Source organism: Pararhizobium sp. P1_E7 (genome assembly GCF_056405855.1).
Genome location: NZ_JBFUBH010000005.1, coordinates 224,372 through 273,608 on the forward strand (window position 1 = coordinate 224,372; position 49,237 = coordinate 273,608).

Annotated in this window: 47 protein-coding genes, 1 tRNA gene, 2 pseudogenes and 1 riboswitch (1 of these 51 only partly in view); of the genes and pseudogenes, 26 read left to right on the plus strand and 24 right to left on the minus strand. The window is 59.7% G+C overall.

All coding sequences use genetic code 11. From position 1 onward, the window contains the following. The 6 genes from sufB to sufA all read left to right on the plus strand — a co-directional run. Positions 1–1,449 carry the 3' portion of a Fe-S cluster assembly protein SufB gene (gene sufB / locus AC1D17_RS08370; RefSeq protein WP_477564933.1) on the plus strand. It extends 21 nt beyond the left edge of the window, so 1,449 of the gene's 1,470 nt are visible here — the last part of the coding sequence; the start codon falls outside the window, past its left edge; its stop codon occupies positions 1,447–1,449. A gap of 78 nt (positions 1,450–1,527) precedes the next feature. Next, entirely contained in the window at positions 1,528–2,283 is a 756-nt protein-coding gene (sufC, locus tag AC1D17_RS08375) for a Fe-S cluster assembly ATPase SufC (RefSeq protein ID WP_264218701.1), read from the plus strand. Positions 2,284–2,294: 11 nt separating this feature from the next. After that, entirely contained in the window at positions 2,295–3,569 is a 1,275-nt protein-coding gene (gene sufD / locus AC1D17_RS08380) for a Fe-S cluster assembly protein SufD (RefSeq protein WP_477564934.1), read from the plus strand. Positions 3,570–3,582: 13 nt separating this feature from the next. Then, positions 3,583–4,824, plus strand: coding sequence for a cysteine desulfurase (locus AC1D17_RS08385; protein WP_477564935.1), 1,242 nt, complete (start codon positions 3,583–3,585; stop codon positions 4,822–4,824). A 12-nt stretch (positions 4,825–4,836) separates the two neighbouring features. Beyond that, complete coding sequence (locus AC1D17_RS08390) at positions 4,837–5,217, plus strand: SUF system Fe-S cluster assembly protein (RefSeq protein ID WP_477564936.1); 381 nt, start codon at positions 4,837–4,839, stop codon at positions 5,215–5,217. 90 nt (positions 5,218–5,307) lie between these two features. Next, on the plus strand, positions 5,308–5,700 hold the full coding sequence (sufA, locus tag AC1D17_RS08395; protein WP_264218705.1) for a Fe-S cluster assembly scaffold SufA: 393 nt from the start codon (positions 5,308–5,310) through the stop codon (positions 5,698–5,700). 197 nt (positions 5,701–5,897) lie between these two features. Here the strand turns inward: sufA and gcvP are convergent, their stop codons facing one another. From gcvP to gcvT, 3 genes are read right to left on the minus strand one after another with little or no spacing between them, the layout of a single operon-like run. Further along, positions 5,898–8,762 carry an aminomethyl-transferring glycine dehydrogenase gene (gene gcvP / locus AC1D17_RS08400; RefSeq protein WP_477564937.1) on the minus strand — a complete coding sequence of 955 codons (2,865 nt, stop codon included), beginning with the start codon at positions 8,760–8,762 and terminating at the stop codon, positions 5,898–5,900. Then, complete coding sequence (gcvH, locus tag AC1D17_RS08405; RefSeq protein WP_477564938.1) at positions 8,762–9,124, minus strand: glycine cleavage system protein GcvH; 363 nt, start codon at positions 9,122–9,124, stop codon at positions 8,762–8,764. Before gcvH ends, gcvP begins: the two co-directional genes overlap by 1 nt. A 15-nt stretch (positions 9,125–9,139) precedes the next feature. After that, positions 9,140–10,279, minus strand: coding sequence for a glycine cleavage system aminomethyltransferase GcvT (gene gcvT / locus AC1D17_RS08410; RefSeq protein ID WP_477564939.1), 1,140 nt, complete (start codon positions 10,277–10,279; stop codon positions 9,140–9,142). 142 nt (positions 10,280–10,421) lie between these two features. Further along, positions 10,422–10,509: riboswitch (glycine riboswitch) on the minus strand. Between the two features lie 159 nt (positions 10,510–10,668). On the opposite strand from gcvT, the gene AC1D17_RS08415 reads away from it, so the two are divergent. Beyond that, complete coding sequence (locus AC1D17_RS08415; protein WP_477564940.1) at positions 10,669–11,064, plus strand: DUF2946 family protein; 396 nt, start codon at positions 10,669–10,671, stop codon at positions 11,062–11,064. 103 nt (positions 11,065–11,167) lie between these two features. Beyond that, positions 11,168–12,154, plus strand: coding sequence for a DUF1775 domain-containing protein (locus AC1D17_RS08420; RefSeq protein WP_477564941.1), 987 nt, complete (start codon positions 11,168–11,170; stop codon positions 12,152–12,154). Positions 12,155–12,272: 118 nt separating this feature from the next. Here AC1D17_RS08420 and AC1D17_RS08425 read toward each other — a convergent pair whose 3' ends face one another. Further along, the gene (locus AC1D17_RS08425) at positions 12,273–12,581 is read right to left on the minus strand and encodes a hypothetical protein (RefSeq protein WP_477564942.1); all 309 of its coding nucleotides are present in this window, start codon (positions 12,579–12,581) and stop codon (positions 12,273–12,275) included. 236 nt (positions 12,582–12,817) lie between these two features. Here AC1D17_RS08425 and AC1D17_RS08430 point away from each other — a divergent pair, with 236 nt between their 5' ends. Then, the gene (locus tag AC1D17_RS08430; protein WP_477564943.1) at positions 12,818–13,231 is read left to right on the plus strand and encodes a nuclear transport factor 2 family protein; all 414 of its coding nucleotides are present in this window, start codon (positions 12,818–12,820) and stop codon (positions 13,229–13,231) included. A gap of 261 nt (positions 13,232–13,492) precedes the next feature. Here the strand turns inward: AC1D17_RS08430 and AC1D17_RS08435 are convergent, their stop codons facing one another. Beyond that, positions 13,493–15,079, minus strand: coding sequence for an arylsulfatase (locus tag AC1D17_RS08435; protein ID WP_477564944.1), 1,587 nt, complete (start codon positions 15,077–15,079; stop codon positions 13,493–13,495). 565 nt (positions 15,080–15,644) lie between these two features. Between AC1D17_RS08435 and AC1D17_RS08440 the strand changes: the two genes are divergently transcribed. From AC1D17_RS08440 to AC1D17_RS08460, 5 genes are all read left to right on the plus strand, one after another. Then, positions 15,645–16,343, plus strand: a complete 699-nt coding sequence (locus tag AC1D17_RS08440; RefSeq protein ID WP_477564945.1) for a L,D-transpeptidase — start codon at positions 15,645–15,647, stop codon at positions 16,341–16,343. 166 nt (positions 16,344–16,509) lie between these two features. Continuing rightward, positions 16,510–17,562 (plus strand): hypothetical protein, encoded by a 1,053-nt coding sequence (locus AC1D17_RS08445; RefSeq protein ID WP_477564946.1) that lies wholly within the window; start codon positions 16,510–16,512, stop codon positions 17,560–17,562. A 178-nt stretch (positions 17,563–17,740) separates the two neighbouring features. After that, positions 17,741–18,652 (plus strand): DnaJ C-terminal domain-containing protein, encoded by a 912-nt coding sequence (locus AC1D17_RS08450; protein ID WP_477564947.1) that lies wholly within the window; start codon positions 17,741–17,743, stop codon positions 18,650–18,652. Position 18,653: 1 nt separating this feature from the next. Further along, entirely contained in the window at positions 18,654–18,971 is a 318-nt protein-coding gene (locus AC1D17_RS08455; RefSeq protein WP_477564948.1) for a chaperone modulator CbpM, read from the plus strand. 85 nt (positions 18,972–19,056) lie between these two features. Next, positions 19,057–19,470: a VOC family protein gene (locus AC1D17_RS08460; protein WP_477564949.1), complete on the plus strand. Its 414-nt coding sequence runs from the start codon at positions 19,057–19,059 to the stop codon at positions 19,468–19,470. Position 19,471: 1 nt separating this feature from the next. Here AC1D17_RS08460 and AC1D17_RS08465 read toward each other — a convergent pair whose 3' ends face one another. From AC1D17_RS08465 to AC1D17_RS08475, 3 genes are read right to left on the minus strand one after another with little or no spacing between them, the layout of a single operon-like run. Beyond that, positions 19,472–20,254, minus strand: a complete 783-nt coding sequence (locus AC1D17_RS08465; protein ID WP_477564950.1) for a sulfite exporter TauE/SafE family protein — start codon at positions 20,252–20,254, stop codon at positions 19,472–19,474. A 3-nt stretch (positions 20,255–20,257) separates the two neighbouring features. Further along, positions 20,258–21,136 carry an MBL fold metallo-hydrolase gene (locus AC1D17_RS08470; RefSeq protein ID WP_477564987.1) on the minus strand — a complete coding sequence of 293 codons (879 nt, stop codon included), beginning with the start codon at positions 21,134–21,136 and terminating at the stop codon, positions 20,258–20,260. Positions 21,137–21,140: 4 nt separating this feature from the next. Next, positions 21,141–22,595 (minus strand): aminotransferase class V-fold PLP-dependent enzyme, encoded by a 1,455-nt coding sequence (locus AC1D17_RS08475; RefSeq protein WP_477564988.1) that lies wholly within the window; start codon positions 22,593–22,595, stop codon positions 21,141–21,143. Between the two features lie 127 nt (positions 22,596–22,722). Between AC1D17_RS08475 and AC1D17_RS08480 the strand changes: the two genes are divergently transcribed. Beyond that, positions 22,723–23,205 carry an Lrp/AsnC family transcriptional regulator gene (locus AC1D17_RS08480; RefSeq protein WP_477564951.1) on the plus strand — a complete coding sequence of 161 codons (483 nt, stop codon included), beginning with the start codon at positions 22,723–22,725 and terminating at the stop codon, positions 23,203–23,205. A gap of 214 nt (positions 23,206–23,419) precedes the next feature. On the opposite strand, the gene chrA is transcribed toward AC1D17_RS08480, so the two are convergent. The 6 genes from chrA to AC1D17_RS08510 all read right to left on the minus strand — a co-directional run bounded on the left by chrA (position 23,420) and on the right by AC1D17_RS08510 (position 29,175). Next, the gene (gene chrA, locus AC1D17_RS08485; protein ID WP_477564952.1) at positions 23,420–24,832 is read right to left on the minus strand and encodes a chromate efflux transporter; all 1,413 of its coding nucleotides are present in this window, start codon (positions 24,830–24,832) and stop codon (positions 23,420–23,422) included. A gap of 1 nt (position 24,833) precedes the next feature. Beyond that, complete coding sequence (locus AC1D17_RS08490; protein WP_477564953.1) at positions 24,834–25,655, minus strand: chromate resistance protein ChrB domain-containing protein; 822 nt, start codon at positions 25,653–25,655, stop codon at positions 24,834–24,836. A gap of 211 nt (positions 25,656–25,866) precedes the next feature. Continuing rightward, complete coding sequence (locus AC1D17_RS08495) at positions 25,867–27,087, minus strand: nickel/cobalt efflux transporter (protein WP_477564954.1); 1,221 nt, start codon at positions 27,085–27,087, stop codon at positions 25,867–25,869. A gap of 8 nt (positions 27,088–27,095) precedes the next feature. Next, positions 27,096–27,377 (minus strand): metal-sensing transcriptional repressor, encoded by a 282-nt coding sequence (locus AC1D17_RS08500; RefSeq protein ID WP_477564955.1) that lies wholly within the window; start codon positions 27,375–27,377, stop codon positions 27,096–27,098. A 311-nt stretch (positions 27,378–27,688) separates the two neighbouring features. Next, positions 27,689–28,387, minus strand: coding sequence for a flavin reductase family protein (locus AC1D17_RS08505; protein ID WP_477564956.1), 699 nt, complete (start codon positions 28,385–28,387; stop codon positions 27,689–27,691). A 2-nt stretch (positions 28,388–28,389) separates the two neighbouring features. After that, entirely contained in the window at positions 28,390–29,175 is a 786-nt protein-coding gene (locus AC1D17_RS08510; protein ID WP_477564957.1) for an aspartate/glutamate racemase family protein, read from the minus strand. 308 nt (positions 29,176–29,483) lie between these two features. Between AC1D17_RS08510 and AC1D17_RS08515 the strand changes: the two genes are divergently transcribed. Genes AC1D17_RS08515 through AC1D17_RS08535 form a run of 5 tightly spaced genes read left to right on the plus strand, consistent with a single transcriptional unit; the run spans position 29,484 to position 34,909 of the window. Then, on the plus strand, positions 29,484–31,061 hold the full coding sequence (locus AC1D17_RS08515; protein ID WP_477564958.1) for a nickel ABC transporter substrate-binding protein: 1,578 nt from the start codon (positions 29,484–29,486) through the stop codon (positions 31,059–31,061). A gap of 12 nt (positions 31,062–31,073) precedes the next feature. Next, complete coding sequence (locus tag AC1D17_RS08520; RefSeq protein ID WP_477564959.1) at positions 31,074–32,009, plus strand: ABC transporter permease; 936 nt, start codon at positions 31,074–31,076, stop codon at positions 32,007–32,009. Beyond that, positions 32,000–32,908, plus strand: a complete 909-nt coding sequence (locus AC1D17_RS08525) for an ABC transporter permease (RefSeq protein ID WP_477564960.1) — start codon at positions 32,000–32,002, stop codon at positions 32,906–32,908. Before AC1D17_RS08520 ends, AC1D17_RS08525 begins: the two co-directional genes overlap by 10 nt. Then, on the plus strand, positions 32,901–33,896 hold the full coding sequence (locus tag AC1D17_RS08530; RefSeq protein WP_477564961.1) for an ABC transporter ATP-binding protein: 996 nt from the start codon (positions 32,901–32,903) through the stop codon (positions 33,894–33,896). Before AC1D17_RS08525 ends, AC1D17_RS08530 begins: the two co-directional genes overlap by 8 nt. Then, complete coding sequence (locus AC1D17_RS08535) at positions 33,893–34,909, plus strand: ABC transporter ATP-binding protein (RefSeq protein ID WP_477564962.1); 1,017 nt, start codon at positions 33,893–33,895, stop codon at positions 34,907–34,909. The genes AC1D17_RS08530 and AC1D17_RS08535 overlap by 4 nt, the downstream gene beginning before the upstream one ends. A 285-nt stretch (positions 34,910–35,194) precedes the next feature. Here the strand turns inward: AC1D17_RS08535 and AC1D17_RS08540 are convergent, their stop codons facing one another. From AC1D17_RS08540 to AC1D17_RS08580, 9 genes are all read right to left on the minus strand, one after another. Then, positions 35,195–35,629 carry a hypothetical protein gene (locus AC1D17_RS08540; RefSeq protein WP_477564963.1) on the minus strand — a complete coding sequence of 145 codons (435 nt, stop codon included), beginning with the start codon at positions 35,627–35,629 and terminating at the stop codon, positions 35,195–35,197. 63 nt (positions 35,630–35,692) lie between these two features. After that, positions 35,693–35,920, minus strand: a complete 228-nt coding sequence (locus AC1D17_RS08545) for a hypothetical protein (protein ID WP_477564964.1) — start codon at positions 35,918–35,920, stop codon at positions 35,693–35,695. Positions 35,921–36,462: 542 nt separating this feature from the next. After that, positions 36,463–40,275 (minus strand): vitamin B12-dependent ribonucleotide reductase, encoded by a 3,813-nt coding sequence (locus tag AC1D17_RS08550; RefSeq protein WP_477564965.1) that lies wholly within the window; start codon positions 40,273–40,275, stop codon positions 36,463–36,465. A 631-nt stretch (positions 40,276–40,906) separates the two neighbouring features. After that, complete coding sequence (locus AC1D17_RS08555; RefSeq protein ID WP_477564966.1) at positions 40,907–41,497, minus strand: hypothetical protein; 591 nt, start codon at positions 41,495–41,497, stop codon at positions 40,907–40,909. Between the two features lie 138 nt (positions 41,498–41,635). Continuing rightward, positions 41,636–42,133 carry a xanthine phosphoribosyltransferase gene (gpt, locus tag AC1D17_RS08560; protein WP_264218728.1) on the minus strand — a complete coding sequence of 166 codons (498 nt, stop codon included), beginning with the start codon at positions 42,131–42,133 and terminating at the stop codon, positions 41,636–41,638. Between the two features lie 39 nt (positions 42,134–42,172). Continuing rightward, positions 42,173–42,257, minus strand: a tRNA-Leu gene (locus AC1D17_RS08565). 207 nt (positions 42,258–42,464) lie between these two features. Then, a complete protein-coding gene (locus AC1D17_RS08570; RefSeq protein ID WP_477564967.1) occupies positions 42,465–42,671 on the minus strand; it encodes a hypothetical protein in 207 nt (68 codons plus the stop codon). 303 nt (positions 42,672–42,974) lie between these two features. Then, positions 42,975–43,310 carry a hypothetical protein gene (locus AC1D17_RS08575; protein WP_477564968.1) on the minus strand — a complete coding sequence of 112 codons (336 nt, stop codon included), beginning with the start codon at positions 43,308–43,310 and terminating at the stop codon, positions 42,975–42,977. Between the two features lie 45 nt (positions 43,311–43,355). Further along, on the minus strand, positions 43,356–43,559 hold the full coding sequence (locus tag AC1D17_RS08580) for a hypothetical protein (RefSeq protein WP_477564969.1): 204 nt from the start codon (positions 43,557–43,559) through the stop codon (positions 43,356–43,358). 446 nt (positions 43,560–44,005) lie between these two features. Here AC1D17_RS08580 and AC1D17_RS08585 point away from each other — a divergent pair, with 446 nt between their 5' ends. The 4 genes from AC1D17_RS08585 (at position 44,006) to AC1D17_RS08600 (ending at position 46,360) form a co-directional block, all read left to right on the plus strand. Next, positions 44,006–44,215 carry a hypothetical protein gene (locus AC1D17_RS08585; RefSeq protein WP_477564970.1) on the plus strand — a complete coding sequence of 70 codons (210 nt, stop codon included), beginning with the start codon at positions 44,006–44,008 and terminating at the stop codon, positions 44,213–44,215. A gap of 152 nt (positions 44,216–44,367) precedes the next feature. Further along, positions 44,368–45,072: a hypothetical protein gene (locus AC1D17_RS08590; RefSeq protein WP_477564971.1), complete on the plus strand. Its 705-nt coding sequence runs from the start codon at positions 44,368–44,370 to the stop codon at positions 45,070–45,072. A gap of 91 nt (positions 45,073–45,163) precedes the next feature. After that, positions 45,164–45,484 carry a hypothetical protein gene (locus AC1D17_RS08595; RefSeq protein ID WP_477564972.1) on the plus strand — a complete coding sequence of 107 codons (321 nt, stop codon included), beginning with the start codon at positions 45,164–45,166 and terminating at the stop codon, positions 45,482–45,484. A 426-nt stretch (positions 45,485–45,910) separates the two neighbouring features. Further along, positions 45,911–46,360 (plus strand): hypothetical protein, encoded by a 450-nt coding sequence (locus AC1D17_RS08600; RefSeq protein WP_477564973.1) that lies wholly within the window; start codon positions 45,911–45,913, stop codon positions 46,358–46,360. Here AC1D17_RS08600 and AC1D17_RS08605 read toward each other — a convergent pair. Then, positions 46,331–46,483: pseudogene (locus AC1D17_RS08605) on the minus strand (transposase); the annotation flags it as partial. The gene AC1D17_RS08600 and the pseudogene AC1D17_RS08605 sit on opposite strands and share 30 nt — an antisense overlap. Here AC1D17_RS08605 and AC1D17_RS08610 point away from each other — a divergent pair. Next, positions 46,482–47,642 (plus strand): annotated as a pseudogene (locus AC1D17_RS08610) (anti-CBASS protein Acb1 family protein); the annotation flags it as partial. The pseudogenes AC1D17_RS08605 and AC1D17_RS08610 overlap by 2 nt on opposite strands. 426 nt (positions 47,643–48,068) lie before the next feature. Next, on the plus strand, positions 48,069–49,217 hold the full coding sequence (locus AC1D17_RS08615) for a DUF2213 domain-containing protein (protein ID WP_477564974.1): 1,149 nt from the start codon (positions 48,069–48,071) through the stop codon (positions 49,215–49,217). The last annotated feature ends 20 nt before the right edge of the window (positions 49,218–49,237 follow it).

Below are 49,237 nucleotides of genomic sequence, written 5' to 3' on the forward strand. Positions count from 1 at the left end.
ATCGATCAGGTCGCGCYGATCGATGTAGACCAGTACAAATACGGGTTTGAGACGACGATCGAAATGGATAAGGCGCCCAAGGGCCTGTCCGAAGAGATCATCCGCTTCATTTCGGCAAAGAAAAACGAACCGGACTGGATGCTCGAATGGCGTCTGGGCGCGTATCAGCGCTGGCTGACGCTGGAGGAGCCGACCTGGGCCCGCGTCAACTATCCGAAGATTGATTTCAACGAGATCTATTTCTACGCCGCGCCGAAGAGCACGCCCGGCCCGACCTCGATCGAAGACGTCGATCCGGAAATCCTGAAAGTCTATGAAAAGCTCGGCATTCCCTTGCGCGAGCAGGAAATCCTGGCCGGCGTCAAGACCCCGCGCATTGCCGTCGATGCCGTGTTCGATTCTGTCTCGGTCGTCACCACCTTCAAGGAAGAGCTGAAAAAGGCCGGCGTGATCTTCATGTCGATTTCTGAGGCCATCCGCGAGCATCCGGATCTGGTGAAGAAATATCTCGGCACTGTCGTTCCGACCACCGACAACTATTATGCGACGCTGAATTCCGCTGTTTTCACCGACGGATCGTTCGTCTACATCCCCAAGGGCGTTCGCTGCCCGATGGAGCTGTCGACCTACTTCCGCATCAACGAGAAGGGCACCGGCCAGTTCGAGCGCACGCTGATCATCGCGGAAGAGGGCGCCTACGTCTCCTATCTGGAAGGCTGCACGGCGCCGCAGCGCGACGAAAACCAGCTGCATGCGGCGGTCGTCGAACTGGTCGCGCTCGATGATGCCGAAATCAAGTACTCCACCGTCCAGAACTGGTATCCGGGCGACAAGGACGGCAAGGGCGGCATCTACAACTTCGTCACCAAGCGGGGCGATTGCCGCGGCAAGAACTCGAAGATTTCGTGGACGCAGGTTGAAACCGGCTCGGCGATCACCTGGAAGTACCCGTCCTGCATCCTGCGTGGCGATGGTTCGCGCGGCGAATTCTACTCGATCGCCGTCTCCAACGGCCACCAGCAGATCGACAGCGGCACCAAGATGATCCATCTCGGCAAGAATACCTCGAGCCGCATCGTCTCCAAGGGTATTGCCGCCGGCGTCAGCCAGAACACCTATCGCGGCCAGGTCTCGACCCACCGCAAGGCCGAAAATGCGCGCAACTTCACCCAGTGCGACAGTCTCCTGATCGGCGACAAGTGCGGCGCCCATACGGTGCCGTATATCGAGGCGCGCAACTCCTCGGCCCAGTTCGAGCACGAAGCGACGACGTCGAAGATTTCCGAGGATCAGCTGTTCTACTGCCTGCAGCGGGGCATCCCGACGGAAGCGGCGATCGCACTGATCGTCAACGGCTTCGTCAAGGAAGTCATCCAGGAACTGCCGATGGAATTTGCGGTCGAAGCGCAGAAGCTGATCGGGATTTCGCTGGAAGGCTCGGTCGGTTAAACGGCACTTACATATTGAACGTGGTGCGCTGACAGTCGCGCCCAAAAATCTATTCGTTTCCCAAGAGGACGACGTAACATGCTTGAAATCAGAAACCTCCATGCCCGCATCGCCGAAGACGGCACCGAGATCATCCGTGGTCTGAACCTGACCGTGAAGGCCGGCGAAGTCGCCGCCATCATGGGCCCGAACGGCTCGGGCAAGTCGACGCTGTCCTACATCCTGTCGGGCCGCGAAGACTATGAAGTGACCGAAGGCGACATCCTCTACAACGGCGAGAGCATTCTTGAGCTCGATCCGTCCGAGCGCGCAGCCAAGGGTATCTTCCTTGCCTTCCAGTACCCGGTCGAAATCCCGGGCGTCGCCACCATGCAGTTCCTCAAGGTGGCTTTGAACGAGCAGCGCAAGTATCGCGGCGAAGACGAGCTTTCGACGCCGGATTTCATCCGCCGTGTCAAGGAAGCCGCTGCCAAGCTGCAGATCAACCCGGACATGCTGAAGCGGCCGCTGAACGTCGGTTTTTCCGGCGGCGAAAAGAAGCGCGCCGAAATCCTGCAGATGGCGCTGCTTGAGCCGAAGCTTTGCGTGCTCGACGAAACCGATAGCGGCCTTGACATCGACGCGTTGAAGATCGTTGCCGACGGCGTCAATGCGCTGCGCTCTCCGGATCGCGCCGTGATCGTCATCACCCACTATCAGCGCCTGCTCGAGTATATCGTACCGGACACCGTCCACGTTCTCTACAAGGGCCAGATCATCAAGTCCGGCGACAAGTCGCTGGCGCTTGATCTCGAGGCCAATGGTTATGCCGACATCATCGATGCGGCGGCTTGAGGAGTACTCGGATGAACATGCAAACGGCAATCACGATGACAGCCGCCGAGACGGCTCTCGTCGATGCCTATACCGCCCAGATCGGCGAACTGCCCGGCGAGGGTGCGGTGCTGTCGGCGCGCGATAGCCTGCTGGCAAATCTCAGGCAGCAGGGTTTGCCGACCCGCCGCGTTGAATCCTGGCACTACACGGATCTGCGCGCGCTTTTGCGTGCCGTTCCGGCCTTTGATCCGACGGCTTTTGCAGAAAAGGTCGATCCGCTGGTTGCGGGCTCGCCGGTGCTTTCGGTGCTGAACGGCAAGGCTGATACCAAGAACCTGCCTGTTGGCATCAACGTGCGCTCCTATGCCGAAAGCCTGGTCGATGGCGTTGCCGCCGCCGATCTCATCGAACGCGATCAGGACGACGTGATCGGACGGATCAACGGCAGTTTCGTGCGCGACGGTTTCGAGATCGAAGTGCCTGAAGGCACCGAGCTCGAACGGCCGGTCGAGTTCCAGCTGGTGCAGAGTACTGGACAGAGCCATTGCCGGTTCCCGGTGACGTTCGGGGCCAATTCCAAGGCAACGATCATCGAGCGTCACCTCTCGGTCAACGATGCGGCCAGCCTGGTCACCGTTGTCAGCGACCTGATCCTCGACGAGGGAGCCGAGATCACCTGGATCATCCTGCAGCAGCAGGGTGCCAGCGACAGTCATCTCGCCCAGGTCAATTTCGACCTCGGCACCAATGCCAAGCTCAAGCTGTTCATCATCAATGCCGGCGGCAAGCTGGTGCGCCAGGAAGTCCATGGCGTCACGACCGGCGAAGGTGCGGATTTCAAGCTGCGCGGCATCAACCTGCTCGGCGGCGAAACGCATACCGACGTGACATTCACGCTCGGCCATGACGTGCCGAACACGACATCGACCGAAGTTCTCCGCAACGTGCTGTTTGACCGCGCCAAGGGCGTGTTCCAGGGGCAGATCCGGGTCGCTCCCGATGCGCAGAAGACCGACGCGAAGATGGCGTGCAACACGCTGCTTCTCTCTGACGACGCCGATTTTTCGGCAAAGCCGGAGCTGGAAATCTTTGCCGACGACGTCCAGTGCGGCCATGGCGCCACCGTCATCGACATCAACCCGACGCATCTCTACTACATGCGTGCCCGCGGCATTCCGGAAAACAAGGCGCGTGCCATGCTGGTCAACGCCTTCGTCGATGAGATCGTCGAGGAGCTGGAAGACGAGGCACTGATCGAAACACTGGAAACGATCATCGCCATCTGGCTCGAAAAGCACGCCTGATTGGAACATTGACATGGAACACACGGTGCCAGTCCCGGCCTATGACGTCGAAGCGATCCGCAGGGATTTTCCCATCCTGTCGCGGACCGTCTACGGCAAGCCGCTGGTCTATCTCGACAACGGCGCCTCGGCGCAGAAGCCGCAGGTGGTCATCGACGCCGTTGCCCATGCCTATGCCAACGAATATGCCAATGTCCATCGCGGCCTACATTTCCTATCGAATGCCGCGACCGACGCCTACGAAGGTGCCCGCGAAAAGGTGCGCCGGTTCCTGAACGCGCCCTCGGTCGATAACATCATCTTCACCAAATCCTCGACCGAGGCGATCAACACGGTTGCCTATGGCTATGGCATGCCGAAGATCGGCGATGGCGACGAGATCGTCCTTTCGATCATGGAGCATCATTCCAATATCGTGCCGTGGCATTTCATCCGCGAACGCCAGGGCGCCAAGCTGGTCTGGGCGCCGATCGACGATCAGGGCGCCTTCCATATCGACGATTTCGTCAAGTGCCTGACCGACCGGACCAAACTGATCGCCATCACCCATATGTCGAATGCGCTCGGCACCGTCGTTCCGGTCAAGGAAATCTGCAGGATCGCCCGCGAGCGCGGCATTCCGGTGCTGGTCGATGGCAGCCAGGCCGCCGTCCACATGCCGGTCGATGTGCAGGATATCGACTGCGACTGGTACGTGATGACCGGCCACAAGCTCTACGGTCCCTCCGGTATCGGCGTGCTCTACGGCAAGATGGACCGGCTGAAGGAAATGCGCCCGTTCATGGGCGGCGGCGAGATGATCGTCGAGGTGACCGAAGACGCGATTACGTACAACGAGCCACCGCACCGTTTCGAAGCAGGCACGCCGCCAATCGTGCAGGCGATCGGTCTCGGCTATGCGCTCGACTATATGGAAAAGGTCGGCAGGTCTGCGATTGCGGCCCATGAAGCCGATCTGGCAGCCTACGCGCACGAACGCCTTTCAACCGTCAATTCCCTGCGCATCTTCGGGACGGCGCCCGGCAAAGGTGGTATCTTTTCCTTCGAACTCGAAGGTATCCACGCCCATGACGTGTCGATGGTGATCGACCGGGCTGGGGTCGCGGTAAGGGCGGGCACGCATTGCGCCCAGCCGCTCTTGAAACGCTTCGGCGTGACCTCCACATGCCGTGCATCCTTTGGCCTCTACAATACGCGGGCCGAAGTCGACGTGCTGGTGAATGCGCTTGAGCAAGCCCGCAAATTCTTTGCGTAAGGACATATGCCGATGAGCCTTGATACGACCGAAGAAAAAATCGATGTCCGCAACGGGATCGTTCATTCCGCGATTCCGGCGGACGAACTGGCGCGGCTGAGCGACGATGTCATTTCTGCGCTGAAGACGGTCTACGACCCGGAAATTCCGGCCGATATTTTCGAACTCGGGCTGATCTACAAGATCGATATCGAAGACGACCGCATGGTCAAGATCGCCATGACGCTGACGGCTCCCGGCTGCCCTGTTGCCGGTGAGATGCCAGGCTGGGTGGAAAACGCCGTCGGTGCCGTCGAAGGTGTTTCCGGCGTTGAAGTGACGATGACCTTCGATCCGCCGTGGACGCCCGACCGGATGTCGGAAGAAGCGCAGGTGGCGGTCGGCTGGTACTGATCGCGTATTGATCCCTTAACCGCTGCGCATTACATTCTGCACTGAGAAAGCATCAGGCCTTGAACCTGGTTGCCACAAGGAGAACGGCCCATGGGCTTTGCAGTCATGAGTTTGAGCGATGCGGCGGCAGGCCGCGTCAAGGCGATCGTCGAAAATGCCGGCGGCGAGGCCCAGGGCATTCGCGTCGGGATCAAGAAGGGCGGTTGCGCCGGCATGGAATATGCCATCGATCTGGTGACTGCGCCGAACCTAAAGGACGATCTGGTCGAACATCAGGGCGCCAGGGTCTGGGTCGCGCCCGAAGCCGTGCTCTATCTGCTGGGAACCCGGATGGACTTTGAAGTCACCACGCTGCGCTCGGGCTTCACCTTCAACAATCCCAACCAGACATCGGCCTGCGGCTGCGGCGAATCCGTCGAACTGAAGCCTGCCGATCTTGCTGCTCTGGCAGCAAAGGGCGATGCGGTCGTTCGCGCCAGCTAAACTTTCTTCGCAACGGCGCGGCTATATCATAAATTCGAAAGGAGACTGGTTTTCGCCAGTCTCCTTTTCTTTTTCTAGGCCCCTTGAGAGCGGGGGGCCTAACCGAATGTGGACGATGCCTGCTGGACGACGCGCAGTTGTCTTTGCGACCCCGGACCCAAAAAGGGGCGCATCGAGCGCCCCTTGCCGTTTTTTGGTTATTCTGCCGCCTCGGCATAGTCTTCCAGCGGCGGGCAGGTGCAGATCAGGTTGCGGTCGCCGTAGACGTTGTCGACTCGGTTGACCGGCGACCAGTACTTGTCGACGCGGAAGGCGCCCGGCGGGTAGCAGGCCTGTTCGCGCGAATAGGGGCGGTCCCATTCGCCGACCAGGTCTTCGACCGTGTGCGGTGCGTTCTTCAGCGGATTGTTTGTCCGGTCCATCCTGCCGTCCTCGATCGCCTGCGCCTCCGCGCGGATCGCCAGCATAGCATCGCAGAAGCGGTCGAGTTCGGCCTTGGTCTCCGATTCCGTCGGCTCGATCATCAGCGTGCCGGCAACCGGCCAGCTCATGGTCGGGGCGTGGAAGCCGCAGTCGATCAGGCGCTTGGCGACGTCATCGACGGTTACGCCGGCGCTGTCGACCAGCGGACGCGTATCGACGATGCACTCATGCGCCACACGGCCCTTGGCCGATTTGTAGAGCACGTCATAGGCGCCCTTTAGCCGGGCGGCGATATAGTTGGCGTTGAGGATCGCGACCTTGGTTGCCTGCGTCAGCCCTTCGCCGCCCATCATCAGGCAGTAGCTCCAGGAGATCGGCAGGATCGAGGCCGAGCCGAAGGGGGCAGCCGAAACGGCACCTTCGCCGCCATCGGTTTCCGGATGGCCAGGCAGATAAGGCGCCAAGTGCGCCTTGACGCCGATCGGCCCCATGCCCGGACCGCCGCCGCCATGCGGAATGCAGAAGGTCTTGTGCAGGTTGAGATGGCTGACGTCTGAGCCGATATCGCCGGGACGGGCAAGACCGACCATGGCGTTCATATTGGCACCGTCGAGATAGACCTGGCCACCATGCTTGTGGACGATGTCGCAGACTTCGCGGACATTTTCCTCGAACACGCCGTGCGTCGATGGGTAGGTGATCATGCAGCAGGACAGGTTCGCTGCATGCTGCTCTGCCTTGGCGCGGAAATCGTCCATGTCGATATCGCCATTGTCGCTGACCTTGACGACGACGACCTTCATGCCAGCCATCTGGGCCGAGGCAGGATTTGTGCCGTGGGCAGAGGTCGGGATCAGGCAGACATCGCGATGGTCGTCGCCATTGGCAAGGTGATAGGCGCGGATCGTCAGAAGTCCGGCATATTCCCCTTGAGCGCCGGAGTTCGGCTGCATCGAGACTGCGTCATAACCGGTGATCTGGCAGAGTTTCTGCGAGAAGTCAGTGATCATGTGGCGATAGCCTTCGGCCTGATCGGCCGGCACGAAGGGGTGGATTTCGGAAAATTCCGGCCAGGTGATCGGCAGCATTTCGGCTGTCGCGTTGAGCTTCATCGTGCAGGAGCCGAGCGGGATCATCGAGCGGTCGAGCGCCAGATCCCGGTCCGACAAGCGGCGGATGTAGCGCGTCATTTCGCTTTCGGCGCGGTTCATGTGGAAGATCGGATGGGTGAGATACTCGCTGGTGCGCAGCAGGGTCTCGGGAAGGCGGTAACCGGCTTCGAAATCCTCGACCGTGAAATCGCCGCCGAACGCCCGCCAGACGGCTTCCAGCGTCACCGGCCGCGAGCGCTCGTCGAGGCTGATGCCGATCTTGGTGGTGCCGATCCGGCGCAGGTTGACTTCTTCGGCAACGGCCGTCTTCAGGATAATGCCCTGCAGCTTGCCGACATCGACGGTGACCGTGTCGAAGAAGACGTCCGGCTCGACCTTGTAGCCGAGTTTTTCAAGGCCAAGCGCCAAGAGAACGGCCTTCTGGTGGACGCTCTGGGCGATGGCCTTGATGCCCTTGGGACCGTGGAAGACGGCATACATCGACGCCATGACGGCAAGCAGGACCTGCGCGGTGCAGATGTTGGACGTGGCTTTCTCGCGGCGGATATGCTGTTCGCGGGTCTGCAGCGACAGGCGGTAGGCGCGGTTGCCGCGCGCATCGACCGACACACCGACGAGACGGCCGGGCATCGAACGCTTGTAGGCGTCCTTGACGGCCATATAGGCCGCATGCGGGCCACCGTAGCCGACGGGAACGCCAAAGCGCTGGGTGCAGCCGATAGCGATGTCGGCACCCATTTCGCCAGGCGACTTCAGAAGCGCCAATGCCAGCGGATCGGCGGCGACCGTGGCGATCGCGCCGGTCTGATGCAGGCGTGCGATCAGGCCGGTGAAATCGTGAACGTGGCCGTAGGTGCCAGGATACTGGAAGATTGCCCCGAAGACGTCGACCGGATCGAGATCGGCAAACGGGTTACCGATAACAATCGACCAGCCGAGCGGCTCGGCGCGCGTCTTCAAAAGCGCGATGGTCTGCGGATGGCAGTTCTCATCGACGAAAAAGGTCTTGGCCTTGGATTTCGCCACGCGCTCTGCCATTGCCATGGCTTCGGCGGCGGCGGTTGCCTCATCGAGCAGCGAGGCGTTGGCGACGTCGAGACCGGTGAGATCGCAAACCATGGTCTGATAGTTGAGCAGAGCCTCGAGACGGCCCTGGCTGATTTCCGGCTGGTAGGGCGTGTAGGCCGTGTACCAGGCAGGGTTTTCCAGGATGTTGCGCTGGATGACCGGCGGCGTGATCGTGCCGTAATAGCCCTGGCCGATCAGCGAGACGAGCTTCCTGTTGCGATTGGCCGTTTCGCGCATCTTGTCGAGCGCTTCGCGCTCGGTCATGGCAGCGCCCCAGGCAAGCGGGGACGTCTGGCGGATCGACGGCGGAACCGTGTCGTCGATCATGGCATCGAGGCTGCTGTAGCCGATGACCTTGAGCATCGCCGACATTTCATCGGGCGAAGGGCCGATATGCCGCCGGTTGGCGAAGTCATAGGGCTTGTAGTCGGTGAAGGTGAAGTCTTTCGGCATGCTCATCAGGCGATAAGCTCCTTGTAAGCGGCCTCGTCGAGCAGCACGTTGGCGGCGGACGGATCGGACAATTTCAGCTTGAAGAACCAGCCGGCTCCCTGCGGATCGCTGTTGACCAGCGACGGATCATCGACAATGGCCTGATTGGATTCGACGATCTCGCCATCCAGCGGACAATAGACGTCGGATGCTGCCTTGACGGATTCGACGGTGGCCGCAGTTGCACCCTTGTCGAGGGCTGTACCGGATTCGGGAAGTTCCACGAAAACCAGATCGCCGAGCTGTTCGGCCGCATGCGCGGTGATGCCGACGGTTGCAATATCGCCTTCGATTTTCAGCCACTCGTGTTCATCGGTAAATTTCAGCATGGGTTCAGCTCCTGATCAGCGTTTGTAGGTCGGGGTGACGAAAGGGAGGGCGCAGACGGTGATCGGCAGATATTTGCCGCGCACCTCCGCGAAAACCGGGGTGCCATTGGCGGTGTGGGCGGTATCGACATAGCCCATGGCGACGGGATGATCCGCACTGGGGCCAAAACCGCCGGAGGTGACGGTGCCGACCGGCACCTTGCCTTCGGCATCGGCAAAGAGCGGCGCTCCACCGCGCACCGGCGCCTTGCCTTCCGGCTTCAGGCCGACGCGACGACGGCTTGCACCATCTGTGAACTGGCGAAGAATGACTTCGGCACCGGGAAAGCCGCCTTGCCGGGCGCCACCCGTCCGGCGGGCCTTCTGCATCGCCCACTCGAGGGCAGCGTCCACCGGCGTTGTCGTGGTGTCGATGTCGTTTCCGTAAAGACACAGCCCGGCTTCGAGACGCAGCGAATCGCGCGCACCAAGGCCGATCGGCATGACGTCTGGATGTTCGAGGATGCGGCGCGTCACGTCGTCTGCCGAGGCGGCCGGAATGGAAATTTCAAAGCCGTCCTCGCCGGTATAACCGGAGCGCGAAATGATGCAGGGAACATCGTGAAGTGCAGCTTCCGCCACATCCATGAAGCGCATGGTGGCGATATCGGCCCAGAGTTCAGCCAGCACCGCTTCTGCGCGGGGACCTTGCAGCGCGATCAGCGCACGATCGTCCAGCAGGGTCAGATCGCAGGTTTTGCCGAGATGCTTCTGCAGATGGGCGAAGTCTGCTTCCTTGCAGGAAGCATTGACGACAAGGAACAGGTGATCGCCGCGATTGGCAATCATCAGGTCGTCGAGGATGCAGCCGTCGTCATTGGTAAAAAGTCCGTAGCGCTGGCGCCCTTCGGCAAGACCGAGCACATCGACGGGGACGAGCGTCTCCAACGCCAGCGCCGCATCCTCGATCCGGCCCGATTTCGGACGCAGGATCACCTGTCCCATATGCGAGACATCGAAAAGGCCGGCGGCGGAGCGCGTGTGGAGATGCTCCTTCATCACACCGGGYGGATATTGCACCGGCATGTCATAACCGGCGAACGGCACCATCCGGGCGCCGAGCGACAGGTGCAGCGCATGCAGCGGTGTCTGTTTCAAAGGGGAATATTCGTTCAAGTCCGGCCTCCAGGTCTGGCGCGACGCGCCCGCTCATCTCCACGGCGCATGTCGTGCGACGTTTCCTCGAGCCCCCTCTGTCCCTTTGCCTGAGATTGTTATCCCTTCGGCGAGCGAAAACGCTTCTCTCCAGAGTCCTACCGGCATCTTGTTGGTCCTTTGGCCTGAGAGTTTCCGGGGCGGTTGCTCCTTCGGCACCGGTATTACCCGGGTTCTCCCAACAAGATCGATTTCAGATAACGGCGATGCCGGCGGCTTGGCAAGCGCAAAGTGTCGCGCCCAAACAGATTTTTGTCGTGGCTGTTCAATCTTGCGGCCCGATGTAGAAAATCAGCCTTTGCTTTTTTCCCTCCCGCGCGATAACGCAAGTCGCGAGACGGAGATCATCGATGGCGAAAGCCAAGCGACAGATGCGGGTGACTGTGCGGGTGCTTTCAGCACTTGCCTTGCTGTTCCTGTCATTTGCCCATCAGCCGCTTTTCGCCCGCCAGATCACGCCGGCAATGTCAGCGGACTATGTTTTGCCGGACGGAACCACCGGCGATATCTGCTTCGGTCTGGATGGTGTTGAAAAGAGCGATCACGGTTCCTCGCATGAAGAGCTGGCACCGGTCTGCGACTATTGCCGGCTTGCGGCTTCCGTACTTTTGCCCTCACCGGCAGGCGAGGGCTATCTCCTCATCCGGTCAGCGGTTCTTGCCTCGACCCAACCGGATATCGAGGCGCGTGTCGTCTCGCATCCGCGCCTCTTGCCGCAATCGCGCGCCCCTCCGTTCGCGCTCTGACAGCGCCGCCCGGCGATTTCCATATTATCCAGAGCATTCAGCCGCCTGACGCGGCATTGACCGTCCTGTCATGAGTTTGCAGGGCCGGTCCGGAGACAGATCGATGACACAGACCAGAATCACACTTCTTGCACTCGCACTTTCGCTGGGTGCCGCCGCCTCAGCCCATGCGCATGCTTCGTTCGAAACCGATGAGGTGGCATCCGAAAGCAGCTTCAAGGCGGTGCTGCAGATCCCCCATGGCTGCGACGGCAAGGCCACGACCGAAGTCCAGGTCAAACTGCCCGAGGGTTTCGTTTTCGCCAAGCCGCAGCCCAAAGCCGGCTGGGACATCGAGATCATCAAGGGCGACTACCAGAAGAGCTACGACAACCACGGCAAGGCGGTCACGTCCGGCCCGCTGGAAATACGCTGGAAGAATGGCAACCTGCCGGATGACTACTATGACACCTTCGTCATCAGCGGCAAAATTTCAGGCTTTAACACGCAGACTGTGATCGCTTTCCCGGTTACGCAGCTTTGCAGTACCTCCGGCAAGGTCGTCTGGGATGAGATTGCCGCGGCAGGCCAGAGCGCTCATGCGCTGGAGCATCCGGCGCCGACGGTGACGGTCACCCCTGCCAAGGCCGGCGGTCACGAGGGGCACGACATGGCGGCGATGTCCGGCATGGGGGCAACCGGGGGTGTGCCGGTCAAGATCGGTTCGCTGGAAATTTCCGGCGGCGCGGTCAAGGCGATGTTGCCTGGCGCCAAGGTCGGTGGCGGCGGCTTCGTCATCAAGAATGAAGGGGCTGAAGACGACACGCTGCTCTCGGTCGAAAGCCCGGCAGCAGGCCGCGTCGAGATGCACGAGATGAGCATGCAGAACGAGGTGATGAAGATGCGCAAGCTTGAGAGCGGCGTCACCATTCCGGCTGGCGAAACCGTCACGCTTCAAAGCGGCGGCCTGCACCTGATGTTCATGGATGTGAAAAAGCCGTTTGCCGAGGGTGACACAATCCCGGTGACACTCACCTTCGAAAAGGCAGGCAAGGTCGACTACGTGCTCGCGGTCGGCAATGCGGCCGGTGGCGCGCATAAACACAACTGAGTTCTGTGGATTTTTCACGAAAGGGACGGCGGCGCGGCAGACTGCGCCGCCATTGTTTTCGCGACCTGCATGGAACGCTTGCAACGTTAGGAGCCGACGTCAGTCGCCGGTCTTGTCGTCATTCCGTGGCTTCGTCGCCATCGTCTGAGTCTGGTTCGTCCGGACCGAACTCCATGTAGCGGCGCACCGCTTCGCCGCGCGTGCCCTGCGGCAGGCGGCCATTGGCGGTCATCAGCATCAGTGACAGCGCCGTCGGGCTGCGAAGGGCGGCAACGGCATGGGCACTGGCCGCATCGTCTTTCGGCCGCACGGAGAGCAGGGTGATCGCCTCATCGGTCGGGCCATCGCCGCTCATGCGTGCGGACGGCTTGACGGCTTCCGCCGCATAAGCCGCCGTTGTGGCTGACATGGTGACGACCAGGGTCATTGACGATCTGCCCTTGCCGGGCGCTCCTTCGGATATGGCAATCGACCCTTCTTATCCCTGACGCCCTTTCACCGCGGTGAAATCGGGCGCTGGCATTTAAGGCAAATCCTATCGATCGTCCGAAGGGAAAGGGGAGTGCCGGCTGTCGGGAAAGCGTGCCGTTGCATCTGCAGCCCCGGTACTTGCGGCCTTTCTTAAATATGGCACACTTCCTTCAACCAAGGGGGAGGGTGCACATGACGGATAGGGAAACACTGGAAGGCATCGTCAACAAGCTCTACGAGGCACGCGCGGTCAACAACATCGACGCGCTGATGTCCCATACCGGACCCGGCTTCAGTTTCTGCCTCGTCGGCAGCGGCAAGCTGGCACCGATGGCACAACGGGTCTGCGAACCGGTGGCCGTCGATACCGTTATCCGTGGGCTGGTCAGCGATTGGGATATGTCTCAGATCAAGACCACCCGCCTCTATGTGGACGGCGATACGGTTTTTGCCCATCGGGCAGGGCCGATCCGCTACCGGGGCGGTCAGGAAATCCACACGGAATACCTTGATCGTTTCACCTTCAAGGACGGCAAGATCATCGACCTGACCGAATTCGTCGATACGTTGATGGTCGCGGAGACGGTCGGTTTGCTTGACGCTTAGAGCACGCTGAAGTGGATATCCGATATCCTATGATGCCCGGCGGGCAGAAGGTCCCGTGCGAACTGATCGCGGGAAAATTTCGAATTAAGATTCTTCGGCAGGCTTTTGATTTAACTTGTCTCTGCCGTGCCTGTAGGCCGAATGCCAGCCGCTCGGCACTTCCCCTCCGATGATGTCGTGGGGTGCGGGATCCCGTCCCGACTAGTCCATGCATGCATCCCGGCGGCCGCAACTTGGCGGCGCCGGGATACGATCTTCTGCTTACTTGCCGGGGCTCTGCTGCAGAGAGGCCATGATCGCTTCGATCATCTGGTCGATGCTGAAGCTGGCCGGACGCTGGCTTGGGGGGTATTCCTTGAACGTCTGCAGGAAGGGAGCGACACGCCAGACCCCGTACTGCAACAAGTAGGCGTTCTTAGCCGTCCAATCGTAATACTGGTCCGAGACGATGTCCGCACGCTCGAACGGGTCCATTCTCAGATTGAAGACCTTGGGCGCGCGCAGGCAAACGAAGGGATCGGCCCAAACCTTAAAGCCGCCCGGTTCCCGCTGTTCGCAGAAGACGATCTTCCAGTTGTCGTAGCGGTAGGCAACGAGCTCGCCGTCGTCGTTAAAGTAGTAGAAGTCATGCCGTGCCGACTTGGGTTGCTCTCCCGTCAGGTAGGGAAGCTGATTGTAGCCGTCGAGGTGCACCTTGAACTGGTTGCCCGAAATGTCCGTGCCTTTCGACAACTGATCCTTGATGTCGGTATTGCCCGCGGCAGCGACAAGCGTCGGGAACCAGTCGAGACCCGATACCATCTCGTTTGAGACCTCGCCGGCCTTGACGTGGCCGGGCCAACGGATCATGGCGGGAACGCGGAACGCGCCTTCCCAGTTTGTGTCTTTCTCGCTGCGGAAGGGTGTGGTTGCCGCATCCGGCCAGGAGAATTGGTTCGGTCCGTTGTCGGTCGTGTACACGACGATCGTGTTGTCGGCTATACCAAGGTCATCGAGTGCCTTCAGCAGTTTGCCGACATCGCCGTCGTGCTCGATCATGCCGTCGGCATAGTCGTTGCCCGGCATACCGCTCTGGCCTTTCATCGACTCGCGAACATGTGTGAACAGATGCATGCGGGTCGTATTCATCCAGGTAAAGAAGGGTTTGCCTTCCTTGACCTTTCTTCCCATGAAGTCGATTGCCGCGGCTGTCGTCTCGTCGTCAACCGTCTCCATGCGCTTGCGGTTCAAGGGACCGGTATCTTCGATCTTGCCGTCCGCCGAGGCCTTGAGAACACCTCGCGGCGAATTCGATTTTACGAACGCCTCATCGTCCTTGGGGTAATATGGCTGTTCGGGTTCCTCTTCGGCATTGAGGTGATAGAGATTGCCGAAGAATTCGTCGAAGCCGTGATTGGTCGGCAGGTATTCATCACGATCGCCGAGATGGTTCTTGCCGAACTGGCCGGTCGCATAACCAAGCGGCTTCAGCGCCTGAGCGATAGTGATATCGCGCGGCTGAAGGCCAACGGCTGCGCCAGGAATGCCGACTTTGCAGAGACCGGTGCGCAGGCACACCTGGCCCGTGATGAACGTCGAGCGCCCCGCCGTGCAGCTGTTCTCGGCATAATAGTCCGTGAACATCATGCCTTCCTTGGCGATGCGGTCGATGTTGGGCGTCTTGTAGCCGACCACACCCATCGAATAGGCCGAGATGTTGGTCTGACCGATATCGTCGCCGAAGATGACGAGAATGTTCGGCTTGGCGGCATCCTGCGCCATTGCCGGGGGCACCGCGAACGGCACGGCCATCGTCAGTGCAATGGCACCGCTGGCCGCCAGGAGGCGGCTGGAAAAAGTCTGGCTCATGACGGGTTCCTCTCCCGGGCAGGTGAAAAAATGGTCGGCATTTCGCTCTCCTATGTAATGGCAGACTGTGCTTCGCCTTGAACGGTTTGTCGCCTTTTTTGGCACGTTACAAGACGCTACGGCACGTTAAAGCACGCTACAGTCGCAAGGATACCTTATGGGCACATCGCGCCAGGTTCAATGACAAGCTTTGGTTGACGCCAGGCATTCAACCGGCAGCAGCGCAACTTCTGACACGCCTTGGCTGCCGGCAAGATGCAAGAAATAGCCTTGCGGCTCTCGCGTGAGGCAAGCTCGTTTCGCTTCCGTCTTTTCGCCAGAAACGCCTCGAACCACGGCCTGCTGTGTCTTTCACGCAAGGACACATCACGATGTGGTGACCGGGCGGGAAACTTGACGTCACAACCGCAAGTCACTGTTGGAAACGGCGGCGATTGCCTGCATAAGAGCTTTGATCCGATTCCTGCTGGGTGGAACGTGTAGCGCCATGCTCGACTGGCGAGCATGCCACACGCTTCGTCCAGGCGAGCCGGACATAGTGCCGAATAGCGAATTGACGAGGCTCATGACGACCGATCACAGTTTCTCCCGCCGCGGTTTTCTCGGTGTACTCGCAGCCGGTACGCTTGCCGGCTGTTCCACATCCATGCCGGGCGGCCGTACAGCGCCGACACCGGCGCGGATCACGCGCCCAATCGGTCCGCCATCGGATGCCGAGCTGCAGGTGATGTACGGTCCGGTCGAAGATGGCGGCTATCTGATCCCGGCGATCCCCTATCAGCAGATCGATCCGCAATTCTACCGCCAGCGCGTGGCCGACCGGACCGGCGAGCCGCCCGGCACCGTCGTCGTCGATACGCCGTCGCGTTTGCTCTATGTCATCGAGCCGGGCGGCACGGCAATGCGCTATGGCGTCGGTATCGGCCGCGAGGGGTTTGCCTGGCAGGGTGACGGCGTCATCCATTGGCGCCAGGCCTGGCCGCGCTGGAAGCCGCCGAACGAAATGGTTGCGCGCCAGCCGAGCCTTGCCAAATACTCGATCGAAAATGGCGGCATGGAGCCCGGTCTGAAAAACCCGCTGGGCGCCCGCGCGCTCTACATCTTCCAGAATGGCGAGGATACGCTCTACCGGTTGCACGGCAATCCCGAATGGCAGTCGATCGGCAAGGCGGTGTCGTCCGGCTGCGTCCGGCTGATGAACCAGGATGTGATCGACCTTTATCAGCGCGTCCCTGCCAAAGCGAAGATCGTCGTCTGGCAGTAAATCTTGCGGGGGCAGGCGCGGTCGCGTCTGCCTGCCGCAAGCCGCAAGGTCGATATTAACCGGACGCTAACCGCGATGTCCGATTCTCTCATGCTCATGCGGACGATTGTTCTGATTTGACACGCCCGACAAAACTTTGGCACGATTTGCAGCGATAGACGCTTTCATGAATTCTCGGCATCCCCTTTATCGCGCCACGACGCGCATCAGCTCCGCCCGCAAGGTTTTGTCGCGGACATTGGCGGCGCTTGCCCTTGGCGTTGCCCTGTCGGGCTGCATGGCGCTTGATGATCTCTCCGAGGCGCCGCCGAAACTGTCGGGCAAGATGATCGCCGAAATGTCGAAGAAGGGCATGAAGCCGGAAAGCCCGGTTCTGGTGCGCATCTTCAAGCAGGAGAGCGAGCTGGAAGTCTGGAAGGTCAACAAGACGGGTGCCTACGCGCTGTTGAAGACCTATCCGATCTGCCGCTGGTCAGGCGAACTGGGCCCGAAGACGAAGATCGGCGACCGCCACGCGCCGGAGGGTTTTTATCATGTCTCGGCCGGCATGCTGAACCCGAACTCACAGTTCTATGTCTCCTTCAACCTCGGCTATCCCAACCGGCTGGAATCGGCGCTCGGCTATACGGGCGAGGCGCTGATGGTGCACGGCGCCTGCTCCTCGTCCGGCTGCTATGCGATGACCGACCAGGGCGTCGGCGAGATCTACGCGATCGTCCAGAAAGCGCTTTCGAGCGGACAGGAGACGTTCCAGGTTCAGGCCTATCCCTTCCGCATGACGGCGCAGAACATGGCGACGCATCGCGGCGATCCGAACATGTCGTTCTGGCGCACCATGAAAGAGGGCTACGACGCCTTCGAGGTGACACGCCGGCAGCCGAAGGTTTCGGTCTGCGAGCGCCGCTATGTCTTCAACAAGGAATTCGAGGGCGGCGAGCCGGCCGATCCGCTGGCAGCCTGCCCGCCGGTGACCAACCAGCTCGAACCGCAGGCGATGGCCAGGATCGAGGCGGAGGAACGCAAGCTCGACACGGAAATCACCGCTTCCATTCCGGCCAGCTCGACGCTCAGCGCCTATTCCGACGGCGGCATGCATCCGAGTTTTCGCGCACTGTTGAAGGCGCAGGGGCCGAAAAAGCTGGCGGCGAGCATTTCCGCCACCAAATATCCGATCAGCCGTCCCGATGCTGCCCTGGCGGACCCCTTCGACGGGCGGTGAGCCTGAGGGCCGGCGTCATTCATGTCTGATTTGACGCTTGAGTGACGGTTTGCCCCGGCCAAGCTGCAGCGTTCGGCTATTCCGCTCTCCACTGCCTGTTCGGCGCATGCCAAATGCTTGCTCTCGCACGCAGATGACCTATCTTCACAATCACGACAATGCTTGCTGCGGGAGCCCAATGGCCAACGACCCCTACAAAACCCTCGGCGTGGCGAAAACCGCGACGCAAAAAGAAATCCAGAGCGCCTATCGCAAGCTTGCAAAAAAGCTTCATCCGGACCTCAATCCGGGAGACAAGAGTGCCGAGGACCGTTTCAAGACGATCTCCGAGGCCTATTCGGTGCTGGGCGACGAGGACAAGCGTGCCCGCTTCGACAAGGGCGAGATCGATGGCTCGGGAACCGAACAGGCGCCGCGAAACTATTACCGGGAATATGCAGGCGCGCCGGGCGGTGACGCGCGCTACCAGAGCACCGGCGGATTTTCCGATTTTACCGACACGGACGATATTTTCTCCAGCTTCTTTTCACGGCGGGAGAGGGGGCCAATGCGCGCAAAGGGCAGGGATCTGCAGTTCTCCATGGAGGTGGATTTCCTCGACGCCGTCAACGGCTCGAAGGAGAAGATCACGCTGCCGGACGGAACCGTGCTCGACCTGCAGGTGCCACCCGGCACCCAGCAGGGCCAGACGCTCAGGCTTCGCGGCAAGGGCGACCCCGGGTCCGGCGGCGGTCCGGCCGGCGATGCGCTGATCGAGATCCACGTCAGGCCCCACCCGGTCTTCACCCGCGATGGGGACGACATCCGGATCGAGATGCCGGTCTCGCTGCGCGAGGCGATCCTTGGCGGAAAGGTCAATGTCCCGACGATATCCGGTAGCGTCACGCTCAATCTGCCGCCCCATTCGAACACCGGCAAGACACTGCGCCTGAAAGGCAAGGGCGTCACCAAGCGCGGCGGCGGCAATGGCGACCAGTACATCACCGTCAAGATCATGTTGCCGGACGCGGCCGATCCGGACCTGACCGCCTTCGCCACCTCCTGGGGGGCGGGGCAAACCCACAATCCTCGCAAGGCCTGGGGAGGATGACATGGACCATCAGGAGTATTGCGAGCGCCTCAGCATCGTTTCCTCCACGCTGACGATATGGATCGACCGTCAATGGATCATTCCGGAACTGACCGAGAAGGAGGAGGCGTTTCACGAGGCCGACCTGGCGCGGGGACTGCTGATCCTCGATCTCTCCGAAACCATGGGCGTCAACCAGGACGGTATCGACATCATCATGGCGCTTGTCGATCAGGTGCATGGCCTGCGCGCCAAACTGCACGCGCTGACGGATGCGATCCGCCAACAGGACGACGATATTGCTGAGCGCGTGGCGAAAAGGCTTGAGGGCATGCGATAGCAGGCCCCAGCCTCCGTCACGCCCGGCGCGGCGCGGCCGCTGAACTGGCCTCGCCATGATACCAACATGACGGAAGGATTTTTCGATGCGGCATACCTATAGTCTCGATCATTTTGCACTTCTGGTCCGCGACCTTGATCGCAGCGTTGCCTTCTACACCGATATCCTCGGCTTTACCCCGATTGAGCGAACCGGCAGCGCCAATGTGGCGTGGCTTACGATCGGCGGCCTCGATACGATCCATCTGATCCAGGGCGATTTTGGCGCGACGCATCTGACCAAAGACACGCATTTCGCGCTGCGCATCAACGACCTCGATGCCTTCGTCGCCGATATTTCGGCCAAGGGCGTGACGTTTTATGACTGGCCGGGAAATGTGGGCCGGATCGGCGTGCGGCGCGACGGGTTCCGGCAGGCCTATGTGCAGGATCCCGATGGCTACTGGATCGAGATCAACGATCACACCAGCGTGGTTGCGGGCGGGCCCGACGCCGGCTGACCTAGAAGGTGTCGTAGCTGCGCCACAGGACATAGACGCTGACGATAAATACGATCGATCGGAAAATTTGGGAGAGCATATCTCTATGCACCGAAAGCCGGGTAGCAGCGATTGTACCGATCATTCCGCCGCCGATGCCGCCGGCGATGAAATATCCGGCGGTCAACCAGTCTACGAAGCCGGAGAAAGCATAGTTCACGGCGGTCGTCAGGCCGAATGTGCCGACCGCGAGCAACGAAGTGCCGATCGCATTGATAAGCGGCATGCCTGTGGCCAGCAGTAGCCCCGGGACAATGAGGAAGCCGCCGCCTATGCCGAAAAATCCCGAACAGAGCCCGGTAAAGAGGGCAACCAGGCTGGATTTCCGGTGCGTTCCGATGGTTAGCAACTGTGCCGTGACATGAGCCTGGCTCCGCTTCGTTCGCATGGCGAAGCTGACGAACATCATCAGCAGGCCGAACGCGAAGAGGAGCTTCTGCCCGTCTATGAGCTTCCCCAGGCTCGAGCCGAGATATGCCCCGAGCGACCCCGCGATGGCGAAGATAAAGGCGCATCGCCACCAGACATGCCCCCTGATGGCGTGGCCTGCGAGATTGAGATAGGCGTTTGCAGAAACAGCGAGCGCGCCGGTCCCGATCGCCGTATGCACATCGCGAACACCGACGACGTAGATCAGCAAAGGCGTAGCAAGAATAGATCCGCCGCCGCCGATCAGTCCAAGCGTGCATCCGATCAGCGATCCCGAGGCGACGGCAGCTAAGATCTGCGGGAAAGAGCCATCCACTGTCTACGAGCCCCAGGCCGAACCCGGCAGCGCGTCCAATGGGATTTTCAGGTAGCGCTGTCCATTTGCCTCGGCTTCAGGCAGCTCTCCCCCGCGGATATTGACCTGCAACGCGTGGAGAATGAGTTTCGGCATCGGCAACGTCCGATCGCGGTTTTCACGAAGCTTTATGAAATCCTCCCTCGATCGACCTGCGACGTGGGGGTTGTGAGCTTTTTGTTCTGCTACCGAGCTCTCCCACAAAGCCTGACGCCCTCCCGGCATGTAGTCATGCCCGGTGAACAAGCGGGTGTCGTCGGGAAGGTTGAGAATGTCCTGGATGGACTGCCAGAGATCGGAAGCACTTCCGCCAGGGAAATCCGCACGGGCCGAGCCGCTGTCCGGCATGAAGAGCGTGTCGTGGATGAAAGCTGCATCACCGGCCAGGTAGGTGACCGACGCGAGGGTGTGGCCCGGCGAATGCATCACGCGGACATCCAATTCGCCGATCTTGAAGGTTTCGCCATCGCGAAATAGCCGGTCCCATTGCGATCCGTCACAAGCGAGGCCTGGCAGATTGTAGAATCGCTTCCAGATCTGCTGCACGTCTCGAACATGCTCTCCAATCGCCGTCGGCACGGCTGTCCGGGATTTCAGATAACGGGCAGCCGAAAAGTGATCCGCATGCGGATGCGTGTCCAGGATCCATTGCAAAACGAGATCGTGAGTTTTCATGTAGTCAAGGATGAGGTCCGCGTTCGTTGTCGCGGTCGATCCGGACTTTTCGTCGTAGTCGAGCACCGGATCGATGATGGCGCATTTGCGTGTCACCGGGCATGCGACGACATATTGGATACTGCCGGTGCGCGGGTCATGGAAGCCGGCAATTTCAGGCTTAAGCATAGGCTCAGTCTTTCCCGGCTGCGGTGCGCGGAAAGAAGATCGCCCGGCTTGGATCGACGTCGTATTCAGATTCAAAGATTGTTGCATCGGCGGCAATCTGGGCCACCGAATCCAGGATGAACTGGACCTTCTCCTCCGACAGCAGGACGCTGAAGTTCAGCCGGATGAAACCGGGCTTCTTGATCTCGTCGCCAGAGAGAATGGCCTGCCTGATTTCCTCGGACTGCTCATCGTCGATCGAGAGCAGCCTGTGGACATAGGGGCCGGCGCAGGCGCAGCCACCGCGAGCCTGGATACCGAACCGGTCGCTGAGCATGCGGGTGATCAACTGCTGATGAACATAGCCGCCCCGGCCGTTTTTCACCCGGAAGGAAAAGATAGGCAGTCGATCAGGATCCGACAGGCCGAGAATTTCCATCTGCGGCACGTCTTTCCAGGCAGCGAAAGCACGCTGTGCGAGCTCGCGATTGCGTTGCGCCATCCAGTCGCTTCCGATCGCATCCTTGACGATGAATGCCATCGCAGCCCTGATGTCGCCGACCACGTTGGGGGTGCCTGCCTCCTCGCGGGACTCAAGGCTGTCGCTGTAATCGTGCGTCTGCGGCGACACGAATTTCACCGTGCCGCCGCCTGGCCACGACGGCTTGTTCGTGGAAAGCCCATCGCGACGAAGGATGAGAATCCCGGAAGCGCCTGGTCCACCGATGAACTTGTGAGGAGAAACAACGATCGCGTCGATTTCGGCGCCCGGTGCTGGTGACATGGAAATGGGCACGTAGGGGCCGGCACCTGCGTAGTCCCAGATCATCTTGGCGCCCGCGGTCTTCACCATCGCGGTAATGGTGGCAACATCGCTCGTGATCCCGGTAATGTTCGACGCCGCGGAAAGCGTACATATCGTCAACTCCGGTGACCCATCCCGAAGAGCGCGTTCGAGAAGTGTGAGGTCAGGCCCACCGGACGCGTGTTCTGGGATTTCGACAATCTCGGCACCGCTTTCCCGCCAGGGAAGGATGTTGGAGTGGTGTTCGTAAGGACCGATGATGACCCGAACGGGCTTGCCCGCAGCAACGGCGTCAGTCACCCCGTAAAGGTTTACCAGACGATTGATGCCGGACGTTGCACCGGACCCGGTGAAGATGACGGCGTGCTTTTCGGTGGCGCCGCAGAAGCCGCCAATCAGCGCGCGTGCTTCACGCCTCATCCGGGTCATGAAACCTCCGCAGTACGAAGCTTCGGTATGGCTGTTGGCGTAGTAGGGCAGGACCTCCTCGATGACGAAACGCTCCACCTGGTGGAGCGCCCGCCCGGAAGCGACGTAGTCTGCGTAGACCAGGTCCTTTCTTCCATACGGCCCGTCAATCTTCGCGTTCGAGCCGACAAGTCCGTCGCGAAGCTGCGTGATCGCTTCGGCGCTGGTGAGAGTTTCGCGAAACGTCGAAAGCGGCGTCGCGATCATTTTTACCGGCGGGCGAGCTGCATCCACGGTCAATCTCCTTACGTCGGATATTGACACAGATCATACCCTCCTTCAGGGTCAAAAATATTCACCTATTTTCTGCGAATTTGCGAACGGATCATATCAAATGAACGATGAATTGAAGAAAATCGATGATTTTGATATGAAGATTTTGACTGCGATGCAGGTCGATGCGAATCTTTCCCAACGTGACCTGGCCGACAAGGTTGGAATGTCGCAGAACGCGTGCTGGCGGCGCCTGCAGCGCCTCCATTCGCTCGGGTTGATCCGTGGAGCGCATAGCGAGATCGATCTGCGCGCGTTGGGGCTCGATCTCACCGTCTTCGTGATGATCCGTACTCGCCACCACTCCAAGGAATGGAGTGAAGCATTCCGCGACCGGGTGGAGAAACTCCCCGAAGTGATCGATTTCTACCGGATCGGAGGGGAGTGGGACTACCTCATCAAGGTCGTCACACGGGGCATGTCGGGATATGACACTTTCTATCAAAAGCTGATCACGGACTTCGACCTTGCGACAGTGACCGGTTTCTTTTCAATGGAAGCGATCATCAACAACCGCCCCGTGCAGCTTGGCAAACTGCGATAGTCCCAAACACGCGCCCAGATTTCGAACGGCATCACACTTTTAGGATTCGCGCGACCAACCGCAGCAACTCATGGGCAGCTCCGGGCAGCAAAAGGCCAGCCGAACCGAGGCTAGGCTACCCACCACCGCCACATCCTTGAGGCCGGAAACGACAGTTTCCGCTTCAAGAAGCAAAGTGGCGTTGTCGAGACGACGGCAAGAGGAGCGTTCGCAGTCACACGCCTGCGGTGGCGAGTGTCCATGCCATCCCCGCGAGCGCGCAGACCAGGAGCGTGGCGATGACCGATGCCTTGAAGCGGAAGATGGCCACGGCTGCGGCGATCGAGAGCACGACGGATGGAAGGACGATCGAGCCGAGGGCAGGCGTGTCGATCGAGATCGCTCCGAGCTGCAAGGTCGTGACCTGCGCGAACAGCGTGTGAAGCGCGAACCAGACCGCGAGGTTCAGGATCACCCCGACCACGGCCGCCGTAATCGCCGACATCGCACCCGTCAGAGCGACGTTGCCCCGCAGTCTTTCGATGAAGGGCGCGCCGAGGAAAATCCAGAGGAAGCATGGGATGAACGTCACCCATGTCGTCAGGATCGCCGCCAGCGTTGCCGCTATCATCGGATCGAGCGTACCCGGATCGCGGTAGGCTCCCATGAAGCCGACGAACTGCACGACCATGATCAGCGGCCCCGGCGTCGTCTCCGCCATGCCAAGTCCGTCGAGCATCTCGCCGGGCTTGAGCCATCCGAAGTGCTGGACGGCCTCCTGGGCCACGTAAGCAAGAACCGCATAGGCTCCGCCGAACGTGACGACCGCCATCTTGCTGAAGAAAACGCCGATCTGGGTGAAGACATTGTCGGGACTGAGGTAGAGGTAGAGGAGAGCGAGCGGGACCAGCCAGAGCAGGAGGAAAACGGCCGACACCTTGAGCGACCAGGCGAGGTTTGGTCGGGCGTGCGCGGGTATTTCTTCGCCAAGCGCTGAGTCTTCATCAGCAAGGGTCGGTCCCGATCCCGCCTTATGTCCGCCGCCAACACGGAACTGCGGCGAGCCGGAGCGGCCGCCGATGTAGCCGATGATGCCTGCCGTCAGGATGATCAGCGGGAAGGGCACCTGGAACACGAAGATGGCGACGAAGGCTGCCGCCGCGATGCCGATCATCAGCCTGTTCTTGAGCGCCCGGCTACCGATCCGGAACACTGCCTGCACGACGACGGCGAGGACGGCAGCTTTCAAACCAAAGAACAGCCCTTCGACAACGGTGACGTTGCCGAAGGCGGCATAGATGTAGCTGAGGCCGAGGATGGCGAGAAAGCCGGGCAGGACGAAAAGGATGCCCGCCACAAGGCCACCCGCCGTCCGGTGCAGCAGCCAGCCGATGTAGATGGCGAGCTGCTGCGCCTCGGGTCCCGGAAGCAGCATGCAGTAGTTCAGGGCATGCAGGAAGCGATGTTCCCCGATCCAGCGCTTCTCGTCGACGAGGATGCGGTGCATGACGGCGATCTGTCCGGCAGGGCCACCGAAGCTCAGTGCCGCGATCCGCAACCAGACGCGGAAGGCCTCGCTGAACGAGATGCCATGGTCATAGGTTTTCGGGGCCGCTGGCGGGGCGGCCCGATCGATAAAGTCGGTCATGTCAGGCACCCTTTCTGCCGGCGGGCCAGTTGTGCGTCTCGCCGGTCGCGTCCCTGCACCAGCGGTAGAAAGCGTCGTAGAGAAGGAGGCCTGCCTCCAGTTGCTCGTGATCGTCGGCAAACATCCGCGACAGCCCGAGCGAGGCCGCCAGCAGACCGGGGGCCTCGGGGGCCAGGTCGAGGCGTGCCGTGTCGGCCCCGCGGACGATCGTCGCTAGCCGAAGCAATGGTTCCGACGCAAGACCGAACTCCTCGACCATGACATCGAAGGTGCACAATTCGCCGCGGTGGCTCCACCGGATGTCCGCCTCGATGTCGAAAGGCGCGCCGCCGAAGCGGTCCGCGACGAGTTCGACTTCCGATGGCGGCACGAAGAGAAACACCGCGTTCGGATCGACAAAACGGCGGATGAGCCAGGGGCAGGCGATGCGGTCGATCTTGGGCCGCGCTCTGGTGACCCATACGGTCTGCCCGGCGGCATTGCGGGGAGGCAGCAGGAAGACGGGAACGACGGGAAGTTTCTGGGCGGTCCAGGCCTCGAAGCCGCCTTCCAGACTGTCGGCTGGAATTCCGGCCTGCCGCAGCCACGCTGCCACGCCATGGCTGAGTTTTTGGCCGCGTTGGCAGATGATGATCGCAGAGTTTCCGGCGAGAGACCCGATCCAGGTGTCGAGGGTACGGTAGTCCCGGCGGACGGAGCCGGGGATCAGCCTCGGATCGGCATCGAAGTCCTCGTCAGTGCGGACATCAATGAGCACCGGGCTTTTCGGGGTGCCAATAAGGCGCCCAAGCTTGTCGGGAGATATTTCAAGAAGGGATGACATGGCGCGTCCTTCCGTTGATCGGTTGCTGGACGCGATACTTCGGCTGTCGCCTCGTGGGGTGATCGCAACCCCATAGCAAGAGTTTTGAGACGATCCTTGCAAACTGTCAAGCGCCTTGCGACGAGACGGACGAACGCCGTCCCGCTTTGCACGACGCCTGGTGCGAGCAAAGCTCGTAGGCCGCGACGAGAACCTGCACCGCCGAAACCGGTCATCCCGAACGGGGCCATTCCTGATCGGTCGCGGACGGTGTCGTTGCAGCATGGGCCTGGAGCCCCACCCATCCCTGAATGCCCACGTAGACGCCGACCGCAATGATCAGCGCGCTTGAGAAATAGGGCGCGCGACGGGCAAACGTGCTGAACCCGCTCCAGCGCCTCGTGGCCTGCCGGACGCTCAGCGCGGCGATTGCGCCGACCGTCACAAGTGTGATGGCAAGACCGACCGAAAAGCACAGCACCAGGACGAAGCCAAGGGAGAACGCCTTGAGCTGGATACACAGCAAAAGAACCGTGATCGCGGCTGGGCAGGGGATGAGGCCGCCCGTCAATCCAAAAAGGACGATCTGCCAAGTCGTGACGTTGCGGTCTGCGAACTTCCTGCGAATGTCGTTGGCGTGTGCCAGTTCGTGGGCGTCCTGGTAGCCGCCCGTGGCGACATCGAGTCCTTTCATCTCCTCATGCATATGGTCATGTCCATGGCCCTCGACGAACGACAGATCGTAGTCATGGGTGTGGTTGCCGTGGCCGAGGCTCAGGCGGGCCATGAATTCATGCGGCTCGGGGATGTCCGTGGTGGACTCGAGATAAACGCCCTTGTCGGCGAAGGCGAACGCCTGACGGCTGCCGTCGGGCCGTTCCGTGATCACAGTCGCGTCGGCCGCCGACCAAGCGTGACCGCGCTCGGTGCGCAATCGCCATACGGGTGGCACGCCATCGTCGAACACTTCGAGGGCGACAAGGCCGTGACCCGTGTCGACGCGACGAACATCAGAGTGGCCGCCATGGCTCCCGTGAGTGTGGGATGTCCCGTGGTTGTGATCGCGGTGTCCGGCGTGATCGCGCGCGGCGGCCGCCTTGGCCATCGTCTGATCCTGCCATGTGCGCCACAACATCCATAGCGCAATGGCGATGATGGCTGCGGCCGATGCTAGTTGAAAATAGGGTTCGAATGCTTCGGCATCGACGCCCTGCCAGATGTACAGGCCAGCAAACGCGATCGCCCAGACGATGATGGTGTGGGAGACGGTTGCGGCGATTCCGAGAAGAACAGCCTGTCCGACCGTGCCGCGAACGGCGACGATGAACGCGGCCATCATTGTCTTGGAGTGCCCGGGTTCCAGCCCGTGGAGAGCGCCCAGGAGAATGGCGCTTGGGATGAACAGCCAGGCGTGGGCCGATCCCTGGCTGATCAGGTCGGCAAAGCTCGTCATATCGAACCTCACAGGTACCTGGTGATGGTCTTGAACTCGTCGATCGTCCGGCGTTGCTCGCTGCCGAGGCCGCCGACTGCGTCTTCAAGGCAATGGTCGAGGTGATCCTGGATCAGCGTCTTCTTCGCCTGGCAGACGGCTTTTTCAACAGCATGAAGCTGTTGCGCCACATCGACGCAGGGTCTCTGCGCCTCGATCATGGCGATCACGCTGCGCAGGTGGCCCTCCGCGCGTTTCAGCCGTTTGATGATGTCCGGATGGGTTTCATGAATGTGAGCCTGATCTGTCATGGGTTGAATGCTATCCCCCTGGAGGGGATACAGTCAAGGCAGTTTCGCCCCCGGTGCCAGCCGATGACTGATGATCGCAGCGCGACATAGATCGGCCACCAACTGGTCTGCTTCTCCGCGAATCGCGTCTGTGAACATGGCGTTGTCTCAAAACACCTTAAGTCCGCGATTTATCAACCTAGTGGTTTTGCGAGTAGCCGACATAGGCGGCCCCAGGCAAAGTATCGTCGATACTTGAGACAGGAGAGCATTCCTCGCGGTCCGTCCGCTCCGGGCCGAAGCGCCTCCTCGGCGCTTCGGCCCGCGCGCGCTTACGCTCGTCCGATCTTTCGATCGAGGCCTTCTCCTTCCTCCCCCTTCACCTCGGGGAGAGGCTCGCCATAGCCGGCAGCGATATCGTGGTGAGCGAACTCGTCAGGCTTTTTCAGCACGAACTGATTGTCGGCGGCGATATAGTTGTTGGCATGCAGGCGGGCGATAGGCTGGTAGACTTCCGGAAGGACATGGCGGCCGCTCGCATCCAGGCATTCGTCGCGGACATACATCTGCACGACTTCGCCGATGACGATCGAGCGGCGGCCGTAGTCGAGGATTTGCGACACGCGGCATTCCATGGCGCAGGGTGATTCCTCGATACGTGGCGGTGCGACCTTGACGGCAGGCACGCTTGTCAGCCCGGAGACCTGGATCTCGTCGACATCGCTTGGGAAGTTGATGCCGGTGATGATCATTTCCTTGGCGATCGCCATGTCCACCATGTGAACGACGAATTCGCCCGAGCGGCGGATATTGGCGACTGTGTCCTTCGCATTGCCGTCTGGGCGCGTCTGCATGCCAAGGATCAACAGGGGCGGATCGTGCGAGAAGACGTTGAAGAAACTCATGGGTGCTGCGTTCTTGCAGCCCTGTTCGTCAATGGTGGTGACGAGGGCGATCGGCCGCGGCCCGACGAAGCTGCAAAGCAGACGGTAGCGGTCCTTTTCCGGTAGTTCGGCAAAATCGAAATCCATGACTAGCTCCGTGCGGTTGATGCGAGCGCTGCGCGGCTGTTGTTGTGACGCAAGTTCAGCCTGGCCGGGGCGTAGTCCGCCAATTTTCCGGCATAGGCTTTCGGTAACGGATAGGCCAGATCGCCGACCTTCGACGTCCGCAGGCCCATGCCCACAATCGCCTCGGCGAACTTGACCGCGGCGGCAACGCCGTCGATGACGGGAACGCCCAGCCGTTGCTGCAAACGTTCGACGAGGTTCGACATGCCAGCGCAGCCGAGCACGATCGCTTCTGCGCGATCCTCGATGAGGGCTTTCTGGCACTCCGCCAGTATCGCAGCATCCGCTGTCGAACCCGGCTTTTCGAGGTCGAGCACGGGCACGTCGGTGGCGCGTACGCGCCGGCAGTGGTTCTGCATCCCGTAGCTGCGGACGAGGTGCTCGGAGATGATCCGCGTTCGCTCAAGGGTCGTCACGATAGAGAAGCTTGTCGCCACGAACGTCGCCGCATGCATGGCGGATTCGGCGATACCCAGGACTGGTGAGGCGGTGATTTCGCGGGCGGCGAGCAGGCCGGGATCGCCGAAGCAGCCGATGATGTAGGCGTCCGCCGGCTCCCCTTGCGCGATCTCATCGACCAAGCCCAGCACGCTCAAAGCCTCGTCGTAGTGCCCTTCGATCGAAGCTGCGCCCGAGCGCGACGTCGCCAGGACAATCTCGCTTCCAGCTGCAGCAACCATTCGAGCGGTGTCACCCATGAGCTCTGTCATCGTTGCGGTCGTATTTGGATTTATCAGTTTGATCAGCATTCAATTCCTCCCATTAGGTATACAATTAACGTAGTTTTCTATGAAAGCATTTGTACACCGACAAGCGGCCGATGTCGGATATTCCACGCCCCACTAGGCCAATCGTGGCAAAAAAGTCGATGGCCGTCATCCATCTTCCTCCCGATACCCTTCGATCTCCGATTTTTTCGGATGGATTGTTGGACGATACAAAATACGAAGTTGACGATCAATTGTATACATGGCATATCTATTATGTCTATACAAAACGGTAAGAGGACCGTTCGTCTAGGCCGGCGCTGGGAGCGCCACAAAGGAGGAAAAAACTCATGTCAGTGAAGAGACGTACGTTCCTGCAGGGGGCGGCCGGCGCTATCGGCTTGGCCGTGGCGCAAGGCGCCCTGTCGAAAATTGCCTATGCCCAAGGTGCCGCAGGCACGCTCAGGGTTGCCATTGCCAAGCCGGCAGGCAACCTCGATCCGCAAAGCCATTATGCGATCTGGGCGATCCAGGACCTGATGTTCGAGCCGCTCGTCAAGTACGGCAAGGGCGGTCAGATCGAGCCTTGCCTGGCGACCGACTGGAAGATCGAAGACGGCGGCAAGACGCTGCATCTGACGTTGCGTCAGGGCGTGACGTTCCAGGACGGCACCAAGTTCGATGCCGAAGCGTGCAAATGGAATCTCGAACGCTGGATGGGGCTCGAGCAGTTCACCTGGATGAATTGCTCAAAGCACTTCCAATCGCTTGACGTGGTCGACGACTACCACATCACCCTGCATTTCAAGGAGCCGGTCCTCGCGCTCATGCAGGAACTCTCCTACACGCGGCCGACGCGCTTCCTGTCGCCCAAATCCGTGGGTGCCGACGGCAAGTTCAAGGAGCCTGTGGGGACCGGGCCGTGGCGTCAGGTCAGCGCGGACGATACCCAGAGCGTCTTCGAGCATCACGAAGGCTACTGGGGCGAGTTGCCGTCCTATGAGCGCCTTGAAGCCAAGGTCATTCCCGATGCCCGCTCACGGGTTGCGGCGCTGCGTGCCGGCGAACTCGATCTGGTCGGCGGTTTCTGGATCGCGCCCTTGACCCCGGAAGAGGGCAAGCAGCTCGAAGGGGCCGGCTTCAATGTCGTCGTAGATCCGGGCAACGTTACGCTCGTGATGGCGTTCAACCCCAACCGTGCCGAGGCACTCAAGGATGCGCAGGTGCGCAAGGCCGTCAGCATTGGCATCGATCGCGCGGCGATCTCCAAGGTGCTCTACCATGGCTACGCCAAGCCCGCCGGCAACATGTTTTCGGGCGCCTTGCCCTATGCCGGAACGCAACATGATGCACCCGTCCGCGATGCGGCGGCCGCATCGGCACTGCTCGAAAAGGCCGGCTGGACGGGAAGCCCGATCCGGTCCAAGGACGGCAAGCCGCTGACGCTCGAACTGGTCGTCAGCCCGGACGCCGTGCCGGGATCGCGTGTCATTGCCGAAGTCATCCAGTCCGAGATGAAGGAGATCGGCATCGATCTCGTCATTCGCTCGGTCGACCATGCCTCCAAGCACACGGACATGCTGGAGCAGAAGTACGACCTCGGATTCTTCCTGACTTACGGCGCGCCTTACGATCCGTTCGGCTCGATCGTGGGACTGTGCCTGTCGACCTTCCACAACGACGTCGAGGGCAAGTTGGTCACCGATCCGGCCAACCTGGATCCATTGATCAACGCAGCAATGCTGGCAACGGGTGATCAGATTCAGCCGACCATCCAGAAGGTCTACGACTGGCTGCGGGACAACGACGCGATTGCGCCGCTGGTCTACGTGCCGAGCATCTGGGCGCATTCCAAGCGATTGCATGGCTTCAGCAGCCCGGTCACCGAATACGACATGCCATACGAAAACATTCTGCTGGCCGAGTAAGAGGAGGTTGTCTTGATCCACTTCATCAGCAAACGGCTGAAGCATTCCCTGGTTCTTTTGTTCATGGCATCCCTGGTCTGCTTCACACTCGTTGTATCGGCGCCCGGCAATGTTGCCGTCCTGATCGCGGAGCTTCGCGGGGCGGCCGCTACACCGGGTTATGTCGAACAGGTCGCCGAAGAGATAGGACTGCACAAGCCGTTGCTGGTGCGCTACGTGGATTGGCTTGGGGATGCCGTTCGCGGCGACTTCGGCATTTCCTACAGGACAGGACAGGAGGTCAGCGCAGACCTGGCGAACCGGATGTTGGTCACCGGGATTCTGATTGCGGGCTCGGCCGTATTCGCCACCCTCATCAGCCTGGCTCTCGGGTTCGTCGGTGCTTTCTGGCCCTACAAACTGCCGGACCGCGTATCGCGCGGTCTGGCGCTCCTCGGCGCATCGACGCCGACGTTCTTCGTCGGCGCTCTGATGATCTATGCCTTTTCGGTCACCTTCCAGCTCTTGCCGTCGTTCGGTTTCGACGGCCCCAAAAGCTGGATCCTGCCATGGCTCACCGTTGCCGTTCTTCCCGCCGCCGTTCTCAGCCGCGTCGTGCGGGTCGGTTTGGAAGAAGCGATGACCAGTCCCTTCGTTCTGACCGCCAAGAGCAAGGGCCTTGGCCGCACAGCCATATTGCTCCGCGATGCGTTGCCCAACATCACGCCTATCTTCATCAACGCGCTCGGTACCCAGGTTGGGTTGATGACAGCCACAGCGATCATCGTGGAACCGCTGTTCGCCTGGCAGGGCCTCGGTGACTACTTCCTCGCCGGCGTCCGCTTTCGCGACTTCATGGTGGTGCAGGCATGCCTGCTCATCTTCCTCGCCTTCTTTATCGTGGTGAACCTGGTCGTCGATCTGGCGGTTCTGCTGACCGATCCACGCATTCGCCGCCAATGGAGCTGATTATGACCATGCTCAATTCTATCCTGGCCCGATTGAACAAGATGCCGCGGGCGGCATTGATCACCATCGGCCTATTCGTTGCACTTGGTACTTTCGCGCCTTGGCTCGCCCCCCAGGACCCCAGCACCCAAGACCTGCTGGGGGCCAGTCTCGGTCCGTCGGCCGCCCACTGGCTCGGAACCGATCACCTCGGACGTGATACGTTTAGCCGCTTGATTATCGCCGCGAACACGTCGCTGGTCAGCGTTGGCTCGGTTCTCGGTATCGCCATGACCATCGGCATCGTTCTCGGAACAATCGCCGGCTACCATCGGGGCTGGGTGGACGACCTCCTGATGCGCGTCGTTGACGTGGGTCTGTCGGTCCCGAGCCTGATCATCTCGCTGGCCGTGATCGGGATCGTCGGCCCCGGATACTGGACGATGGTGCTGGCACTGGCGCTTGCCTGGTGGCCGATGAGTGGCCGTATCAGCCGCGCCGTGGCCGTCAGCATCATGAGCAAGCCGCATATCGAGGCGTTGCGGGTGCTCGGAGCCAGCCCCTGGCGCATCTATTTCGGTCATCTCCTCCCCGGCACGATCGGCTCTGTCATGGTCTACGCGACGGCCGATGCCGGCACGGCGGCCCTGGCAGTCGCGACGCTGAGCTTCCTCGGCCTCGGCATCCAGCCGCCGACGGCGGAATGGGGGCAGATGCTCGTCGATGCCTTGCCCTATCTCGAATCCGATCCGCGTCAGGTTCTGCTCCCCGGATTTGCTCTGACGGCAGCCGTCATCGGCTTCAACATCCTCGGGGAGTCCATCGCGCTCAACCGCATTCCAAAGCCTCTTACCCGGCGCATGATCGCAGCGCGCCGGCTTGAGGTCGCAAGCTGGAGCAAGGAGAATTCCAATGCGTGACGAACCGCTCCTGAACGTCAGCAACCTGACGGTCAATCTGTTGACCGCGAAATCGGCGGTGCGCCCCGTCGACGGTGTCAGCTATTCCGTCCGGCAGGGCGAATGTCTCGCCATCGTCGGCGAAAGCGGCAGCGGCAAGACGGTGATGAACTTCGCGCCGCTCGGCCTGATGCCGACGGGTGTGACGACGATGCTCTCCGGCTCCGTCAAGCTTGAGGGGCGCGAACTGATCGGCATGCCCGAACCCGAGATCCAGAAGCTTCGCGGCAAGTCCGTCGGCTTCATCTTCCAGGACCCGATGAGTGCCCTCAACCCGGTGCGCCGCATTGGGCGGCAGATTGCCGAGATGGCCGAACTGCATCTCAACATGACGCCCAGGGCAGCCGAGGCACGTGCCCTCGAGCTCGTGAAGCTTGTCGGGATCTCCGATCCCTTGGCACGGCTGCGGCAATACCCGCATGAACTTTCCGGAGGGTTGAGGCAGCGCATCGTCATCGCCATTGCCCTTGCGGGCGAGCCGAAGCTGCTGATCGCCGACGAGCCCACGACGGCGCTTGACGTGACCGTTCAAGCACAAATCCTGCGGCTGCTAAAGGACGTGCAGCGCCGGCTCAACATGGCGATGGTGCTGATCACCCACGACATGGGAGTGGTCGCCGGTGCGGCCGATAACATCGTGGTCATGTATGCGGCTCGCGCCGCTGAATGCGGGCCGGTCGACAAGGTTCTGGTGAGCCCGCGTCACCCCTACACCAAGGGGCTGATCAACGCGATACCGAGGCGAGAGGACCCGATCGGTTCGCAGTTCCGGGGACTGCCGGGCATTCCGCCGACACTCGGCGCGCCGATCACGGGCTGCGCCCTTGCTCCGCGCTGCGAACTCGTCGTCCCCTCATGCAGAAACAGCCGCCCCCCGTTGATCCGGTCGGTTGACAGCGCGGTTCTCGTGGCTTGCCCTGTCGTCAATCAAGGAAAGGCCGCCGCATGACCCAAGCACCTGTTCTTAAAGTCGAAAATCTACAGACTCGCTTCAAGAGCGTTCAGCGGGGCAAATTTGTCCACGCCGTCGATGATGTTTCGATCGAGCTCTATCCGGGTGAGATTGTTGGCCTGGTCGGGGAATCCGGTTGCGGCAAGTCGACGCTCGGGCGCACCATTGTCGGCCTCGAGAAGGCCAGCAGCGGACGCGTGTTGCTCGACGGCGTCGATCTCAGCGCCCTTTCGGGATCAGCCCTGCGTGACAGCCGCCGGGCGCTGCAGTACGTCTTCCAGGACCCTTATTCATCCTTGAACGATCGCCAAACGGTCGGCGAGGCGATCGATGAAGCTCTCGTGATCGCCGGCACGAGGTCGCCTGAGGAGCGGGACCGTCGCACCAAGGAGCTTCTGGATCAGGTCGGCCTGGCATCCGCGGTGAGGGACCGTCACACGCGCGAACTCTCCGGCGGCCAACGCCAGCGCGTGGCGATTGCCAGATCGCTCGCCGTGAACCCGAGGGTGTTGATCTGCGATGAGCCCGTGAGCGCACTCGATCTTTCCATCCGCGCGCAGGTGATGAACCTCTTTCTGCGTCTGCAGAAGGACCTTGGCGTGGCATGCCTGTTCATCGCCCATGATCTTGCGCTGGTGCGGCAGGCGGCGTCGCGGGTCTATGTGATGTATCTCGGAAAGATCGTCGAGCATGGCACGTCTCAGGAGCTCTACGACCATCCGAGCCACCCCTATTCGCAGATGCTGCTGGCATCAGCGCCCGAGGTGGATCCGCGTATCGAGAAGCTTCGCAAGGGGCCGTTGATGATCGGCGAGGTGCCGAGCCCGACAAACCCACCCTCCGGCTGCCGGTTCCGAACCCGCTGCCCCCTGGCGGTGGACGACTGTGCCAGGGCTATACCGCCGTCCCATAGCCTTTCGCCAGGCCACACCGCCGCCTGCATTTTCGCCCCGGACATTCATCGGGGTCAGCGGTCGGCTCTCACTCACCACGAGGTATCGGCCGCCTGATATCGCAGGACGCGCTCGCCGGTTGCGAACCGGAATCGGCGGCGCTTTCTGCCAGTTTTTTGTTCCCTCCGCGTCCCCTCTGGATGCGCGCTTGCCCCGCTTTCGAGCGGGGCTTTTTTTGCATTCAAGGCTGCTGTGCCATCTTCTCTAGCACGGTCTTGATTTCTAAGTTGTACGGCCGGCCCCCACATACCTCCGGTTCCGTACTTATTGAGATAATGCTGTTGAAGTCGGATTAATTCCGCCGCTTCTTGCTGGTCCATAATGTATCCAGACTATGTAGTTTTAATTGTTAAACCTTGACCCGTACTCAATATTCATTCGCACGATGGTTTTATATTGATCGTATACTTTGGATCTATCTAAAAGATTCGCAGACACGGCAGCGCCAGTCATTCCAATAAACGACATGGTTTGCCTGTATATACATTCACCCGCACTATCCGGACTTTCTTCTTCTAACGTTATTACCATGAACTTTATATAACCACTGTCATTCTTAATATAATAGCTTACTGATGTGCATTCAAAATCAAAAATAACTTCTGAAATATAGTTTTTCTTGACTTTCAATCCGCTAATTGGCTTTCCCAACTCGAGTATCGATGCATAACGTCCCAATAATGCCGGAAATTGTTTGACTGCCATCGCAGACTGAGATTTTTCTTCTTTAGAAACAACCGTTATAGTGCCATTTTTTGTTGGATCCGAGCCTGTCACGAAATTGCGTTTCACAATATTAAGATCTGAAATTAATGCATTAACGTTTTCATCAAAGAATTTCTACGCGTCTGGGAAGACAAGCATCGTCATGTCTTTAATATTCTTTCCTTCGTAAGTTAATTTACGGTCATTACCGTAAATAGAATCTGCAATAGCGTCCGTCAAAGTTTGGCTATAGCAATAAGTTGCCGACAATATACTCATTGCCGAGGCAGTTATCACCAGATTTACTGGATGGCTGCGTTGCTCTTTGATATAGCTTCGCTTTGGGACACAAGAGATGGTCATTGCTGTGTTCCTTACGGTATTGCGCTCGGAAAGCTGGGGTTAGTCGCAGATTTGCAACTTGCGGGACTCTTGCTCACAGTTCCTGCGCGCTGTTTCCGGCGATGTTCGAGATCGGCGAACTAACCGATCGGACCTTAGGCGGCGTCGATGTCAAGATCGGGCTTTGCGCGGGCTGAGCCAAGCAAGATTCCACCGCGGCCTGTGATGAAATCAGAGACAATGCATGATCGCTGGCATGTGCTGGAACAATGAATGTTCCGCGAGCTGACCACTTTTCGCAAGCCACTTCAAAACTGCATTTTCTTCGACGGTTCAGGGCGAATTTGTCGTGCCCTTGGCCGCTTTGTTTTCTTAAATTGGAGCACCGGGCGCGTATGTGCCCGGTGCTCCTTTTTGACGATGTTCGAACGGATCGGTTTTCTGTCGTATTTCCCAGCGATTGCATTGACCGCGAGTTTGTCAGGTCTCTACAATTACAGAGTGTGAAATGTCCGTTTCCCTTCAGTTTTTGACCGGGTTTGGCTGCTCGTTACAACAGGCGATCAGCTGCACCCGCTCGTGGCGCCGCACGTGTCGCACTTCTCGCACGTCCCATTCCGCACCATCGTGAAGTTCTGGCATTCCGAGCACATGTTGCCGGTATAGCCTTGTGCGATCGAGCGGATGCGGCGTTCGGCTTCCAGCTTCTTGGCATCCGATTTGGCGGCGGCGGCTTCGGCGGCGGCCTTGTCGGAGAAGAGGGCGGTGACGTCGGGCTCGCCATCGACCGTGTGCTCTTCGGCGATCTCCTCGGCAAGTTCAGCGGCGCGTTCCTCGTAATCGCGCTTGAAGGCGACGATTTCGGAGGTGGAGACGGCGGTGACCGTTTCGAGCTTGCGGGCGGCACTGCCGGCAAAGGCGGTGACCGTGCCGGTGGCGCCAGCGCGGGCAGGGGCTGCGGTTGCCGCACCCTTCGGCTCGCCGGAGGTGCGGTCGATCTGGCCGCCGGAGACGAGCGTCGGCTTGTGGCCGCGGGTCCAGCCGGTCGAGATCAGGTTGGTCTTGCCTTCCTGGATGCCCTTGCCGAGCGCCGTGTTGCCGAAATCGGACGTATCGACATGAGCAAGGTCGTGGCGGTTCAGGTAGGAGACGGCAAGTTCGCGGAATACGTAGTCGAGGATCGACGTGGCGTTCTTGATCGCGTCATTGCCCTGGACCATGCCGGCCGGTTCGAACTTGGTGAAGGTGAAGGCCTCGACGTATTCTTCCAGCGGCACGCCGTATTGCAGGCCGAGCGAAATCGCGATGGCGAAGTTGTTCATCATGGCACGGAAGGCAGCACCTTCCTTGTGCATGTCGATGAAGATCTCGCCGATGCGGCCGTCGCCGAATTCGCCGGTGCGCAGATACACCTTATGTCCGCCGACGATCGCCTTCTGGGTATAGCCCTGGCGGCGGTTCGGCAGCTTTTCGCGCTCGCGGGTGACCCGCTCGATGACGCGTTCGATGATCTTTTCGGTGACGGTGACGGCCTGGGCGGCGGCAGGTGCAGCCAGGAAATCCTCCATCGCATCCTCGTCCTCATCGTCCTCGATCAGCGAGGCGTTGAGCGGCTGGGACAGCTTCGAGCCATCGCGGTAAAGGGCGTTGGCCTTCAGCGCCAGCTTCCAGGAGAGCATGTAGGCGGCCTTGCAATCCTCGACCGTCGCCTCGTTCGGCATGTTGATGGTCTTGGAGATAGCACCGGAGATGAACGGCTGGGCAGCCGCCATCATGCGGATATGGCTTTCGACCGAAAGGTAACGCTTGCCGATCTTGCCGCAAGGGTTGGCGCAATCGAAAACCGGCAGGTGTTCGGCCTTCAGGAACGGTGCGCCTTCCAGCGTCATCGCACCGCAGACATGGATGTTGGCGGCTTCGATGTCCTTCTTGGAGAAACCGATATGCTCGAGCAGGTTGAAGCTCATATCAGCGAGCTGCTCGTCGGTGACTTTCAGGGTTTCCTTCAGGAAATCAAGGCCAAGCGTCCACTGGTTAAACACAAACTTGATGTCGAAGGCAGCCTTGGTGGCGCCGTTGATCGCCTCGATCTTGTCGTCGGTGAAGCCCTTGGCCTTCAGCGAGCCGGGGTTGACGGCCGGCGCCTGGTTGATATTGCCATGGCCGACGGCATAGGCCTCGATCTCGGCGATCTGGCTTTCCGAGTAACCAAGCGTGCGCAGCGCTTCCGGAACGGCGCGGTTGATGATCTTGAAGTAGCCGCCGCCGGCGAGCTTCTTGAATTTCACCAGCGCGAAATCGGGCTCGATGCCGGTCGTATCGCAATCCATGACCAGGCCGATCGTGCCGGTCGGCGCGATGACGGAGACCTGGGCGTTGCGGTAGCCGTGCTGTTCGCCAAGCGTCAGTGCCTTGTCCCAGGCCGCCTTGGCATGGGTAATCAGGTCCTGGTCCGGGCATTCATTGTGGATCAATGCCACAGGATCGACCGACAGGCCTTCATAGCCCTGGGTTTCGCCATGGGCGGCGCGGCGATGGTTGCGGATGACGCGCAGCATCGAGTCGCGGTTGGGCTTGAAGCCGGGGAACGGACCGAGCTTGGCCGAAATTTCGGCCGAGGTCGCATAGGAGACGCCGGTCATGATGGCGGTGAGGGCACCGGCAATGGCGCGGCCTTCGGTGGAATCGTAGGGGATGCCCGAGGACATCAGAAGGCCGCCGATATTGGCATAGCCGAGACCGAGCGTGCGGTACTCATAGGAGCGCTCGGCGATTTCTCTGGACGGGAACTGTGCCATCATCACCGAGATTTCGAGAACCAGCGTCCACAGGCGCACGGCATGCTCGTAATCGGCGATGTTGATGTTCTTGGTGGCGGCATCCTTGAACTGCAGGAGGTTCAGCGAGGCAAGGTTGCAGGCCGTGTCGTCGAGGAACATGTATTCCGAGCACGGGTTCGACGCCCGGATCGGGCCGGCGGCCGGCGAAGTATGCCAGTCGTTCATGGTCGTGTTGAAATGCAGGCCCGGATCGGCCGATGCCCAGGCGGCGTGGGAGATCTGTTCCCACAGGTCGCGCGCCTTCAGCGTCTTCATCACCTTGCCGTCCTTGCGGGCGGTAAGGTTCCAGTTACCGTCCGCTTCGACGGCGCGCAAGAAATCGTCCTTCAGGGAGACGGAATTGTTGGAGTTCTGGCCCGATACGGTGAGATAGGCTTCCGAATCCCAGTCGGTGTCGTAGGTCTTGAACTCGATATCCTTGTAGCCCTGCTTGGCGAACTGGATGACGCGCTTGACGTAGTTTTCCGGAACCTGGCTCTGCTTGGCGGCCTTGATCTCGCGCTTGAGGGCAGGGTTCTGCTTCGGGTCGTAGCAGGCATCGTTGTCGGCCGTGCAGTTGACGCAGGCCTTCATGATCGCCTTCAGGTGCTTGGCGACGATCTTCGAGCCGGTCACCAGCGCAGCGACCTTCTGCTCTTCCTTGACCTTCCAGTTGATGTAGTCCTCGATATCCGGGTGATCGATATCGACGACGACCATCTTGGCCGCGCGGCGCGTGGTGCCGCCCGACTTGATGGCACCGGCGGCGCGGTCGCCGATCTTCAGGAACGACATCAGGCCCGACGACTTGCCGCCGCCCGAAAGCCGCTCGCCTTCGCCGCGCAGATAGGAGAAGTTGGAGCCGGTGCCGGAGCCGTATTTGAACAGGCGGGCTTCACGCACCCACAGATCCATGATGCCGCCTTCGTTGACGAGATCGTCACCGACGGACTGGATGAAGCAGGCATGCGGCTGCGGATGCTCGTAGGACGACTTCGACTTCACCAGCTTGTTGGTGAAGGGGTCGACGTAGAAATGTCCCTGGCCGGGACCGTCGATGCCATAGGCCCAGTGAAGGCCGGTGTTGAACCATTGCGGGCTATTTGGTGCGACGCGCTGGGTGGCAAGCATATAGGCGAGCTCGTCGCGGAAGGCGAGCGCAGCTTCTTCCGAGGCGAAATAGTTGCCCTTCCAGCCCCAATAGGTCCAGGTGCCGGCCAGGCGATCGAACACCTGACGGGCGTCCGTCTCCGAGCCGTACTGCTCTTCTTTCGGCAGATCCTTCATGGCAGCGAGGTCGGCTTCGGAGCGCCACAGCCAGGACGGAACGGAATTTTCCTCGACCTTCTTCAGGCGCGCGGGAACGCCGGCCTTGCGGAAATATTTCTGGGCCAGAATGTCGGCTGCGACCTGGCTGAACTGCGCGGGCACGTCGATATCCGCAAGACGAAACACGATCGAGCCATCGGGATTCTTGATCTCGCTGATGGCCTTGCGGAACTCAATTTCAGCATAGGCCGATTGGCCTGGCTTGGTGAAACGACGTTCGATCTGCATCTGTCCCTTGTCCTTTGTTTGCCGCATGCCCGAGCCGTCTCAAGGCTCAGGGCGCAATTGTTCTCGTCCGGCCGCGCGGGTGCTGCGCAGCCAGTTTCCGTTTTCCGCTCTGATGGGAAACCCGTCTCGGGGAAACCCTCTATCTTGTGCTGTTTTTAGCTGCAAACACTAAATATAGTATCAACAACTTCTTTACGCCAGCTTTTTGTGACGTGTTTGGCGTCTGGAGAGATCACAAAAAATAACCGTCGCGACCGGCGGATCATCCACCGGGCCGCCTGAAAACACAGACGATTTCTTCTGAAATGAACCGGTCTCGTAACTTTCCGGTCCCGCCGCCGCCGCAACGTAGAAATCATTAACGGCATTCGACCCGATTCCGTCAAGGGCTGGTTTGTGTCGTAATTGCGAACACCAGATGTTGTGTGTGTGACCTGTGGAAAACGGGGACAGAGGGCAAATTCAGCAAAATCAGACGCTTCGCCGGGTTCCCTCCAGCGCCGTCCGCAGCGGCAGGTGATTTTGCAAAATTTTGCGGGTGAGAAACCACACTATATTTACCATGGTGCCCGCAGGCCATAGCCAAGGCGCGTGAAATGTGGCGCCTGACAAAACTGATTCGAGCCCGCCGCTAAAGGGCGTCGAGATTGATACCGATGGTGATGGCGCCGAGCGGCTGACCGGACTGCGGATCGAACACCGTCAGGCTGGCCTGCGATTGCAGCGTCTGCGTCGATTCATCTTTCTCCGCCTCGTCGACGAAGAGGGCCGAAGTCCCTGCATGATAGGTTTTTTGCCATTTCGGTTCGTCGCCCTGCCAATAGTCGGAACTGATCTCGCTTTCGCCAACGGACAGGCCCTTGGCATCGATGACGAAGATTTCGGTGATGACGCCGCCGGAGGCGACCTGCTTGTCCTTGAGGAATTTCGACAGCGGGTTCCCGACCACCGTATCGATCAACGGATGGACGTTGCTGGAGAATTCGGCGCGCCAGGCCGCGTCAAGCCCCTCGATCGTGCGCCGGGTGAGGTGGTCATGAAGCGCGTTCTGGCGCTTCAGCGCTTCGATGATGACCGGGTCTTTGATCCAAGCCCGGATATTGGTCTCGACATAGGCCGTCACCGGCTCCACGTGAACGTCGCCGCCCAATGACGGCGCAGCCTGTATCAAACAGAACACTGCGCCAGCCGCAACGGTGAAGAGCATCCTGCCCACGATCATCTGTCCTTCCCATGCGATCCGTTGAGAAAGGCCTTGGGGCATTCTGTTCGGGCACTTGCTTCCGCCGTGGCAGCGCTGCAGAGGAACAGGCCCCCCAGACGCATCACCAACCACTGTCTGGTTTCGCGCGACCCGTTGTTAGCCGCGCGATCCCTTGGCGATCGGCTCCTGATAGGTGAAACCCATGTCCCAGGGGAAGTAGATCCAGGTGTCCTGGCTGACCTCCGTGACGAAAGTATCGACCTGCGGCCGGCCTTTCGGCTTGGCGTAGACGGCAGCGAAATGCGCCTTTGGCAGCATGGCGCGGACCACCGCTGCGGTCTTGCCGGTATCGGTGAGGTCGTCGATGATCAGAACGCCTTCGCCGCCATCGGCTTTCAGCTCTTCCGAAATGCCCTTGAGGACATACATCTGCCCCTGCGCATCATAATCATGATAGGAGGCAACGCAGACCGTTTCGATCAGCCGGATGTTCAATTCACGGCAGACGATCGCCGCCGGAACGAGGCCGCCCCGGGTGATGCAGACGATCGCCTTCCACTCGCCGCCATTGTCGGCAAGGCGCCATGCAAGCGCGCGCGCATCGCGGTGAAACTGGTCCCAGGATACGGGAAATGCTTTATCAGGAAGTGACATGCTCAAGCTCCAGTTGATCGAGGCATCCGGTTTCGGGAGTGGTGCGGACGACGGGGGTCGAACCCGTACAGATCTCTCCGAGGGATTTTAAGTCCCTTGCGTCTACCAGTTTCGCCACGTCCGCCTGCGTTTCCTTTCAAACACTTGCTTCTTTTCGTCAAGTAAATGTTTTGCAGGTTCTCCCTCGTGTTTTGCAAAAGTCGTTCCCGTGTCGTTCCGGTCACTTGTTCTGCTTGCCCTTAAAAGCTCTAATTACCTTGGCCTCATTTTCAACGTGCCGGGTGTAATGCGTGCCCATCCGTTCGGACTTATCCCCAAGCGCTGCGGCGACCTATCCAGCATCTGCCCCTGATCCCCTCAGATCGGCGGCATAGGTCACCCGCAGCCCATGCAGCGTCGTTCCGGCGCCAATCTTCCCATCCTTTTCCAATGCCCGCGGGTAATGACTGACATCGGTCTGCATCTGCACCTCGCCAGCCCAGGCGCGACCGTCGGCGCGGGTCGTGATCAGCAGCGCTGTCTTATCAACGGTGGCCAAATGCTCCTGCAGTTCAACCGCCCGGTTCCCTTGATGTCCTATTCTGTTCTACAACGGCGTCACATTGGGTGCAGCTAATCTCCATAGTCGCTGGGGAGTCCGTGGGCTTCGACACGTAAAACCCTTTTGTGACGTGTTCGACGTTAAAATGTAGCTGGTTCGTGAATTCATCGCCTGTTTGCGCAACATCGGCGATGCCCCTGGCGCCACAACGGCGGCAAATTAAATTTATCTGGTAGCTATACCGCACAGCACGCATCTCCCCTGAAGTGCGTCCGATCGACGATAGGCGGCCCAAACACTCTATGGAAACAGTTTTACACAGCGATAGCTATGTCCCTGGTGAAGTGTCTTCGTTGAGTGATTTAATCGAAGGGTATCGAAATCAGGAAGGTCGATATTTTCGTCGATTTTGCCTTCCGATTGCAGCTTTATCAGTTCCACTGAAACCAGTTTAAGGAGCCTTTCCATCTCAAGTGTGCTTCTCGCTCTTTCGGCGAAAAGTGACCTTTCGAGCAAGTCAGGTCGGCTCTCGGCTACAATCGCAAACAGGAACTCTACCTCGTCGCACCACCACACAGATCTCCCCAGTTCACGGAGCGCGCTGGTGAAACGCCCCAAAAGCTTGAGTGTTTTCATTGCTATCCCACGCTTAAAAGGAGAGCCGGGCTTAACCGCCCGGTATTATTCGTTCGTTTCATCGCTGACAGCGTTCAGCAAAGCCTTCGCGTCTTCGAAATCCGAATCGACAACAAGGACCGAGAAGGCTTCATTTCGGCCTCTTGGTCCATGTGATGTGTAAATCGCGTATGCGTTAAGCATTGAGATTATCACCTCGACCTCAACGGATGTTTCTACCCGCGTCAACTCTACCAGTTGCTCTGCCATCTCATCTCCAAGGTGCCCCATGCCAGTCCTAAAAACGCCCGGCGCGAGAAGTTCGCTCAGGCTCTCGCCAAAGGCAAGACATGAACGTTGGCCGCCCATATCCGCCCGAAACAGACTAGAGCAACCCGGTAGCTCGTCAGGCTCATAACCTGAAGGCCGCAGGTTTAAATCCTGCCCCCACAACCAAATCCTTTCACCGGGGCCAACCGATTATTGAGACGCATAGACCATGAAGGCAGGCAGTCGTAGGCTGAGAAGTCCGGGTGATGCCAAGCCATTTTACGATCCGTAGTAGCGCAGACCTTGCGCGCTGATCGAGCATCTCGAGACAAACAATCTTCGGCGCGAGCGTGAAGCTTTGCGCTGGGGCGACACCATTTTTGGGCGAGTCGCCTCTACGCGCAAGTTGTGATATTCTTCGCCTTCTTCTTAATTAGGGGGCGATCATGAGACGGCTTTATTCACTGATCGTAGTTGGCGCTGTTTGGTGTTCACCAGCACTTGCCGACGATGAATGTAAAGATGTTCTGATAAATAAGGTGATGGATTCCGTATCGATCAAGAAGGACACCTACTACAATACTGCGGTGCTCTCGACGCTCGACGCGCAGACCGATGATGAAAAAAAAGGAAGGCAGCAGCGGGGCTTGAGATAGAGGGTATACCTGGGAGCCTCACCTATGATGATGCATCCCGACTGAAAACCAGCGTTTCGTCTACCTACAGCTTCACGCAGATTGCCAAGGACAATAGCTCCTATCTCCTTATGTCAGGCCAAGCCGCAATTATCAAAGCCTGGAATGACTGTATGGGCGCGAAGGGGGGACTGAGCCTTCGATTTGAACCGCTGGATGAGCAAGGCATTCAAACGCTCTTGCACATTCAGTATATCAAACCGAACGACGCTCTGCTGAAGGGGCAGGAGCTGCAGCTGCTGAGCGACGTTTACTTGAGCCCTAAAGGTACGCAGGTTCTGGCGAACGGAGAATGCCTCAAGAAAGACAAAATCTACACGCCGGGCGACAAATGCACGGTACAGCTTCTTGCAGACTCCGCTTGGTCAACCTTGCCGATCGTCATGTTCTTGAAAACGAAGCCAACTGACGGGAGCCCTTCCAATACAGTCACTGCCCGAACGTATCTCGCCCCACGGGCGCTACTGACCGGAGAAAGCAGGCCTTGGCCGAGCGGTGGACCGGCCTTCACGAAGGAAACCTTCGCGGGAGAGTACGCCAATATTAGTCCTCAGGAGTGCTTTGATTCCGATAACGGGTACGTGTTTCTGGAGGACTCGATATCAGTAGAATCTCGTCMAAGTGCTGGGGCAACTCTCGCTTCCTGTGGTTCCATTATAGACGGTAAGAAGTTTGCACTTGATAAGTCAGGCAAGCGCATCTGTGTGAAACAATTCAATGGAGCGCCAACGACTGGCGATCATAAATGCTTTTTGGGAATCACAGCCACTGAAGCCACGGTCAAGTGGGTCCCCCCTCCGCCACCGGCGGGGCAATGACTGGATAAATTCGTGAGACCGTTCATCTCACCACCCGCCACCTAAACCGGCCGGCGGGTTTTTCTTTGCCACCAGCCCGAAAGGAAACAGCATGACCCTGAGCGAGTTCAAAGCATGGTTTGAAGGTTTCACTGAAGGCATGGAAGGAGCGCCTGACAAGAATCAGTGGACGCGCGTTAAGGCACGCGTCAAGGAAATCGACGGCGTTGCGGTCTTCGTTGACCGGTTCGTGGCCCCGTATCGTGCCTACTGGACTGGTCTGGATGTCTTCGGCGCAACAGCGATTGGTTCCTGCAATACCGCCCTTCTCGCCGGCAAGTCGAGGGGCGAAGTCTTCGAAAGCCACAATGCCATGCTGGACCTCGGAAAAGAGGAATACACTGCTGCGCTCAGTCCTCGAAGTATCTGCTAATTCCCGCAGCCCTGAAATGGAGAGCCGGGCTTGAGCGCCCGGTTCCGCCGATGCGCCGCTCTGTGTCTTTTGATGAGGGGGGAGATTGAAACATCACTTCGACTGACACGAGTCCACTACGGCAAGTTCACGGTTCCCGCCGCCGTAGCTTGATGGCAACGCTGCATCGGTCATTCGCATACAGGTTTGGAAGTCGTTCTCTTTCGTGTGGATTGCGGCGCTCAGCATCGCGAAGCCCAAGAGTATTGAAACCGGCAGCGCCACGTCACGCATCCCCCCCTAAATACTAGAATAATCATATCGCAAAATGTGGATAGCTCACCGGCTGGTAGGAACGGTTTTGCGCGGCGATCAGTTTTCGGCCCGAACTAGGCCCTGTTGACAAAGTGTTGCTGCCAATGCGAATCCTGGCCTCAGGGGGACGTCATGGCGATACTTAGGATTTATGATCTCAAACAGAATGTCCTCGCGCTTGATCTCAGAGACTTACTGCGGCTTTTGACACCTCGGTCTTTGCAGGCAAATTGGATTGTTTCGACCGTCAAGTCGTCCAAACCTGGGCACGAATGGTTTGAGGCAATAGGTGAAGGTGGCGAGCAATTGGAGGCATTGGCTCAGGACAATGCCCGGCTCTCGGGCTCTGATCTAGCTGCCTTGGCGGAGAAAACGCGGCAGGTTATCTGGGGCGAGTTCTTAGGCTCCGGACACACGCAGTCAGACAAGACGTGGGTTATAATCCGAGCCGTCGACAGCACGTTTTACGAGATCGATACGGACGACAAGGCGGTGCTGAGTAAGATTAGCTCGACCTATAAAGACGTCCGAACTGGTGAGGCTCCGATCACCTCATGGCTTGTGGACCGTCCCGATGAATGATGGCAGCCAGACGCGAACGGCAGCCAGAGCAAGAAACGCAGCGAACGACCTTTCCGTTTTATCATAGCGGGTGGCTACACGCCGGAACTGCTTGAGCTTGTTGAACAGGCGCTCGATACGGTTTGGTCGCCCGAAGGACTACACCCTCGACGGTGTGGCCGGCGAACACATCGTCATTCACCCCTCGCGCCTGGTGCTTCTTTCCGGAGCGATGGCGCCAGACGAGGACATGAACACCGCTCTCAATCAGGGCTGGGGCGAAAGCGTTCTCACCGCCACGCTCGATGCAATTAAGAATGCCGACAGCACGGCGGGCAATATCGCTTCGCTGGTGTTTGAGGCGAAGATCGACATTATCCGTATCCCGGACTTCATGGCTTCGTTGAACAACGAGGTCTATCGCTCTAAAATCATTGAGCGCTACAGCCTCGCCAACATGTCCAAGGGAATCAACGGAACGCTACTTCTCGACAAAGAAGAGGAATACGAGAGCAAGAGCGCGTCGCTCGCTGGTCTGACGGACATCCTCATGGCGTTCATGCAGATTGTCTCGGGAGCGGCTGATATCCCGGTCACGCGCCTTCTAGGCCAGTCACCTGCCGGCATGAACGCCACCGGCGCCAGCGACATGAAGAACTACCACGATCGCATCCAGTCCATTCAGGAGCTCGAAATACAGCCGGCAATGGTTCGGCTCGACGAGTGCCTTGAGCGATCGGCCGACGTGAAGGATCCAGACGTCTACTATCAGTGGGCACCGCTCGAACAGATGAGCGAGAAGGAACGCGCCGACATCTTCAAGACGACGGCCGATGCCGCCCGTCAGTTGGTGGGCACTGGCACGGGGCAAGAGATCATCCCGCGCGAGGCGGTTTCTGATGCTCTGGTCAATCGCCTCGTGGAGGACGGCGTTCTGCCTGGCCTCGATGCCGCGATGGAGACCTATGGGACCTTGAGCGAGCAGGAGCCGTCTGAAGAGGAACTGGCAGCTGCAGCAGCGGCACAAGCAGCGACATCGCATGATGAGCGTGTTTACGCACGTCACCCCGGTTGGCAACTCGTGTGGAGCGCGTCTCTCATGCTCGGCCATCGGTCATTGGATTTAAACCGGCGTGCATATCGTCTCGTGGGTCAGTTTGCCTTTGGCGTCAACAGTTGTTCGCGACTCGAACTTTCCATTGCAAGGTCCTTTTTCAATGATCGCCCACCCAAGCACAATCGTAACTGCTCCAACAATGAGATAGACAACCACGGGGATGGGATCATCAGTCACGATAATTGATCCGCTTCGCTGGCCTTCGATGGAATAGACAACCTTATTCAGCGTACCCGAAGGAATTTTGCTGCTCCCTACGAAGCGCTCTGAAATCCGAATATCGCCCGTGTCTCCTAAACCTGTTTTTGCGATCATTGGATCAGCGGGAACTGTGACCGAAATGGGAACTGTTTTTCCTGTCTGCAGATAAACAACCGTTCCCTCGAAGACGTAGTTCCCACCTCTCGGCTGTGTATCGCCGGTGGCACGGATAGTCGTCGTTGTCATGTTTTCGGGGCTGCTGAGCACGATATCAGCTGTCGCGAATGTTTGGTCCGCAAATCCGCGGACTGGTAGCAGTGCTGTGACCGCTGCACAGATTGTTGCGATGAAAGCTTTCATTGTTCCCCCCATTACAAGTTCGCAGCAACAGCTTACTATAAGATGGCGCTAATGCAATTCCTGGATGCAATTACTTTAGCCGGTACGCGCCGGACCGCCGACGGCTACCTGGTTGCGGAGGCCAAGGCGGTTCGCACCGGCATCCAACTTTATTTGGGTGACGAGGTAGGCAAGCCCGATCTGCGCACGGTGCGCGTCTATCGCCCGGCCGAAGAAGTCTTTTCCGACAAGAGCTTGCAGTCATTCACCCATGCACCGGTGACGGTCAATCACCCGGACGAGGCGGTCAACGCCGGCAGCTGGAAAGACCTTGCCGTTGGTGAGGTCAGCACGGCGGCCAAGAAAGACGGCGACTGGGTTTGGTTGCCGCTGATCCTCAAGGACAAGGACGCCATTGAATCGGTCGAGAGTGGCAAGCGCGAGCTGTCTGCCGGCTATGAATGCCAGCTCGACTGGACGCCTGGCACTACGGCAGACGGCCACCAGTTCGATGCCGTCCAGCGCAACATCAAGATCAACCATCTCGCCATCGTCGATCGAGCRCGGGCCGGTTCTCAAGCTCGCATCGGTGACGGTGCGGGAAACTGGGGTGTTTCCCCTGTCACCAGTGATCAGAAACCGAAGGAAAAGATCATGACCCTGAAGACGGTTACCGTCGATGGCATCCCGGTTGAAGTAACCGACCAGGGTRCGATCGTCATCACCACGCTGCAGACCCGGCTTGCCGATGCCACCACCAAGGCAGCTGCGGCCGAGACTGCCCACCAGTCCGCTCTTGCTGCCAAGGACGCCGATCTGGCCAAGAAGGATGCCGAAATCGACACGCTGAAGGGCAAGGTTCTGTCCGACGCCGATCTCGACAAGAAGGTGCAGGCTCGCGCCGACCTGATCGCGGTCGCCAAGACCATCGCCAAGGACGTGAAGACCGAAGGCCTGACGGACTCCGGTATTCGCAAGGCTGTGGTCGTCGCCAAGATCGGCGACGCCGCTGTGGCTGGCAAGGCAGACGCCTATATCGACGCCCGCTTTGACCTCCTGGTCGAGGATGCTGCCAAGGGCGCCGCCGATCCTTTCGCAACCGTCGTCAAGGGCGGCCTCAAAGCGCAGGACGGCAACCCCAATGATTCCGACGCCGCCTACCGGCAGATGCTGGCGCGCGACGCCAACGCCTGGATGGGCACTCAGAAGGAGAACGCATAATGGCTTTCCCGACCGTATCC

What these genes read in the sequence shown, in the direction of transcription:
- sufC (WP_264218701.1), top strand. Translation starts at nt 1,528, where the DNA reads ATGCTTGAAATCAGAAACCTCCATGCCCGCATCGCCGAAGACGGCACC.
- sufD (WP_477564934.1), top strand. Translation starts at nt 2,295, where the DNA reads ATGAACATGCAAACGGCAATCACGATGACAGCCGCCGAGACGGCTCTC.
- AC1D17_RS08385 (WP_477564935.1), top strand. Translation starts at nt 3,583, where the DNA reads ATGGAACACACGGTGCCAGTCCCGGCCTATGACGTCGAAGCGATCCGC.
- AC1D17_RS08390 (WP_477564936.1), top strand. Translation starts at nt 4,837, where the DNA reads ATGAGCCTTGATACGACCGAAGAAAAAATCGATGTCCGCAACGGGATC.
- sufA (WP_264218705.1), top strand. Translation starts at nt 5,308, where the DNA reads ATGGGCTTTGCAGTCATGAGTTTGAGCGATGCGGCGGCAGGCCGCGTC.
- gcvP (WP_477564937.1), bottom strand. Translation starts at nt 8,762, where the DNA reads ATGAGCATGCCGAAAGACTTCACCTTCACCGACTACAAGCCCTATGAC.
- gcvH (WP_477564938.1), bottom strand. Translation starts at nt 9,124, where the DNA reads ATGCTGAAATTTACCGATGAACACGAGTGGCTGAAAATCGAAGGCGAT.
- AC1D17_RS08415 (WP_477564940.1), top strand. Translation starts at nt 10,669, where the DNA reads ATGGCGAAAGCCAAGCGACAGATGCGGGTGACTGTGCGGGTGCTTTCA.
- AC1D17_RS08420 (WP_477564941.1), top strand. Translation starts at nt 11,168, where the DNA reads ATGACACAGACCAGAATCACACTTCTTGCACTCGCACTTTCGCTGGGT.
- AC1D17_RS08425 (WP_477564942.1), bottom strand. Translation starts at nt 12,581, where the DNA reads ATGACCCTGGTCGTCACCATGTCAGCCACAACGGCGGCTTATGCGGCG.
- AC1D17_RS08430 (WP_477564943.1), top strand. Translation starts at nt 12,818, where the DNA reads ATGACGGATAGGGAAACACTGGAAGGCATCGTCAACAAGCTCTACGAG.
- AC1D17_RS08435 (WP_477564944.1), bottom strand. Translation starts at nt 15,079, where the DNA reads ATGAGCCAGACTTTTTCCAGCCGCCTCCTGGCGGCCAGCGGTGCCATT.
- AC1D17_RS08440 (WP_477564945.1), top strand. Translation starts at nt 15,645, where the DNA reads ATGACGACCGATCACAGTTTCTCCCGCCGCGGTTTTCTCGGTGTACTC.
- AC1D17_RS08445 (WP_477564946.1), top strand. Translation starts at nt 16,510, where the DNA reads ATGAATTCTCGGCATCCCCTTTATCGCGCCACGACGCGCATCAGCTCC.
- AC1D17_RS08450 (WP_477564947.1), top strand. Translation starts at nt 17,741, where the DNA reads ATGGCCAACGACCCCTACAAAACCCTCGGCGTGGCGAAAACCGCGACG.
- AC1D17_RS08455 (WP_477564948.1), top strand. Translation starts at nt 18,654, where the DNA reads ATGGACCATCAGGAGTATTGCGAGCGCCTCAGCATCGTTTCCTCCACG.
- AC1D17_RS08460 (WP_477564949.1), top strand. Translation starts at nt 19,057, where the DNA reads ATGCGGCATACCTATAGTCTCGATCATTTTGCACTTCTGGTCCGCGAC.
- AC1D17_RS08470 (WP_477564987.1), bottom strand. Translation starts at nt 21,136, where the DNA reads ATGCTTAAGCCTGAAATTGCCGGCTTCCATGACCCGCGCACCGGCAGT.
- AC1D17_RS08475 (WP_477564988.1), bottom strand. Translation starts at nt 22,595, where the DNA reads ATGATCGCGACGCCGCTTTCGACGTTTCGCGAAACTCTCACCAGCGCC.
- AC1D17_RS08480 (WP_477564951.1), top strand. Translation starts at nt 22,723, where the DNA reads ATGAACGATGAATTGAAGAAAATCGATGATTTTGATATGAAGATTTTG.
- chrA (WP_477564952.1), bottom strand. Translation starts at nt 24,832, where the DNA reads ATGACCGACTTTATCGATCGGGCCGCCCCGCCAGCGGCCCCGAAAACC.
- AC1D17_RS08490 (WP_477564953.1), bottom strand. Translation starts at nt 25,655, where the DNA reads ATGTCATCCCTTCTTGAAATATCTCCCGACAAGCTTGGGCGCCTTATT.
- AC1D17_RS08495 (WP_477564954.1), bottom strand. Translation starts at nt 27,087, where the DNA reads ATGACGAGCTTTGCCGACCTGATCAGCCAGGGATCGGCCCACGCCTGG.
- AC1D17_RS08500 (WP_477564955.1), bottom strand. Translation starts at nt 27,377, where the DNA reads ATGACAGATCAGGCTCACATTCATGAAACCCATCCGGACATCATCAAA.
- AC1D17_RS08505 (WP_477564956.1), bottom strand. Translation starts at nt 28,387, where the DNA reads ATGGATTTCGATTTTGCCGAACTACCGGAAAAGGACCGCTACCGTCTG.
- AC1D17_RS08510 (WP_477564957.1), bottom strand. Translation starts at nt 29,175, where the DNA reads ATGCTGATCAAACTGATAAATCCAAATACGACCGCAACGATGACAGAG.
- AC1D17_RS08515 (WP_477564958.1), top strand. Translation starts at nt 29,484, where the DNA reads ATGTCAGTGAAGAGACGTACGTTCCTGCAGGGGGCGGCCGGCGCTATC.
- AC1D17_RS08525 (WP_477564960.1), top strand. Translation starts at nt 32,000, where the DNA reads ATGGAGCTGATTATGACCATGCTCAATTCTATCCTGGCCCGATTGAAC.
- AC1D17_RS08530 (WP_477564961.1), top strand. Translation starts at nt 32,901, where the DNA reads ATGCGTGACGAACCGCTCCTGAACGTCAGCAACCTGACGGTCAATCTG.
- AC1D17_RS08535 (WP_477564962.1), top strand. Translation starts at nt 33,893, where the DNA reads ATGACCCAAGCACCTGTTCTTAAAGTCGAAAATCTACAGACTCGCTTC.
- AC1D17_RS08545 (WP_477564964.1), bottom strand. Translation starts at nt 35,920, where the DNA reads ATGACCATCTCTTGTGTCCCAAAGCGAAGCTATATCAAAGAGCAACGC.
- AC1D17_RS08550 (WP_477564965.1), bottom strand. Translation starts at nt 40,275, where the DNA reads ATGCAGATCGAACGTCGTTTCACCAAGCCAGGCCAATCGGCCTATGCT.
- AC1D17_RS08555 (WP_477564966.1), bottom strand. Translation starts at nt 41,497, where the DNA reads ATGATCGTGGGCAGGATGCTCTTCACCGTTGCGGCTGGCGCAGTGTTC.
- gpt (WP_264218728.1), bottom strand. Translation starts at nt 42,133, where the DNA reads ATGTCACTTCCTGATAAAGCATTTCCCGTATCCTGGGACCAGTTTCAC.
- AC1D17_RS08575 (WP_477564968.1), bottom strand. Translation starts at nt 43,310, where the DNA reads ATGAAAACACTCAAGCTTTTGGGGCGTTTCACCAGCGCGCTCCGTGAA.
- AC1D17_RS08580 (WP_477564969.1), bottom strand. Translation starts at nt 43,559, where the DNA reads ATGGCAGAGCAACTGGTAGAGTTGACGCGGGTAGAAACATCCGTTGAG.
- AC1D17_RS08585 (WP_477564970.1), top strand. Translation starts at nt 44,006, where the DNA reads ATGAGACGGCTTTATTCACTGATCGTAGTTGGCGCTGTTTGGTGTTCA.
- AC1D17_RS08595 (WP_477564972.1), top strand. Translation starts at nt 45,164, where the DNA reads ATGACCCTGAGCGAGTTCAAAGCATGGTTTGAAGGTTTCACTGAAGGC.
- AC1D17_RS08600 (WP_477564973.1), top strand. Translation starts at nt 45,911, where the DNA reads ATGGCGATACTTAGGATTTATGATCTCAAACAGAATGTCCTCGCGCTT.